Raw genomic sequence first — 57,671 nt, 5'->3', positions numbered from 1 at the left:
CGGCTTCTCTTTTAATTTTTCCGGAAGGAACGCGCACTGAAAAAGGGATGACCCTAAATGAGTTTCAGCGAGGCGCAGCCAATATTGCCATTCGCGCAAATGTACCAATTCGTCCAGTAGTTATTACCTGCACACCATCCACATTAACCAAGAATGAAAAATGGTATCACGTACCATCTCAACCATTTCATATCGAGGTCAAGGTTTTAGATGCGGTACAGGTATCAGATTTGTTAGACGATTTAACAGTAGGACCTAAACAAGTTCGTCAGTTAAGTCGTAGTTTTTATAAAATTTTTGATGAAGAGTTATCTTGAAATGAGCAATCTTGCTGATGAACTAAAGCAAATGATTATTGATGTTTTGGCACTTGAAGATATCACTATTGCGGATATTGATACAGAAGCGCCACTATTTGGAGAAGGTTTAGGATTAGACTCGATTGATGCACTTGAGTTGGGACTAGCTTTGAAAAAGCGTTACAACATTCATTTAAATGCAGAGTCGGATGAAACCAAACAGCATTTTAAATCAATCCAGAGTTTGGTTGCTTTAGTTGAAGCACAACAGAAGTCATAAGGAGCGTGATGATGTTATCTCAAGAGCAAGTATTAACTAAACTCCGTGAATGGATGGAAGATTTGTTTGAAATTGAACCAGAGTCTGTTCAACTCGATTCGAATCTTTATTCAGACCTTGATGTCGATAGTATTGATGCGGTTGATTTAGTTGTAAAAATTAAAGAGTTAACAGGTAAGCAAGTAAAGCCTGAAGACTTTAAAAATGTGAGAACCGTACTGGATGTTGTGACGGTTATTCAGAACATGACTGCTGAATGAAGTTTATTCTTAAAGGGATAATAACAGCACTTTTTGTGCTGTATCCCTTTATTGTGGGTTGGAGTTTGACACACGGTCAATTCATTTGGGTAAGTCTATTACTCATCGGGTTGGGTGTCGTCAGACTTTTTGGTAAAGGTAACTCTTTATTATGGCCTTTAACCGGTTTTGCTATTGTTTGTGGCAGTCTGAGCTTATTGTCACATAATCATGCGTGGTTAAAGTTATATCCAGTTGGTATGAGTTTAGGCGCATTAATTATTTTTTCGCTGACACTCATCAAGCCGCCGTCTATGATTGAGCGCTTTGCCCGACTCGTTGAACCTGATTTACCTGATTCTGGGGTGCAGTGGACCAGACAGGTGACTAAAGTTTGGTGTGTTTTCTTTTTTTGTAATGCACTGATTGCGTTAAGCACTGTGCTTTTTACCTCAACTCAGGTTTGGGTCATTTATAATGGCTTTATTTCTTATGTGCTGATGGGCATTTTGTTCCTTGGTGAATTTATTTTGCGTAAGCGACATCAGCGTTTACATTCTTCAAATCATTAATTAAAAACTATGTATTGCCATTTTCAGAAATTCATCGATTCAGCTCAGCCACTTTGTATAGACGGTGCTCTGCACTCGACCAGTTTTAATTACTTTTGGCAGGATGTGGCCTTACAAGCTGCTGCAATTGCTCAAATGGAAAATCTAACTTGGGCTTTATGGGAAGCAGATAGCTATGAATTTCTGGTTTTATTCTTTGCTGCTTTGCTAGCGAAAAAACAAGTACTTTTACCACCAAATCGAGTACGTGAACTAGAACAAGATTTTGCAGCACAGCAGATTTATTTTTTAAAGCGCCAAAATACTGAAAAAGTTGTTCCTTCATCTTTAACCTTAGACGATGCTTTTTTAGAGCAGGCGCAACTCTATTTTTATACATCAGGTTCAACTGGTGAACCTAAAAAAATTCCAAGGACACTCAAACAATTACTCAACGAAGTTCAAGGGTTAAGTCAAAGCTTTAGTTTTGATGAACATGCAATCGCGATTGCAACGGTTAGTCATCAACATATTTATGGATTACTGTTTAAATTACTGCTACCACTTGCTACTGGTCGAAGTTTTTATGTGCCTCAAATGGCATTCCCAGAAGATGTGGTACAAGCTCAAAAACAATTAGAAACGTTGGGATTAAGCAATTATTTGATCTCAAGTCCTGCATTATTAAAACGTTGGACAACCGATGTCGTTTTGCAACACTGTCAAATGGTGTTTAGTTCTGGTGGCAAGCTAGAAAGTGGTATTCGCCCTTTCTTAAATCGTCCGATTGTTGAAGTTTTGGGAAGTTCGGAAACTGGTGGTATTGCCCATCGTGCTAAAGATGAAGATGCTTGGACTGCATTTAGTAATGTGGCTATTCGTATAGAAGAACAGCAGCTCATGGTTAAGAGTAATCACGCCTATGAAGATGATTGGATTAGCACAGGTGATGGCGCTGCATGGACCGATGCAACATGTCAGACCTTTAAGTTGATGGGGCGTACAGATCGAATTGTAAAACTTGAAGAAAAGCGCTTGAGTCTAGATGCGATTGAGCAAAGTATTCAGGCTCTAGATGTCGTAAAACACTGTCATGTGTTGGTACTTGAGCATGAGCAACGTCAAATATTGGGTTGTATTGTTGTTCTGACAGAACAAGCTCGTGAGCAGTTACAACAGCAAGGTAAGGCAGCTTTTGTCAGCCATTTAAAACAACAATTAAAAGACAGCTTGGAAACGATAGCGATTCCTCGTCAATGGCGCTTCCTAAGCCAGTTACCACAAAATACTCAGTCCAAACTCAATAAAAACTATTTGAAAACTCTATTTAAGCCTATGTTACAACCCGTGGTGCTGTCACATTCTCAAAATTCAGATGACTACATTTGGGAGTTGGAATTTCCACCCGAGTTAGCTTGTTTTAAAGGGCATTTCCCAACACAACCAATTTATCCTGGGGTTGGGCAAATAGGTTTTTTACAACATTTTGCTAAATCAATTTGGTCTGATTTGAGCTGGTGTCAGGGATATGAGCAGTTAAAATTTCAAAACCTGATTCGTCCGTATGCCGTGGTACAACTCAAGCTTGCTCGAAAAGATCACAAGGTGAGTTTTGAACTACGCGATTCAGAACAGATTCTGGCTTCAGGGCGACTATTATTTGCTTTGCAAACAGAAGTAGAGGATTAAAAATGCAGTCCAATTACGGCTTTGTTGTTCCAGTTTATAATCATCCACATTATTTAGCAGATTTGATTTCTTATCTGGACAGTTTTGATCTACCGATTGTGTTGGTCAATGATGGTAGTGATGATGCTTGTAGCCAAATCTTAAAAGCATTGGCAGAGCAATATTCTCAAATTCACTTAATTGAACATGAGGTGAATAAGGGTAAGGGACAAGCCGTAATGACTGGTTTACGTGCAGCCTATGAGCTTGGTTTAAGCCATGCATTACAACTCGATTCAGATGGTCAACACTGCTGGGATGACATTCCAAAATTTATCGAGCAGTCTCGGCAACATCCAGATGCAATGGTGATTGGTCAGCCATACTTTGATGCCTCTATTCCTAAAAAGCGCTTATATGGCCGTTACATCACCCATTTTTGGGTCTGGTTAAACAGTTTGTCTTTTGAAATTAAAGACAGCATGTGTGGGTTTCGCGTATATCCGCTCGAGAGCACGATAAGGGTTTTAAATAGTGCTAAGTTCCAGCCACGTATGGGTTTTGATAGTGAAATTTTAGTACGTTTAAAATGGGAAAATACCCCTTTTATTAATGTACCAACACCTGTGGTTTATCCAGAGCAGGGAATTTCTCATTTTCATGCTTGGCGAGATAACTTAGGGCTAAGCAAAGCGCATGCAACTTTGTTTATGGGCATGCTGATTCGCTTACCGAAGCTGTTAAAGCAAAAGCTACAAGGTTAATTATGACAGATTCAGCTTCACCAAAATGGAACGACATTAAAGAGCGAGGCGGTATGTTGCCCCTTATGCTGATGTTGTGGTTTTACCGTTTTGGTGGACGTTGGTTATGCAAGTTGGTGATGTACTTTGTCATTATGTGGTACTGGTTATTTGCTGCCACAGCAAGACAGGCTTCCTTGCTTTATTTACAAAAACTGCATCATTTTGCTGGATCACAGTCGCCGTTTAACCACCAACCAAATTGGACAAACAGCTATACGCATTTCATGCAATTTGGGGAATGTATTTTAGATAAGATTGAGGGCTGGTTAGGTAATATTCCCGAGCAGGAATTGCAAGTTTTTGGGCACGAAAACTTCTCTCAGCATTATCAAAAAGGTGCTCTGATTATTGTCTCTCACTTTGGCAACATTGAGTTGCTTCGCGCCATTAAGTCAGAGCATCCGCAGAAAATTAATGTGCTGGTTTACCAAAAGCACGCGACAAAATTTAATGAGTTTTTGAAAAAAATAAATGATAAGGCAGATGTGTGTCTTTTATCAGTTGATGAGCTGGGTATTGAAACTGCAATGTTGCTGCAAGACAAAATGCAGCAAGGCGAGTGGGTTATTGTGGCGGCAGATCGAGTACCTGTGCAGTCAGATCGTGTACAGCATGTTGATTTTTTAGGGGAGTCAGCAGCTTTCCCACAAGGTGCATGGATTTTAGCAAATTTACTCAAAGTGCCTGTTATTGCGGTGTTTTGCTATCGAGTACAGCAGCAGTTTCAAGTGCATATTCACTCAATTGCTGAGCAGGTGAGTTTGCCTCGTGTTCACCGTATTGAAAGTATGCAAACCATCACTAAAACGTACGTTGCCGTACTAGAACAGCATTGTCTACGTGCTCCTTATCAATGGTTTAATTTTTATAATTTTTGGACGAAATAACATGCGTGTGTTAACCGTAGGTGAACAACCACTGAGTATTGAAGATGTCGTTTCTGTAGCCAGAGGCGAATGTCAGGTTGCTTTACCAGAAACGTCTGAGTGGCGTGAACTAATTCAAAAAGGTGCTGATTTTCTCGATCAGCTCCTTGAAGAAGAAGGGGTTATCTACGGTGTGACCACGGGTTATGGTGACTCATGTTTGGTTGAAGTGCCATTACATCAGGTGAATGAACTACCGCTGCATCTTTCACGCTTTCATGGTTGTGGTTTAGGTGAAAATTTAGATGTCATCACTGCACGTGCAGTAGTCGTGACACGTTTATGTTCATTGGCTCGCGGTTATTCAGGCGTGTCGATCGCTTTGCTGGAACGCTTAGTTTGGTTGCTGAATGAAAATGTAATTCCAGTCATTCCATCTGAAGGTTCAGTCGGGGCAAGTGGTGACTTAACACCGTTGTCCTATATTGCGGGAACTTTAGTCGGTGAGCGTGATGTCTATGTCGATGGGCAAATTGTTCCTGTTGCTCAAGTCTATACTGAAAAAAATATGCTGCCTTTAACGCTCAGACCTAAAGAAGGTTTGGCGCTCATGAACGGCACAGCGGTGATGACGGCGATTGCTTGTTTGAACTATAAAAAAGCAGAGCAAATTGCACTTGCAAGTACTTTAATTACTGCTCTAAATGTATTGGCATTAGAAGGTAATCCTAGTCATTTTGATGAAGTACTGTTTGCACAAAAACCGCATCCGGGACAGCAGCAAATTGCCAAGCAATTACGTGACTGGCTGAACAGTGATGTACAAACAGCGCATCAAAGTCCACGCTTGCAAGATCGTTATTCGCTTCGTTGTGCACCGCATATTATTGGTGTTTTTGAAGACTCAAAAGTATGGTTACGTCAGTTCATTGAAAATGAGCTGAATTCAAGTAACGACAATCCATTGATTGATCCAGTAGGGATGCGTGTATTGCATGGCGGTCATTTTTACGGTGGACATATTGCACAAGCAATGGACAGCTTAAAAATTATGATTGCCAATATTGCTGACTTGATGGATAGACAGATTGCACAGTTGGTTGACCATAAAATGAATCATGGCTTACCACGTAATTTAACGGGTGCAACAGCAGAGCGTTTGCCGCTGAATCATGGTTTTAAAGCGGTCCAAATCGGAGTGTCGGCGTGGACGGCTGAAGCCTTAAAAAACACTTTGGCAGCTTCAATTTTTTCACGTTCAACCGAATGTCATAACCAAGACAAAGTTAGCATGGGAACCATTGCTGCGCGTGATGCGAGCCGCGTAATTACCTTAACACAGCAAGTCATTGCAGCTCTTTGCTGCGCCAGTGTGCAGGCGATTCATCTGAAAGGTTTAACCACACAGTTAAGTCCAACATTGCAGGCATTTATGCAATGGACCTTACAAAGCTTTGCATTTGTCGAAGAAGACCGACCATTACAAACCGAATTACAACAGATTGTTGATCGTTTAGACCAACTTGAATTGTTTAATCAACCAGAATTTATGGGATAAGGTGAGCCAATGCATGCAGATGTAATCATTGAAATTCCATTTCATGATGTCGATACCATGAATGTGGTTTGGCATGGACACTATTTAAAATATTTTGAGATTGCGCGCTGTAAATTGCTCGATCAATTTCATTACAACTATATGCAGATGAAAGAATCAGGCTATGCATGGCCTGTGATTGAAAGCCATGTTCGCTATGCATACGGTATTGAGTTTGAACAAAAGATCCGGGTTCGAGCCATTTTAAAAGAATGGGAAAACCGTTTGAAAATTGACTATTTGATTTTTGATGCTGAGTCAGGAAAACGTTTAACCAAGGGTTATACCACACAGGTAGCAGTGAATATTGAAGCCCGTGAAATGTGTTTTCAATCGCCACAGGTTTTGTTTGATCGCTTGAATGCATGGTCTGAGTTTCAACCGAAGAGGAATGCGTGATGTCTCAATTCATCAAAACTTTAGGTTTAGGTGCTGCTGTTTGGATGAGCAGTTTAAGTGCGGTCTATGCAGCGCCAACACAGATCACTCAAATTTTTCAGCAATTGTCACAGTCTCCTACGGTTCGTGCTGATTTCGAACAGCAAAAAAAATTGCCATCGTTGAATAAAACTTTTGTATCCAACGGCTCTTTGTTGTTCTCAAAATCTTATGGTGTAGCGTGGCAAATTAAACGACCTGTGCAAGCAGATTTGATTGTTACCCCAACCAAATTGGTACAGAAAACTCAGCGTACATTTAGCCAAATACAAGTTGATCAATCGCCATATAGTTCGGTCGCGACTTTATTTTTACAACTCATGTCTGGTAATGAACAGGCTTTGGCAAAGAATTTTAATGTAGTAAGTGCGAATTATAGTCCAGCGGGTTGGAGCATGAGCTTAACTCCGAAAAGTAGCTTGTTTAAAAAGTTATTTGTGCGTGTTGATGCTCAAGGACAACAGTACGTCAACCAAATCGTGATTACCGAGAAAGCGAATAATTTAACGACCATTCGCTTTAGTCACCAGACTTCTCAACCGACGACTCTAACGGCTGCTGAGCATGCGATTTTCCAACTGGCAAAATAAGTTCACAGCGCTTTGGTTAATTGCTCTGCTACTGATCGCGGTGGGGCTTGGCGTGACATGGCTGAATAAAGATATTCATATTCAAACCAATATTTTTGCGTTATTGCCTAAAGTTCAGCAAGACCCAGAACTTGCACGTACTCAGCAGTACATGAATGAGCAACTCAACAATAAAGTATTTGTGGTGGTAGATGCCAAAGATGAAGCTACGATACAACAAGCGACTCATTTCTTAACAGTACAGGCCAAGCAAAGCCAGTTGTGGCAACCACTCAAACCACAACTTGATTTTGATCAATTTGCAAAACAGTTGTATCAACATCGAGCAGGATTGTTGAGTGCTCAAGATCAAGCCTTATTGAAAAAAAAGGATTATGCTGCGCTGACTGAACAAAGTTTGATGCAGATGATGAGTCCAGGCATGCCTGTCACTGCTGAATCACTTAAGCAAGACCCGCTATTATTGTTCCCTCGTTATGCCATGCACTTGGCAACGCCATCACAACAAGATATTGAAATGGAGCAGGGTTTTGCCACAATTCATCATGAGCAAGGTATCTCTCGGCTTTTCGTATTACAGTTGACGCAAAGCCCATACAATATTGATTACCAAGAACAGACCTCTACTTGGATTGAGCAAACTAAGCAAAAGTTAGCTGCAATGGGATTAAAATCTCATTGGACTGGAACTATTTTATTTTCAAATTTTGGGACGCAATCGGCTAAACAGGAAATCTCAACCATTGGTGTTGGCTCGACACTGGGCTTAATTTTTCTGGTTTGGTTCGGCTTTCGCTCACTGCGGCCTTTGGCGACCGAGTTTATTGCAGTTTCGACTGGAAGCTTTGTGGCGTTTGCGGTCACACATTGGGTGTTTGGCGAAATTCACCTGATGACATTGGTTTTTGGTGCAAGTCTGATTGGTGTCTGTGTCGACTTTTCATTTTATTTTATGGCGATGCAATCGCAGCATAGAAAGCTTGGTGGTTTTCAAATTCTAAAACCGCTATTACCAAGTTTGTTTATGGGTTTAATGACCACATTGGTTGCTTACATCTTTTTGAGTTTTACTCCGTTTCCTGGGTTTAAGCAGATTGCAGTCTTTTCAATTGTAGGATTAACTGCGGCGTGGATCAGCAGTGTACTGCTATTACCAAGATTACCTGCACTCAATGCCCAACCAGCAATAAAAGCACTGTCGTGGATTGGACAAGCACGGTTATGGTTTCAACAGCGTGCCAAAATTCGTTATGGCTTGATTGCAGTCATTTTAGCAGTAGGTACGGCGAGTCTTTTCTATCTTAAAAGTAACGATGATATTCGTAACTTACAAGGTATGGACGCGAGCTTAAAACAGCAAGACCAAGCGGTTCGTGAGCAATTTGGCCAGCAACAAAGTAGTGATTATTTTGTGGTGCGTGCAGCATCGGCAAATGAAATGCAGCAACAAGAGCAGCGACTGATTGGACATTTGCAACAGTTACAGTCACAAGGGAAAATCAGTGCATTTCAAGCTTTGGGACAATGGATTCCACCATTGGCAGAGCAGCAAAATAATCTACAATTATTAAGAAATATTCCAAAAGCGACTTTGCAGCAATATGCACAAAGCATGGGGCTAAATGTTAATGATATTTTACAGTGGCAACAGCAACTGGCAACACAACCGTTATTAGATTTTTCTGTATTTAAAGATCACCCTTTAGCTTTTTTACAGCCTCAAGCCAATGAACGATTAGTGATGGTGACAGGGGCAAAACAGCCTGAAGTGTTAAAGCAGCTTCAGAATGAGCATATACATTTTCAGCAACCGATTACCGAAATGTCGCAAATGTTTGCTGAACATCGAGTACAGGCTCAACATCTTCTGATTTACGCCTTAATTGGTCTGGCAGTTGGTTTGGCGCTTATTTATGGATTAAGTTCGATTGTGCCTTTGGTCTTGCCAGTCAGCTTGGCATTACTGAGCACTTTTGCTATTCAGGCATGGTTAGGTGTCGAGATTAACCTGTTTAGTATTATGGCAACTTTCCTGATTATTGGGATTGGTGTCGACTATGCAATTTTCTACCGACATGGACATGATCACCCTCAAGTAGTTGGAATGGCATTATTTTTATGTATGATGTCGACCTTACTTGGCTTTGGATTACTTTCATTTAGCCATACTTATGCAATTCATTGTTTTGGTTTAACGGTTTTATTCGGGGTTATTTTCTCATTTATCTATGCGACTTTGTTAACCCCCGCAGATGAAAAACATATTGTAAATTTACAAGACCATTCATAATTTGAATAAATTAAAAAGGAAGTTGTGCTATGAGCACTATAGAAAAAATTGACGTCGTGATTATTGGGGCTGGGCCATCAGGTAGTTCTGCTGCTGCACTTCTTCGAAAAAAGGGCTATACCGTTACGGTCATTGAAAAACAGCATTTCCCGCGTTTTTCGATTGGTGAGTCATTGTTACCGCAATCTATGGCATTTTTAGAAGAGGCTGGTTTATTAGAAACAGTCCGTGAGCATGTTGAACAATATGCTTTTCAATTTAAAAATGGTGCGGCTTTTCTACGTGGCAAACAGCGTAGCTTTTATGACTTTACAGAAAAATTTACGGAGGGTCCGGGAACAACTTGGCAAGTTCGCCGTGCAGATTTTGACAATTTGCTAGCAAAACAGGCTCAAGTTTATGGCGCAGATATACGCTTTGGACATGAAGTCTTAGATGTTGATGTTGCATCTGAACAGCCTGTACTTACAGTAATCGATGAAGAACAACAGCGTTATCAGATTCAAACTAAATTTTTGTTAGATGCGAGTGGCTTTGGGCGAATTTTGCCAAAGTTATTAGATTTAGAGAGCCCATCAAATTTTCCAGTACGACGTGCGTTGTTTACCCATATTGAAGACGGAATTACAGATGACCCAGAGTTTGACCGTAATAAAATTTTAATTACGGTGCATGAAAAAGATCACCGTGCATGGTATTGGCTGATTCCATTTGCAGATGGACGGGCTTCTTTCGGTGTGGTGGCAGAACAAGAATTTTTTGACAAATACACGGTCGAAAATGCTGAAGATAATGAACCAGAGGCAATGTTTAAGCGTATTTTGGCTGATGAATCAAGCTTGTCACATGTCTTGCGCCATGCAAAGTTTGATACACCAGTGCGGACCTTGGTGGGCTACTCAGCGAATGTAAAACACTTGGCAGACCGTAATTATGCACTATTAGGTAATGCGGGTGAGTTTCTTGATCCAGTTTTTTCATCAGGTGTTACGATTGCTCTTAAATCTTCAAGTTTGGCGGTTCCTTTGGTTGAACGAGTTTTGCAAGGTCAGCAAGTCGACTGGTTAGAAGAATATGAAAAACCATTACGCCGCGGCATTCAGGTATTTCGTGCCTATGTTGAGTCATGGTACGAAGGTGAGTTCCAAGATGTTGTGTTTTCGCAAAATCAGAATGAAGGCATTCGCCGTATGATTTCTTCATTATTGGCTGGTTATGCGTGGGATGAAAAAAATCCAATCCATAAAAATGCCAAACGTAGACTCAGCACCTTGGCAGAATATTGTCGTGAAGGCTTGGCGCAAGAACAGGTACTTGAGGGATAACCATGCAACGCAAATGGGCAACGATATTACTCAGTAGCTTTATATTTTTAAATGGTTGTCAGGTTATGCCACATGCTAAAGGGCTGCAAAGTCCTCTATGGCAGGCTCAGACTTATCAAAGGCAAGATCAAGTTGAAGTTCAGTGGAAGCAGCAAAGTTTTAGCTTCTTGTTATATCAACAGCAAAAGGGTGCTGTACTGGATATGGTCGCTTTAAGCCTGACAGGCCAGCAATTATTTAAGTTACAGTTTGATGGGCATCGGGTTCATGTTGAACAGCGTATTGATCAAATGCGTTTATTGCCTTTTGAGTTTGTGGTGCGTGACCTTTTGTTTGCGACATACCCTCAGTTTTCGCATTTAGGGCAGCAAGCTGTAGAGATGAAACAACAAGCAGACAAGCAGGTTATTTATATTGAAAAGCAGCCTGTGTTGCAGCTTAAACAGGGACAAGGAAGCATTGAATTGATTAATGAACAAGTCCCTTATACCATGACGCTGAGTTCGATTGAGAACACCTTGCAGACAGAAGAAAGCCCTACACCATGAAACATTTACCTTCAGCAAATGCAGCTCCAATGGCAGTAGGCATACAATTTAGTGTTGGTTTATCTGCATTAGGCTGCGAGCTTAATCAAATTAAACAGGCATTACAACAGCCGCAGCAAACCTTGAGTTTGCGTGATGATTTAATCGCTGATCGTGATGTTTGGGTCGGACAATATACGCATCCATTAAGTTCGAGCGTACCTGATACTTTACAGTCTGTAGATTCACGTAATCTACGTTTTGCATTAACCGCCTTATCTAAAATTGAAACAGAGTTAAAAGCTTATACAGCAACCTTTGAAAATAAACGTTTGGCGATTGTGGTGGGCACATCGACTTCTGGTATTGCAGATAATGAATTATTACTTAAGCAATATTTTCAAGGGCAAACAGATCTATCGATATCTCATTATCCTCAAGAAATGAGCTGTTTAGCGAAAGCATTACAGCAGTACTTAGGATGGGAAGGGCCAGCCTACACGATTTCGACAGCTTGTTCTTCAAGCGCTAAAGCATTAGCTGCAGGGCAGAGATTACTTCACGCAGATTTAGCTGATGTTGTGCTAGTCGGTGGCGTCGATACCTTGTGTAAGTTGACTCTAAATGGATTTAATAGCCTAGAAAGTTTATCTGAACATATTTGCCAACCCTGCGGTCTAAACCGTGATGGTATTAATATTGGTGAAGCTGCTGCGTTTTTTGTACTGAGTAAAGAACAAGCACCTGTCATGTTAATGGGAGTGGGTGAATCTATGGATGCATGGCACATTTCGGCCCCGCACCCTGAAGGTAAAGGTGCCGCTTTAGCTATGCAACGTGCATTAGATATGGCAAATATTTCCGCTCAAGAGGTGGGCTATATCAACTTGCATGGAACAGCAACTCCACAAAATGACGCAATGGAAATTAAGGCTGTAAGGCAAGTTTTTGGTGATTACCAAGTTGCTTTAAGTAGTACAAAACATAAAACTGGACATTGCCTCGGTGCAGCGGGTGCCATCGAAGCTTTTATTTGTGAGCAAGTTTTAAAAGATCAAAGTTGGTTGCCTTTACATCAAAGTGGTGAGGTTGATCCAGATTTGGCTGACCAAAACTATGTGCAAGAAGCTGAACTAAAACAATCCATTCGCTATGTCATGAGTAATTCTTTCGCTTTTGGGGGAAGTAATATTAGTCTTGTTTTTGGAGTGAAGCCCTAGTGAAACTAGATGCAATTCAATATATTCCTCATGAGCAACCGATGGTATTTATTGACCATTTAACCGAGGTTGCAGAAGGGCGAGCGCAAGCAGAACTCACGATTACGCCAGAGCTGATGTTTTGTGAAGCAGAAGGTTTGCCGACATGGGCAAGCATTGAAATTATGGCACAAACGATTAGTGCTTATTCAGGCTGGCAAGGTCAGCAGTCAAAACAAGCGCCAAAAGTTGGTTTTTTATTGGGAACGCGTAAGTTAAATTTACCGATCCCTTACTTCGCCTTGGGTTCTCGATTGATCATTCAAATAGAACAACAATATTTTCATGAAGGACTTGGGCAATTTTCCTGTGAAATTCAATATGCTGAACACTGCATTCAGGCAACGTTAAGTGTATTTGAGCCAACAGAATCACCATTTGAATAACCACAAAGAATTAGGAATACATTGTGACAAGACGAATTTTAGTAACAGGTTCAAGTCGAGGAATTGGGAAAGCGATTGCATTACAACTAGCAAAGGCTGGTTTTGATGTGACTGTACATGCACGTTCGCGTCAGGCAGAGGCTGAGCAAGTCGTACAAGAGATTCAAGCATTAGGACAAAATAGCCATTATCTAATGTTTGATGTAAATGAACGCCAGACGGTTCAACAAATTTTAGAGCAAGATGTAGAGCAGCATGGCGGATTCTATGGCGTTGTATTGAATGCAGGTCTTACCCATGATGGTGCTTTTCCAGCGCTCACCGATCAAGATTGGGATGAAGTGATTTCGACTTCCCTAGACGGTTTTTATAACGTATTAAAACCACTCATCATGCCAATGATTCACTTACGCAAAGGTGGCCGTATTGTCACTTTATCTTCTGTGTCTGGAATTATGGGTAATCGTGGTCAGGTCAACTACAGTGCTGCAAAAGCAGGTCTGATTGGTGCGACCAAAGCTTTGGCACTCGAATTGGCGAAGCGAAAAATTACTGTGAACTGTGTTGCACCAGGGTTGATTGAAACTGAAATGGTGACAGATGAAGTCAAAGAACATGCGCTTAAAATGATTCCGTTGCAACGCATGGGTCAGGTTGATGAAGTGGCGAGTGTAGTAAAATTCTTATGTTCAGATGAAGCTTCTTATGTAACCCGACAGGTGATCTCTGTAAATGGAGGACTCATCTGATGAAACGTGTGGTCGTGACAGGAATGGCTGGAATTACCTCTTTAGGTGAAACTTCCGATGAGATCTTTGCTCGATTTGACGCTGCCAAAAGCGGTATACGCTACATGCCAGAGTGGGAGCAATATGTTGATCTTCGGACCAAGCTTGCTGGCCCTGTTGAAACATTCCATGTTCCAAAACATTTTAACCGTAAAGTTACCCGTGGGATGGGGCGTGTAGCGCTTATGTCTGTGGTTTGTGCCGAAAATGCTTTACAAAATGCTGGTTTGCTTGGGCATGAAATTTTGTCTAGTGGCGAAGCCGGTGTTGCTTTTGGTTCTTCTGCGGGTAGCGTAGAGGCCGTGGGTGAGTTTGCTAGCATGTTGCTTCATCAGAGCATGAGTAAGATCAACGCAACAACCTATATTCGTATGATGGCCCACACAAGCGCAGTGAATATGACCGTATATTTTGGTCTAAAAGGCTTAACTTTACCGACCTCAAGTGCATGTACTTCTGGCTCTATGGCCATTGGGCAAGCCTATGAAGCGATTAAATATGGTAAACAACAGGTCATGATTGCGGGTGGTGCAGAGGAACTCAGTGCAGCAGGTGCAGCGGTTTTTGATGTATTGTTCGCGACCAGTGGCTTGAATGACCAACCCGAAAAAACACCGCGTCCATTTGATGCCAAGCGAGATGGATTGGTGATTGGTGAAGGGGCAGGCTGTTTAATTTTAGAAGAATACGAACATGCCAAAGCTCGAGGTGCTCATATCTATGCAGAGGTGATTGGCTATGGTAGCAACACCGATGGTCAACATGTAACTAAACCAGATGCCGAGATGATGGGGCGCTGTATGCAATTGGCTCTTAAAGATGCATCTGTAGAGGCTAAAGACATCGCTTATGTGAATGCACATGGCACCTCAACAGATCAGGGGGATGTAGCTGAAAGTCAGGCGACAGCAACAGTTTTAGGACGTAAACCAATCAGCTCTTTAAAAAGCTACTTTGGACATACGCTGGGGGCGTGTGGAGCTATTGAAGCTTGGCTGAGCATTGAAATGATGAATCGTGGCCGCTTTATTCCAACTTTAAACCTAGATGAAATTGATCCATTGTGCGGTGATCTAGATTATATCGTTCAGCAACCGAGAACTTTGGATGCTGACATTATTATGAGCAATAACTTTGCTTTTGGCGGAATTAATACTTCGCTTATTTTTAAACGTGTTAAACAATAAGGAACACAACAATGTTAAATAAAAAACTTTTATTTGTAGCAATGCTAAGTGCGGGTTTTACTGCCACTGTTCAGGCTGGAGATGAAGTACATCAGTTAAATTTTAAAGAAGCTGTAGACCGTGCAGTTGCAGATGGGACTTTAGATGGTTCAGTAAAGTTTTATTTAAAGGGTACAAAGTCTGGCGGTAAAATCATTCAAAAAGATGCTGTGACTAATAAAAAAACCAATGGTTTTGGTAAGTCAGCAGCAACGTCTTGTGACTGGGTTTTACGTTCAGCACTGATCCAAATGCAAAACAATGCTAAAGCACAAGGTGCAAACGCTGTTACCAATATTGTGAGCTATTTTAAAGCCAATGAAACTACAAGTACGACAACTTACGATTGCTATAAAGGTGCCATGATGGCGGGTGTTACCTTAAAAGGTGACGTGGTTAAATTCTAATTAATTTTAAATAAGGTCGGGATAGTGTCTAAACGTAATATTGAAGTCTACACACAGGCATTGTCCCAGCTTCTTTTAAAATCTAAACAAGGTTTTCCAGACTTCCGTACATTTAATCATTATAAAAAACAGCAAATACATAATATTAGAAACGAGCTCATAGCACAGAAATTACAAATTAAAATAACGGATTTGGAGTTTGCAAAGCATGAGCATGGCAAGCCATATTTATTGAATCACGATTTAGATTTTAATCACTCTCATAGTCAACAATACTATGCTTTAGCGATGAGTCAGCATGTTAAAGATATCGGTATAGACGTTGAAGAGTTAGACCGTAAAGTACGTTTGGACGCTCTAGCGCAGCATGCATTTCATCCCGATGAATATGCAACATGGCAAAGTCTAGAACAAGATAGAGAATATTGGTTTAAAGTCTGGACGACAAAAGAGGCTGTTCTAAAAGCTTCAGGCCTTGGTATACGTTTAGATTTAAATACTTTAAATACTCAAGCACATCCTACAGACCGTGGCGGAATATGTTCTCATCCACTGATCGGGACATTTGCTTATCAAAACTTCGTTGTGGGTAATATGATTTTAACAGTAGCATGGCGCTCAGAATTATCTTGCCGTGGTTTTCAATTTCCTACAATTCAGCTTCATTCACTTGATACTTAATAAGCGAATAGCAGACATAAAAAAACCGCGAATTACGCGGTTTTTTAGTTTAGAGCAAGCTATAAAATTAAGCTTGACCTTCAACAGCTTGAGCACGTTGCATATTCGCTTCGAACTCTGCATCAAAGTTGATTGGTGTAAGAAGTAACTGTGGGAAGCTACCTTTAGTGACTAAATCATTTACCGCTTCACGTAAGAACGGGAACAAAATATTTGGGCAATACGCGCCTAAAATATACGGTAAGCGATCTTCTTCGATGTTATCAATCAAGAAAATACCTGATTGAGTGATATCTACAATGAACGCTGTTTCGTTGTCGTTATCGGCTTGTACCACAACTTTTAAAGAAACTTCAAAATGAGTTGGATCAATTTTTTCTGCAGCAGAAGAAAGATTGATATTGAGTTCAGGTTGCCATTGTTTAGTAAAAACCTGCGCCCCAGGAACCTCAAAAGAAATATCTTTTGTATAAATACGCTCTAAAGCTAATTGTGGTTGAACTTGTTGTTCTTCGCTCATTGTTTTTTCCTTAATATGGATGCGAGATTAAGCCAATAATTCGTCGAGTTTACCTTCACGCTCTAAAGCATAAAGTTGGTCAAAACCACCAATAAACTGATCGTTAATAAAAATTTGTGGGACAGTACGATGATTAGTGCGTTGCATTAATTCAACACGTACTTCCGGTGCTTCAACAGAAAGATTTACTTCTTTGTAAGCAACACCTTTACGCTCAAGTAACTGTTTAGCACGAACACAATACGGGCATACAGAAGTTGAGTAAACAATGACATTTGCAGCCATAATAATTCTCCTTAAGCTTTTGGTTTGCTTTTTACAAGAGGTAAGCCTTGTGCTTTCCAGTTACTAATGCCACCATCGAGTCGATAGCTGTCATGGTGAGCAACTTTTTGCAAAGCACTACCAGCGACTTGCCCGAGGTTGCAAATAAATACTAATGGACGGTCACTTGCTTTTAATTCATCAGCATGACTTGCAATTTGGCTGAAAGGAATATTGCGGCTACCACTAATATGACCTTCACGGAAGTCTTTACTATCGCGCAAGTCGATGAGTATGGCATTTTTCGCTTTCACTAAAATACCAAGCGACTGTGGTGAAATTTTACGACCGTTACGTTGACCTTCAAAAATGAAGAACAACACGACCAAGACTCCGAGCGTACCAAACAAAATGGGGTGATTCCCCATAAACTCTAACCAGCGTTCCACAAGTCACCTAAAAAAAATTAAAAACAAAATTGACCTAGAGTATAGCGTATATAGATGGTGATCAAAATCACCACTTCAAGGGCAAAGCGGACAGAAAATTAGTTTTTTTGCTGTGCTTCTTGAATCTCATCATTTAAACGCAAAAAGCTATCTAGGCGCCGTGGTAAAATTTCACCAGATTCTACAGCATGTTTTAACCCACAGTTCTTTTCATGAGTATGGGTGCAATTACGGAATTGGCAAGAACCCAAATGTGCTTCAATTTCTGGAAAGCCCATACGAATTTTTTCTAAATCAAGATGCCAAAGCCCAAATTCACGAATTCCCGGTGAGTCGATTAACGCCCCATTTTTACCGAAATTCATTAAACGTGTAGAGGTTGTTGTGTGCTGACCAAGTGCAGAGTTTTCAGAAATAATATTTGTTTTTTGCTCTGCTTCTGGAATGAGCACATTAATTAAAGAGCTTTTTCCTACACCTGACTGGCCAACGAAAGCTACTGTTTCGCCATCTAAACGTTCAGATAAAGCAGAGATATCTCCCTTTTTAGACTGACAAATCATCACCTCATAACCCAAAGTTTTATATTCTTCTAATAGTGTGAGAATTGGGTCATTTTCGGTTAACAAATCAGACTTATTGAGGACTAAAAGAGCAGGAATATTAGCATCTGCACAAGCAACTAAATAACGGTCAATTAACGTTGGTGCAGGTTCAGGAAGTGGTGAAAAGACAATCACAATCAAACTGATATTTGCTGCCACAGGTTTAACTTTGTGATAACGGTCTGGACGGGTAAGTAAAGAGGTACGAGGGTGAATGGCTGTAATAATACCTAAACCCGTGTTTGGGTCAGCTTGCCATTTAACTCGATCACCAGTCACAAGTAATTCTAAGTTTGTTCGAGTATGACAGCGCCATACGCTTTTGAGCTCGATAGGTTTCCAGAAAGGTTCTGGCTCTCCTTCGGCAACTTGAGGTTTTTCTGGGTGATGCTCAGGTACAGAGAGTGCTTGTACTTCAAGTTGGCGGCCATAATGTTGTACAACGAGTCCGTCCAGATCTTGTGAAGTATCAGCCTCTTCTTGGCGAGTTTTGTGCTGTTTTTCAATACGACGTTGCTGTTGTTCAGTTAAACGACGCTTACGAATTAAAGCCATTCATATCCCAAAAAAACCACTGTTTGAAGATGGCAAAAATAGCATGAAGCGGCTATAGAATTACAGCGCAGATGCAAGAAATTTGCTACTATTGATGTTTTTACGGCATTTTAGAACGTACATACATGAGCAGTACTTTAAATACACGATTAATTTGGATTGATCTGGAAATGACCGGATTAGATACCGATAATGACCAAATTATTGAAATCGCAACAATTATTACAGATGATCATTTAAATGTACTTGCCGAAGGTCCGGTTTTAGCCGTTCACCAGCCTGACCGTATTTTAAATGCAATGGATGAGTGGAATACCCGCCAACATGGGCAGTCTGGTCTGATTGAACGAGTTCGTCGCAGCAAATTAACAGCTCGTGATGCTGAGTTACAAACTTTAGAATTCCTAAAAAAATGGGTGAATCCAAAAGTTTCACCGATGTGTGGTAACTCGATCTGTCAGGATCGCCGTTTCTTACACCGTCTTATGCCTGAACTTGAGCAGTATTTTCACTACCGTAATCTTGATGTATCTACGGTAAAAGAACTTTCAAAACGCTGGCGCCCTGAAATCATGAGCGGTTTGAAAAAGAATGCATCGCATTTGGCAATGGATGATATTCGTGACTCGATTTCTGAGTTGAAATACTACCGTGAATATTTTTTTATCATGAACACTGACGGTAAAGATTAATGACTTTGCCTGAGTGATATGAAAGGGAGGCTATTGCCTCCTTTTTTATTGTTTAAAGGGGATTGTTACAATAATGCCGATCGCCTGATTTGGCTTTCATATTCATTTTGCTTAAAATGATGTTTTAAATTTTTATTATAAAAAGAGAGCATTTATGCAAAGTAATAACCCGATACTGACCCGTGTTGAAACGGTCAGTGACTATAGTCAACCGATGACTGTGCAAGGTGCGATTCAAAAATCTGTAATGTTGACAGTTATTGCTGCTGCGGTGGGTGTCGCTTTATTTTTCTATGCAGCCTTTACTGCAAATGTTGGCATTGCTTACGCGGCTTCAATTGTGGGTGCAATTGGTGGCTTGGTTTTAGCTTTAATTACAACGTTTAAACCAACGACCGCGCCAACATTGGCAATTCCGTATGCCTTATTTGAAGGGGCTTTTTTAGGTGGTATTTCTTTTACTTTCCAGTTGAAATACCCAGGTGTTCCTCTTCAAGCTTTATTAGCGACTTTCGTTACGACTTTGGTGATGTTTGGTCTATATAAGTTCCAAATTATACGTGCAACTGAAAAGTTCAAGTCAGTTGTAATTTCTGCATCTTTGGCGATCTTTATTGTATTTATCGTCCAGATGGTCATGCGTTTAGCATTTGGTTCAAGCGTTCCTTATATTTTTGAAAGTAACTGGTTAGGCATTGGCTTTGCTGCATTTGTTGCAGTGATTGCTTCACTTAACCTGATTTTAGATTTTGATTTAATTGAAACTAATGCAGCATATCGCGCACCAAAATTCATGGAATGGTTGTGTGGTATCGCATTACTTGCAACTTTAGTGTGGATGTATATTTCTTTCTTACGCTTACTTGGCTTATTGTCTGACGACTAAGATTGAATTCATCGAGAAGTCGCTCCTTATCAGGAGCGATTTTTTTTCGTGCGATTTTTGAAAAAAGATGCATTATGCAATTTCGAAAACCGCTGAATATTGGCATTATGCTTGAAATTGTTTTGAGTGAGATCGGCATGACACAAGGACTTTTAGCAGGTAAGCGCTTTTTGATTGCAGGCGTTGCTAGTAAATTATCAATTGCTTTTGGTATTGCACAAGCATTACACCGTGAAGGTGCAGAGCTTGCATTTACTTATCCAAACGAAAAATTAAAAAAACGTGTGGATGAATTTGCTGAGCAATTCGGTTCTAAGCTTGTGTTTCCATGTGATGTTGCTGTTGATGCTGAAATTGATAATGCATTTGCAGAACTTGCAAAACATTGGGACGGTGTAGACGGTGTTGTGCACTCAATCGGCTTTGCACCTGCACACACGCTTGATGGTGACTTCACTGACGTGACTGACCGTGACGGTTTTAAAGTTGCTCATGACATCAGTGCATACAGCTTTATTGCAATGGCTCGTGCTGCAAAACCTTTATTACAAGCTCGTCAAGGCTGTTTATTGACTTTGACTTACCAAGGTTCTGAGCGCGTTATGCCTAACTACAACGTAATGGGTATGGCAAAAGCTTCTTTAGAAGCGGGTGTTCGCTACTTAGCATCAAGCTTGGGTGTTGATGGTATTCGTGTAAACGCGATTTCTGCGGGTCCAATCCGTACTTTAGCTGCTTCTGGTATTAAGTCTTTCCGTAAAATGTTAGATGCCAATGAAAAAGTTGCGCCGTTAAAACGTAATGTAACGATTGAAGAAGTAGGTAATGCAGCGTTGTTCCTATGCTCACCTTGGGCTTCAGGTATTACTGGTGAAATTCTATATGTAGATGCTGGTTTCAATACTGTAGGTATGAGCCAATCTATGATGGATGATGAATAATTAGATTTATCTAATTTATATAGTAAAGCCGCTTTAATAGCGGCTTTACTTTAACAACTTAATTTCACTTTTGTGTCATTTCAAAATTAATATAAATATATCGCTATAGTCTAATTATTCGTTTTGGGGATAGGGTCCTTCAATAGACCATTCATGATCTTTGTAATATTCAAGCCATTCATCAAACATAGGATCATCTATACCGCAGCGCGAGAATTCATCTTGCAGAGTGCAGGAAAATGAATTGCTCTCCATGCTCCATTTAATAGATTTAATTTTTTGGTTTCTTTCAAGAGGAAAGTCAATTTCTAAGCCAATGAAAGGAATAAATGGCATTTCAATCTTTTTATATGCCACTGCCCAATTCTTCGATTGGTCTAAAGTTTGACTATCCCAGATGTATAAAAGAAGGTGAACTTTTGCATATTGCTATCCATGTTAAGAAACTTGTTTATAATTTAATAAATACTTAAATATCCAATTTGTGAAGCCGTACTTTGGTAATTTTATATCGCTTCGTAGAGCTTATCTGGTAAAAGTACATAGTTAAGCAATTTATACTATTTGTTCTCTCATATATTTTTTTGCTTGGTTTAATATATCTTCACCCATTGTTTTCGAAATTAAATCATCAAGTTCACCTGCTATAAATTGTTCGAAAGAAACAGACTTTGAACCACTCGAATGAGCAAAACGCCCATATGTACAAATGACATTTTTTTCCTTGTGAATTATCAATTCATATAGTTCATCTCCAATGTTGTCTAAAGTCCACTTTTTGATAATTCCATTTACCCAAGGTTCGTGCATTTAACTACTCTCTTTTGATATATCGTTGTGATAATAAAATATAATTAATTGGATTTTCTATCTTATTTTATCGACATATAAAAACAATATTTTCGTCAAGATGCATAATAATCAAGAGTTATCAGCCCTTCGAAAATGAGCTGATAACTCTAATTGAATAAAGAAATAGCATCTATAGTGCTATTAATTTGGCAGTTCTTTTACAGGTGAACCACCTAAAGCTTGCATGAGAGTGACATACGCGTTGTATTGGCTTTGCTTGGTTTCAACAAGACTTAGACGTGCAGTACGTGTGGTTTGCTGAGCATCGAGAAGTGTTTTTAATGCGACAGCACCATAACGGTAACGGACTTCAGTTAAACGTTCAGTTTTTTCTGCAAGTTCAACATTACGTTCCTGTAACGCTACTTGTTTGTCGAGTTCGGTACGACTCGATAAAGCGTTTTCTACATCAGCAAAAGCCTGATAAAGCGTTTGACGATATTGAATAATCGCTTTTTCATAATCCAGATTGCTAATTGCGATATCTTTCTTCATATCGTTATATTGCAAAAACGGTAAGCTCAAACTCGCCCCAAGCGTCAGGGCAGGGTTATGTAATAACTCCGTTAACGATGTGCTGCTTGAGCCCAAACTACTCGTTAAGCTAATCGATGGATAGTAGCTCGCCTTAGTAGCATCTTTAGTGGCTAATGCTTTTCTTAAACGTAATTCACTTGCTTGCAAATCAGGGCGGCGCGATAAAATATCGGCAGGTAAACCAGCACCAATTGCAGGTAGAGCAGTGCGTGGTAAACGCTTTGGCTCTTGAATGTTTAATTGTTGCAATGGCTCATGCAATAGCACTGCAATAGCCGTGCGTGTTTCAACTCGTTGTTGTTCAATCTGGCTTAAACTCGCTTTCTGGCTTTGTACCGATTGTTCTGCTTGAGTCAGATCTACACCTGAAACTGCGCCAGCTTTATATTGAATTTGTACCAAGTCATAAAGCTTTTGTGATGTTGCGAGACTTTGCTGGGCAGTTGTGTAGCGCTCATTTAAATAACCGAGTTGCCAATAGAGTTTTGCAGTGGTTGCAATTAAACTTTGTCCAGTGGCTTGTAAGTCTTGTTCGGTCGCTAAGGCTTCCCATTTACTTGCTTCAGTTTGGCGTGCAAGCTTGCCAAACAAGTCAAGCTCATAGCTTACACCCGCACTCATTGATAGACCTTTAGAGCTATCATCTCCCGAATTTAAATCGAAAGAATGTCCTGTAGAAACGTTTGAGCTGGTACGTAAGCCTTGTTTGTTTGCAGTTAGATCAGCTTGTAGACGGGCTTGCTTTAAGGCAATACCTGCAACTGCTAAATCACTGTTACGTTCTAATACATTGCTTACAAGCTGATTGAGCTGTGCATCATTGAAAAGCGTCCACCAACGATCAGAGTATTGATCGGCAGATATGTTTTTTGCTTTTGCTGTGTCATATTGAAAGCTACCCGGAACTTGTACCGCAGGCGTTTCATAAGGTGTTTTTACTACAGCTGCACATCCTACAAGAGAACCTGTGAGAAGAAGTGCTGTGCTGAGTTTAGTCATAGAGAAAGACATGCAATTTTCCTTATTCTCGAGATAGTGCGGCAACAGGGTCAAGTTTCGCGGCATTCTTGGCAGGCAAGAAACCGAATACGACACCAATCAGTGTTGAACAGACAAATGCCGCAATAATAGAAGTGCTTGAATAAGCCACGCTAAAGTTACCGCCAGCAAATTTATTAATGAGTTGTCCAAGGCCAAGCGATAGTAAGACGCCAAGCACACCACCAATTAAACACACCAAAATTGCTTCAATTAGGAATTGCTGCAGAATATCACTTTGACGAGCACCTACGGCCATACGTACACCAATTTCTTGAGTACGTTCAGTCACAGAAACCAACATAATATTCATTACCCCGATACCACCAACCACCAGTGAAATTACGGCAATTGCTGAAACCAGAAGCGTCATTGTGCTGGTTGTTTTCTCAATGGTTTGACGGATACTGTCACTGTTCATGGTGAAAATATCTTGTGCACCATGGCGCTGGGTTAATAAATTTACAATCGCATTTTCTGCGGCAGCAGTTGAATATTTGTCATTAATACGAACCACGATATTACGTACATTAGACTGACCCAACATACGGCTCATTACGGTTGTATACGGCATATAGACATTTAACGTATCATCTGAACCCATGCCGCTTGTCTGCGGCTCTACAATCCCGATAATACGTGCTGGTACACTACCGAGCAGTACGACTTGGCCAATTGGATTGCTACCATCTCCAAAGAATTGTTTTTGCGTATTAGTATCAATGACAACATCTTGTGAACGATCACGCACACTACGTTGGTCGAAAGTTTGCCCATCTTTAAAGACTAAACCTTTTACATCGAAATAATCGTTACTCACACCATTAATGGTCGCATTTGCTTCATTCTGCTGGTAACGCATGGTTTTGGATGTACTGACGATTGGGCTGACTGCGCTGACATAAGGTTGAGTCATTAACGCATCAGCATCGGCAGGAACCAATGTTTTAAAGTTTGCAGTTTTGGAGTTATCACCAAAACCACGGCCCTGAAACACCGTAATCGTATTTGTTCCCAGACTACTAATATTACTTAAAATTTGTTGTTGAGAACCTTTACCTAGCGCGACCACTGTAACAACAGATGCAATACCAATAATGATCCCAAGCATGGTTAAAAAAGTACGCATGCGGTGGGCATTCATAGACAGTAAAGCCATTTGAAAAGCTTCTGACAAACGATCTAAAGTAGAACGCCATGCAGAAATACTTTTGCCTTTCTTTTGTTTGCCTTGCAAAGCAGGAGCGGCATCAGGATCAGAATTGCCTGGTTCGGCTGCTTGATCAGGAACATTAGGACGGTCACTAATAATTTCTCCGTCACTAATTTCGATAATACGCGTCGCATTTTTTGCAACTTGCATATCGTGGGTGACTAAAATAATAGTATGACCAGCGGCATTGAGTTCACGCAAAATACGCATCACCTCAACACCACTATGAGAGTCGAGTGCCCCCGTCGGTTCATCTGCCAGAATAACGTCACCGCCATTCATGAGCGCACGGGCAATAGAAACACGTTGCTGCTGACCGCCAGAGAGCTGGCTTGGTCTATTAAGTGTTTTAGTACCTAAACCTAATTCAGTCAGTAGAGCCGTTGCGCGTTGTTTACGCTCAGAAGGGGTAACACCTGCATAAACAGCCGGAACTTCAACGTTACCTTCAGCAGATAAGTCTCCCAGTAAATGGTAGCGCTGGAAAATAAAACCAAAATATTCACGACGTAGTCGAGCCAGTTGATCTGGCTCGAGTTTACCAGTCTCTTGTCCACTGACCTTGTAACTACCACTCGTAGGGCGGTCTAAACAGCCCAAAATATTCATGAGTGTTGACTTACCGGAACCAGACTGACCGACAATGGCAACCAGTTCGCCCTCGTAAATGGTAAGGTCAATGCCTTTTAAAATTTGTATCGTGCTTTCGCCAGCAGGGAATTCCCGGACTAGATTGCTGACTTCAAGCAAAGCTTGTTTTGTCATGCTTACATTCCCATTGGGCCACTACGGCGACGATTATTACTACTATTAGCTGATGCAGCAGAAGTATCTGCGCTATCGGCAATGACAACTTGATCACCTTGTTTTAAGCCTGCAAGAACTTGTGCATTTACACGGTTGTTAATGCCAACCAAAATTTGAGTTGGTTTAGTTGTACCATCAGCTTGTAATACACGTACAACACTTAACGTTAATTTGCCTTGTTCAATTAACTGTTTTTGCTCAGCAGTCAGGTTAAGACGCTCTAAACGAGCTCCATTTCCTTGTGATTTTTTAGCAGCTTCAGGTGTAGAGCTTGCTTTATCAGATGATTGGCCTGATTTTCTTTGACCTGAAAATTGTTTAGAGCTAAGTGCTGATGATGGAACGAGTAGGGCATTTTTAGCTGAGTTTAATACGATATAAACTTGTGCAGTCATATCAATACGCAATTTACCATCGATATTTGGCACATCGAATAAGGCATTATAGTAAACAGCTGAACTCGTTGTTGAGCTTGTCGTACTTGTTGATTCGCTAGAAATAGAATCTGGAGCAGGTTCAATCTGACGTAAAGTTGCATAACGCTTAGTGTCTTCACCTAATGTAGTGAAATAAACCTGTTGTCCTTTCTCAACTTTCATAATGTCAGCTTCACTGACTTGAGCCTTGATCGTCATATTTTGTAGTTTTGCAATTTTGACAATTGTTGGCGCACTTTGATTGGCGTTTACTGTTTGACCTTCTTCGGTCACAATCGCAACAACCGTACCATCTGTTGGAGCAACAATACGCGTATAACCAATATTGGTTTGCGCCGTAGATTTTGTGACTTTTGCCGATTCGATTTGTGCATCTAACGCTTTGATTTGTGCCTGAGCTGTTTTATAGCTTGCCTCAGCCGATTCTAAATCTGCACGCGGTGTTGCATCTTGCGCATACATTTGTTGCTGACGGCGGTATTCAAGTTGTTTTTCATTCAAAGAAGCAACTTGCTGAAGGCGCTGTGCTTCTAAATTTTTAATATTTGCATCAGAAGTTTTTAAACTATTTTCTTGGGTCGTTGAATCAATCTGTGCAATAAGTTGACCTTGCTTAACCTGATCGCCAAGTTGCACATACATCTTTTTAACCTGACCAGATACCTGAGCACCGACACTAATCAGTTTGGTTGCATCAAGTGTACCCGTTGCAAGTACATTATTTTCAATATCCCCGCGTGTTACTTCGGCAGTAATATATTGAGGCTGCTGCTGTTTTGGCTTGAAAAACTTCCAGGCTAAAAGAGCAATAATGACTATACAGACGATGATAATAACAAGTTTGATTGGCTTTATTTTTGGCATGGCGAGAGGTCGAAAAGTTTAAAATTTAATTTAGTATAAAAGCGAAATGAGGATAAAACGTGAATTTTTATGATATTTCAGGAATGAAGAAAAAGGATACAGTCGAATTACTGTATAAATAATGTTTTTCCACATAATTCAGCAATCGCTTGCTGCATTAAATGTTCTGCATTTTCGTTCGACATTCCTTTAATTGCTGCATCGATTTGCAATAGAAGGGTAGACCAGCCTAGAAACTGTTGTGGATTTAGTCTTCTTAATGCTTGTTGATATAAGCTGACTTTTGTTTTCCATATACCGAGCTGTAAGGCATTATGGGGTTGTTCAAACAACTGCATCAACAAGCGCATTTCTTTACTTAAAGTCCATAAAATCAGACTGTCTGGTTCGCCTGCTGCAATTAAATATTGAAAAATCTTAATAGATTGGCCAAGGTTGCCTTCTAATAATGCATCACTTAAATCATAGGTGGTATAGCGTGATTGATCTTGTAGGCACGCATATAATTGTTCAATTTGAATCAGTTGTTGGTCTGGAAATGTGTCTCTTACACGCATCAAGCTATTTTTAGCTGCAAGCAAATTGTGCTCATGATGTTGCATTAGCCATTGCCAAGCATCATTGTCGAGTTGAATTTCAAGTTTCTCTGCTTCAGCAGATAAAATTCTTTGACGATCTTGAGGGTAATTTGCCGTGAGGGCAACTACAACCCCATTTGCCTCAACAACTTGGAAAAAAGCAGATTTTAAGCTGCTACTATCTTGTTTGGGTAAAACAATTAATAGGAGGTTATGTTCATTATGTTGTATATAGCTTTTGAGTTGTTTTAAGCCATTCGCATCAGGTTTTATATTGCCGTGTACTTCAATAGCAAGCTGCTGAGAAAATAAAGATAAGCTATTAAGTGCGTTAAAAACATTTTTCCAGTCGCTTACGCTACTAATATCATAGCGCTGTCTTTCAACTTCTTGTTGTTGCCAGCTTTTTCGAAAGGCATCTAATAAATTTTGTTCTAATAAAGGCTCTTGCCCATGCAAAATCCACGCACCCCGAGCTTCCGGAGTACGTTTTAAGGCTTGTAAATAATCAATTTTCATTGCTGGTAAAAATACAGATTAAGGCTGAGCTTTTGGTAAGCGATTTGCTGAAATCTGACGAGTAATTTGCTGTGCAATATCATCAATTACAATACGTTGTAAGTAACTTTCTTGCTGATTTTCAGTGTTGACTGTTGCCAAGTCATATTGATAACTACGAGATGCAGTTAATGAGCGTGGCTCAGTAATTTTATTACCCTGACGATCTTCAATCTGAAAGGTTACGGTCAAACGTAATAATACTTCAGTTAGTTTTCCATTTAAAAGCTGACGACGTGGTGTGTACTCTAAAACACGAAGTACATAGGCATCATTATCATTGCTGAGTTGAACACCATTTGCAGCTAAATACACTTTTAACTGCGTTTCCAAATCATCAGTTTTAGCTGGTAACTCAAGGCTTAACTTTTTATAAACAAGCGGAGTCGCAGTCGGGTTGGTTCCTTTTAAATGAAATCCACACCCGACTAAGCCTGCACTAAGGCCTAAGGTTAAAACAACAGCGGCTAAACGTTTGGCTAAGTGCATGCTTGATCCTCTCATTAATAACTTTAATTAAACCACGAGGTTAACTAATTTATTTGGAACCACAATTTCTTTTTTTGTTGGTCCAGTTAAGAATTGTTGAACTTCTGGTAGAGCTTTAGCTTGAGCTAATAGATCTTCCTTAGAAATATCAACAGAAACTTCAAGTTTACCGCGAAGTTTACCATTAACCTGTACAACAATCGTTTGTGTATTGCGTGTTAACGCAGAAGCATCAACTTCAGGGAAAGTTGCTGCTGTAACATCTGTACCAAATTGAGCCAATAAAGTTTGGCTTAAATGCGGTGCAAACGGTTCAAGTAAAGTTAAGAGTGTTGTGATTGCTTCACGTTCTACAGCAATGTCATTGTCATCTTTTGCTTCAAACTTGTTGCTTGCGTTTAATAGTTCCATTAAAGCAGCAATCGCAGTATTGAATGCATGACGACGTTCAATATCATCACTTACTTTTTGAATAGTTTCGTGTGTTTTACGACGTAAGTCTTGAGCATCTTTAGATAAATTAGCTGTATCGATTGTAGAAGCTGAGTTGCCCTTTTCAAGGAAGCCAGCTACAAGGCGCCATACACGTTTCAAGAAACGGTTTGCACCTTCAACACCTGCATCAGACCATTCTAAAGACTGATCTGGTGGAGCAGCAAACATCATGAATACACGAGCTGTATCTGCGCCGTATTGATCAATAATCGCTTGTGGGTCAATACCGTTATTTTTCGACTTAGACATTTTTTCTTGTCCGCCGATCACAACTTCTTGGCCGTCACCTGAATATTTTGCAGAAAGAATACGACCTTTCTCATCACGTTCTAGTTCAATATCAGCTGGGTTGAACCAAGTTTTTTTGCCATTTTCTGCTTCACGATAGAACGTATCTGCAAGTACCATGCCTTGAGTTAACAAGTTGGTAAATGGCTCATTACCTTGTACAACGCCTTCATCACGCATTAATTTGTGGAAGAAACGTGCATAAAGTAAGTGAAGAATTGCGTGTTCAACACCACCAATGTATTGGTTTACAGGAAGCCAGTTTTGAGCTGCTTCAGGTTTAACCATACCACCAGTAAAGTCTGGAGAAGCATAGCGTGCATAGTACCAAGATGACTCTACGAAAGTATCTAAAGTATCTGTTTCACGACGAGCATCGCCGCCACAACAAGGACATTTAGTTTCATAGAATTCAGGCATTTTGTTAAGCGGATTACCTGAACCATCTGGAACAACGTCTGTTGGTAATACAACTGGAAGCTGGTCTTCTGGAACTGTGACTTGACCACAAGTATCACAGTTAATCATTGGAATTGGACAACCCCAGTAACGTTGACGAGAAACACCCCAGTCACGTAAACGGAATTGAACTTTAGAGTTTGCTAAAGCTTGTGGTTCTAATTTTGCAAGGAATGCGTCAAACGCAGCTTGGAATTCTAAACCGTCAAACTCACCAGAGTTAACAAGTTTACCTTCTTTAGAACCGTACCATTCTTGCCATTCAGTTGCAGAGTAATCTGCATCGTCAGCACCTTTGGCATCAATCACTTGCTTAATTGACAAGTTGAACTTGTTAGCAAACTCAAAATCACGTTCGTCATGCGCTGGTACAGCCATTACTGCGCCAGAACCATAAGACATTAGTACGTAGTTTGCGATCCAGACGGGAAGCTCTTCACCAGTTACAGGATGTTTTACAAACAAACCTGTTGCCATGCCTTTTTTCTCGGCTGTTGCCAAGTCAGCTTCTGCAACTGAACCCATGCGGCACTCTTCAATAAATGCAGCCAATTCAGGGTTGTTTTCAGCAGCTTTAAGCGCGAGAGGGTGTTCTGCTGCAACAGCAACATATGTCACACCCATTAGCGTGTCGGCACGTGTTGTATAAACAGTTAAACCATCAGCATAGATTTCAGTATTGGCTGAAGGGAAAGTAATTTCCATGCCTGTAGAGCGACCAATCCAGTTACGTTGCATGGTCAACACTTGTTGAGGCCAGCCGTCTTGTAAAGTGTCAAGATCGTCTAATAATTCTTGTGCATAGTCCGTAATACGGAAGTAGTACATTGGAATATCACGTTTTTCAACCAATGCACCTGAGCGCCAGCCACGACCATTTTCAACTTGCTCGTTTGCTAAAACTGTTTGGTCAACCGGATCCCAGTTTACTGTTGAAAGTTTACGGTAGATCAGGCCTTTTTTATAAAGCTGAACAAATAACCATTGTTCCCAGTGATAATACTCTGGTGTACAAGTCGCGAATTCGCGATCCCAGTCTACAGATAGACCTAATTTTTTTAATTGGTCACGCATGTAAGCGATGTTTTCAAATGTCCATTTTGCCGGAGCAACTTTATGGGCAATTGCTGCGTTTTCAGCAGGTAAACCGAATGCATCCCAACCCATAGGTTGTAATACAGTTTCACCTTTTAAACGGTAAAAACGACTAATTACATCGCCAATTGTATAGTTACGCACATGCCCCATATGCAGCTTGCCGCTTGGGTAAGGAAACATTGACAGGATGTAGCGATGTTTACCTTCGACAGTGTCGGCAACTTTAAAGACTTTACGATTTTCCCAATCTTGTTGAACTGATGGTTCAATCGTGTTTGCTTGATATTCGGGGTCAATGTGAGAAATAGTCATAGACGTAAGCTATACAACGAAAATTGAAATGAAAGATTGCTGCACAGCATAGCGCAAAATAACAGGAAATGTCAGTTTTTAGATCAGGATTTTATCTTTTAATATGAACAATAAACATTTCTCAATCTATTCTTCTTTATTTTAAATAATAGAGGAGTGATGAAAATATTCACCACTCTCATTTTACTTATCGCGGTGTTGGAGCAGATGGGGTAGATGCTACAGGTGGAACAGCTACTGCTGGTGCATTTTTTTCCTGTGCGACGTTAGTTGCCTCTTGCACTACTTTATCTGTTTTATCTTGAGATTGTTGTTCTGGAGAAGGCGTCGAATTTTTTACGGATGATTGGCTACCGTAAGTTGAAACTTTGTCCAAATGTTTTGCACTCTTAGGTGGTGGAGTCGTGGTGTAATGGGTGGAGCCATTTTTATCCATCCATTTGTAATATTGCTGTGCCTGACTTTGGCTTGAGCAAACTAAAATCACTGTTGCAACTGCCGTATATAAGCTTGTTTTTAAATAAGATAAATTCATATTAGATATTCCCCAAAGAAAGCTGGCTATATTTAAATAAAGTTCAGAAATAAGCAATTTACAATGCATGGTTTTATATAAAAAAGAAGAATTATTTTTAATAAATAGAGGGTAGAACTACCAAATTTACGATTTAATTTTAGATTAAAAAAGAAGCAGCTAAAATTTTTTATGGAAAAACCTTTTCTTTAATCTTGACTTTAGTGAATTAAACAACAAAAATGCTTCCTTTAGTTTTATATGCGATTATTTGATCACCCTTCGAATAACCGTCATGTTTTGTAATAGACACTCTCTCTAGCCGAGAGATTGATTTTACTTAAAGTATGTATATCCAGACATGCTTTATTAATGTTAAAAAAGCTTATACGGCTGAAAAACAGAAATTTTTCTATTGCAACGAAAACTAGACAATATGTGTGCTATAACAGTGCAGACAATTCAATGAATGAAACACTATTTGTGCCTTCCATAAATAGTGATAAAGATTTTAGGGTGAATCACGTTGGAACTTTTATCTGGTGGTGAAATGCTCGTTCGTGCTCTTGCGGACGAAGGCGTTGAACATGTTTTTGGTTATCCAGGCGGCGCTGTATTACATATTTATGATGCGCTATTTCAACAAGACAAAATTAATCATTACCTCGTACGTCATGAACAAGCTGCTGGTCATATGGCAGATGCTTACTCGCGTGCTACAGGTAAGACTGGCGTAGTACTGGTCACTTCTGGACCTGGCGCAACTAATACTGTGACTCCAATTGCAACAGCTTATATGGACTCAATCCCAATGGTGATTTTGTCTGGCCAGGTTGCATCACATCTTATTGGTGAAGACGCTTTCCAAGAAACTGATATGGTGGGTATTTCACGTCCGATCGTGAAACACAGCTTCCAAGTTCGTCATGCAAGTGAAATTCCTGCAATTATCAAAAAAGCATTTTATATCGCATCAAGTGGTCGCCCTGGCCCTGTTGTAGTCGATATTCCTAAAGATGCGACAAATCCTGCAGAAAAATTTGCGTACGAATATCCTGAAAAAGTGAAGATGCGTTCTTATCAACCACCTTCACGTGGTCATTCTGGTCAAATTCGTAAAGCGATTGATGAGCTTTTAAGTGCAAAACGCCCTGTTATTTATACGGGTGGTGGTGTTGTTCAAGGTAATGCATCAGCATTATTGACTGAATTGGCTCATTTGTTGGGCTATCCAGTGACAAATACACTTATGGGCCTTGGTGGCTTCCCAGGCAATGATCCACAGTTCGTGGGCATGTTGGGAATGCACGGTACTTATGAAGCAAATATGGCGATGCATAATGCTGACGTCATTCTTGCAATTGGTGCGCGTTTTGATGACCGAGTAACCAATAATCCTGCAAAATTCTGTGTGAATGCAAAAGTTATTCATGTTGATATTGATCCGGCAAGCATTTCAAAAACGATCATGGCGCACATTCCGATTGTAGGGGCGGTTGAGCCTGTACTTCAGGAAATGTTGACGCAGTTGAAACAATTGAATGTGTCTAAGCCAAACCCTGAAGCAATTGCTGCATGGTGGGATCAAATTAATGAATGGCGTAAAGTTCATGGTTTGAAGTATGAAACACCTGCTGATGGCACGATGAAGCCACAGCAAGTTGTTGAAGCTTTATATAAAGCGACTAATGGCGATGCCATTATTACTTCGGATGTGGGTCAACACCAAATGTTTGGTGCGTTGTATTACAAGTACAAACGTCCACGTCAATGGATTAACTCAGGCGGATTAGGCACCATGGGCGTAGGTTTACCTTATGCAATGGCAGCTAAGTTGGCTTTCCCAGATCAACAGGTAGTTTGTATTACCGGTGAAGCTTCAATTCAGATGTGTATTCAAGAGCTTTCAACTTGTAAGCAATACGGTATGAATGTGAAGATCTTGTGCTTAAATAACCGTGCTTTAGGTATGGTTAAACAATGGCAAGATATGAACTATGAAGGTCGTCATTCAAGCTCATACGTTGAATCATTACCTGATTTTGGCAAATTGATGGAAGCTTATGGTCATGTAGGTATCCAGATTGATCATGCTGACGAACTAGAGTCAAAGCTTGCTGAAGCAATGGCGATTAATGATAAATGTGTATTCATTAATGTCATGGTTGATCGTACAGAACATGTTTATCCAATGCTGATCGCAGGTCAGTCAATGAAGGATATGTGGTTAGGGAAAGGGGAGCGTACATAATGAGACATATTATTTCTGTACTCGTTGAAAACGAAGCTGGTGCGCTTTCTCGTTTGGTAGGTTTATTCAGTCAACGTAACTATAACATTGAGACGTTGAATGTAGCCCCGACCGAAGACCCAACTTTATCGCGTTTGACGTTAACCACTTATGGTGATGACCATAAGATTGAACAGATTACAAAGCAGCTCAACAAGCTTGTTGAAGTTGTAAAAGTAGTAGATTTATCAGAAGGTTCACACATTGAGCGTGAACTGATGTTGATTAAAGTAAAAGCGTTAGGTGCTTCACGTGCTGAAATTAAGCGAACAGCGGATATTTTCCGTGCGCAAATTGTCGACGTGACACCAACTACCTATACCATTCAAATAGCAGGGACAACTGAAAAATTAGATGGTTTTATCGATGCACTTGCAGAAAACACTATTCTAGAAGTCGTTCGTTCAGGTGTATCAGGTATCGCCCGTGGCGAAAAAGTTTTAGCCATTTAATTTTTTAAAAAGTATTTTAGCGGAGAACACAAATGCAAATTTTTTACGATAAAGACTGTGACTTATCAATCATCCAAGGCAAGAAAGTAGCGATTGTTGGTTATGGTTCTCAAGGTCATGCTCATGCACTTAACCTTAAAGACTCAGGCGTAGACGTAACTGTAGGTTTACGTGCTGGTTCAGCTTCTTGGAAGAAAGCTGAAAATGCTGGTCTTAAAGTTGCAGAAGTGCCTGCTGCTGTTAAGCAAGCTGACCTCGTAATGATTTTGACTCCAGATGAATTCCAATCACAACTTTACCGTGACGTGATTGAGCCGAACATCAAAGAAGGTGCAACTCTTGCATTTGCTCATGGTTTCTCAATTCTTTATAACCAAGTTGTTCCACGTAAAGATTTAGATGTAATCATGGTTGCTCCTAAAGCACCTGGTCACACAGTTCGTTCTGAATACCAACGTGGTTCAGGTGTTCCTGACCTAATCGCAATTCACCAAGATGCTTCTGGTAATGCACGTAACGTTGCTCTTTCTTATGCTTCAGGCGTAGGTGGCGGCCGTACTGGTATTATCGAAACTTCATTCCGTGAAGAAACTGAAACTGACTTATTCGGTGAGCAAGCAGTTCTTTGTGGTGGTGCAGTTGAACTCGTGAAAATGGGCTTCGAAACTTTAGTTGAAGCTGGTTATGCTCCAGAAATGGCTTACTTCGAATGTTTACACGAACTTAAATTGATCGTTGACTTGATGTTCGAAGGCGGTATCGCTGACATGAACTACTCAGTTTCTAACAATGCTGAGTATGGTGAATATGTAACTGGTACTGAAGTAATTAACGAACAGTCTCGTGAAGCAATGCGTAATGCGTTGAAACGTATTCAATCTGGCGAATACGCGAAGATGTTCATTCAAGAGGGTGCATTAAACTACCCATCTATGACTGCTCGTCGTCGTCAAAATGCTGCGCATGGTATTGAAGTAACTGGTAATAAGTTACGTGCGATGATGCCTTGGATTCAAGCAAACAAAATCGTAGACAAAGAAAAGAACTAATTTTCTTTTTCTAAAGCTTCAAAAGAACCCTGCTACTAAGCAGGGTTCTTTTTTATACTGTTTTTATTTGAATGCGAAAAAGAGCGATTAGGTCAACTTGACCAGATTAAAGAAATTCTATATTTTTCATATAATTGGATGCTTAATTTTTAGTTACTCTATTGATTTATAAAGTAAAAAATACTTGACCAAAATATAGATAATGTTATTGTTTATAACTGACTAAAAACGTCAAATTTACTAAAATTTTTTTAACATGTTTAATTTTTAATTGTATTTTGGGCAATGAGTTGAACAAAATAAAAAAAAGTATTGAATAATCATGGAAGTCCACTATGGGTCATGTTGATTACGATAGCACATTGATCGTCGGCTCTTTTTTTGCAGCTGGCTTCATTTGCTATCTTGTGATTTCCATGGAGCAATTAATATTCAAGCAAGTCTATAAAAAATTTGAGTCCTTAATTCTATTTATCAATGGCTTATTGCTCGCATCAGCAATTAGTATTGTTCATATTATTGGTATACAAGCTTATCATCTGTCTGAAACAGTTAACTCGAATATTCCTTTGATTACTGTTTCATTTGCCATTAGTGCTTTGCTATCGTGCATTGCAATGTGGTTGACTTCGCGTTTTACGCTCCCTTTATTCCGACTCATTTTAAGCTCTATTATTATGGGAATTGGGATTTCAGCTTCATATTACATTAGTATGTTGGGCTGGAATATTAATATCTATAAAAAAGATTACACCTCTTTCTTGCTATTATTTTCTATATTAATTGCAATGAGTGGCTCAGGGCTGGCGTTTTTATTAGCCTATAAATTAAAAGACAATGAGCGTTACCGCCTAACTTTAAAAATTGCATTTTCGGTTATGATGACCTTAAGCATTATGGGAATGCACTATACAGCGCTCATTGCGACGAATATCACTGATAAATTTATTAGCCAATATCAGGCAGAACATGACTTATTATTATTTACGATTATTTTAGTGACGTGTCTGGTACTCGTAGCAAGTTTTATTGTCGCGATGTTAGAGCAAAGGCTCACACAACAGAATTTAGAGTTACGTAAGGCGAATAAAGAATTAGCTAACTTATCTATATTGGATAATTTAACCAAGCTGCCCAACCGCCTTTACTTGGTTGATTATGCAGAGGTATTACTTTCAGATCATCGATATAAAGATCAGAAAATTGCTTTTTTATATATTGATTTAGACCGTTTTAAATCGGTGAATGATGCATTTGGGCATCACGTGGGTGATCAATTACTTATTCAAATGGCAAACCGTTTACATTGGCAACTCAATGAAAAATGTAAATTGCTTAGAATCGGTGGCGATGAGTTTTTACTTATTGCTGAAAATACTAATGCAGATGAAGCGGTGGTTTTGGCTGAGAAAGTTTTACAACTGATTCAGGAAAGCTATCAAATTTCTGGCAAGGAAATTAATATTTCTGCAAGTCTCGGCGTAGCACTCTTTCCTGAGCATGGACAGAATGTTCAGGACTTACTCATGAATGCTGATGCCGCCATGCTCATGTCTAAAGAACAAGGTCGGAATACATATACAATCTTTAGTTACTCAACCCATCAGCAAGAAACAAGAAGTCAGTCAAAACTGATCAATGATCTTTATAAAGCCGTAGAAGAAAAACAGTTCATCTTATATTACCAACCAAAATTTAATACGAATCTTGAAGTCTGTGGAGTTGAAGCCTTAATCCGCTGGAATCACCCAGCCTTAGGAATACTTACTCCGCATATGTTCATTGAAGGTGCGGAAAAAACTGGTTTAATTATTCCAATGGGGTATTGGGCACTGGAGCAAGCTTGCCTACAAATTCAAGCATGGGAACGCAGTAATACACCGTTTTATCCAGTTGCAGTGAACCTATCGGCATTACAGTTTGAAAATAAAAAGTTATTTAGTACGCTCGAAGCATTGTTAAAAAAATATCAAATTCAACCTCATCACTTAATTGTTGAAATTACAGAATCTACGGCAATGCGTCATATCGACTTGAGTATCCGAGCCTGTGAGCGGCTACGTGATATGGGAATTCGTGTTGCCATTGATGATTTTGGAACAGGACATTCGAGCTTCTTATATTTGAAAGATTTGCCTGTAGACGAATTGAAAATTGATCGTGGCTTTATTGTTGATTTAAAACCAGGTTCAAAAGAAGAAGTTATTCTAGAAAGTATTATTCATTTAGCTAAAAAGCTAGGTTTAACGGTAACGGCAGAAGGAGTGGAAACCCAGCAGCAGGTTGAGATTTTGACCCGTTTAGGATGTCAGCAATTTCAGGGGTATCTATTGGGAATGCCTGTTCAGGTTGATCAACTCATTGAGTCTCAAGGGGCTAATTTCGTTTAACCTTTTATATATTAATTTTCTTTAATTTATTTTATTAATTTTCAAACTTTCATGCTAAAAAGCGGCTGATCAAGCTAGGTCTAATCTTTAAAAAAGATATGCTCAAGGATGATATGTGCCTGCTCAGTTACAAATAAAAGGTTAAGCATAAATTTATAGTTTAAGAGAGTCTCTTCTTATATGCTCATTTAGATGGGATTGTATGTCTATACTTTTTGAAATTGAAAAGCTTTAACCCAAAGCTCAGCAAGTTATAGTGTGCTATTGAAAGTGTTTGTTATTGAAATTTATATAATAATTTTAATAACTTATATAAATGCTATGAAATGAAACATGTTAACCTCTTTTATTTGTAATAGAGAATAAAATACTTTAGATATAATAATTTATTAGGATATTTAAATAAAATATATATCATTACTGAAAAGTTACTTTAATGAATAAGTAACTCGAGCTAGAAAAAGGTTTATAAAATTTTCTTATTGATTTTATTAAGTTTATAAAATAATTAGACTTAAAATAGAGGGTTTTGATTAAGGTTGAAGTGAAATGCTTGTTTTAAAAATAAGATCATTAAATTTATAGGATTGTAGAAAATGAGTAAATTTGGTTTGATTTGGTGGAGTAGGAGTTTATGCCCCACCAAAATTAACATTATTGTTTATTTTTATTAAATTATAAAAAGTTAATTAATTTATATATTAAATAGTTGCACACTCTCGAACCTTCTCGAAATTAATGATTTTATTTATATAAGACCATGTTTTTTCTGAGTTGATTTTTGATTTATTTATAGTGCCATCAATAATGATGCCATCGATAATATTAAGGAAGAGTCCTGTAAGGATTTGTTTATTCTCAACTTCTAGTTCTGAAAAGGTTGAAAAAACTAATTTGTAAACCCAATCTCGATATTTATTAATTTGATATTTAATAGATGGATACAATTGCATGACTTCAATCGTCGCTTTCTTAAATAAGCAGCCATTAAAATCATCTGTATTGATCCAGTCGACATACCAGTTGAAAATACTTTTAAGTTTAATTAATGGATCATCAATATCATTAACTTTATCAAATAAAGAAGTTTGGACTTCTAAATTTCTCCGATGAAGACATTCTTCTATTAAGGCTTCTTTAGAGGAAAAATATTTATAAAAAGTCATTTTTGCCACGTTTGCTTCAGCAATAATACGATCAACCCCAATAGAGGTATAGCTTTTTTGGTTAAAGAGGGTGGTGGCTGTTGTTATAATTGTTTCTCTTTTTGACATCGGTTTTCCCGTCATAAAATATTTTTGATTAACTTTGCTATTGTAAAGTATGAAAGCTTAAATAAATCTTATTTAATGATATTTAAAAAATTATATTTATTCAATAGGTTGATTTGTTATTGAAAATAATAAAAATTACCTCTAATTGGCAGTAATTTACTTTTTTTAAATATTATTAATTAATTCGTTGATTTGTTGAGTTAATAAACATAATATAAAATTGTTAAGTTTTGGTTTGTGGAATTTATTTTAGCAATTGAATGCAAAATTGGAATAAAAATAAGGCCCTATAACTTAACTATAAGAAAAACTTTTTACTGAGAATGATTATGTCAAAAAAATTTGAAGACTTTAATAATCCAAGACAAAAAGCATTGCAAGGGATGAGAAATAGCATTCCTGCAAAACAGTGGGAAGAGAATTTACAATTTCTTAAAGAGTTAAGAAGTAAAATTGCAAAATTACCAGTTTCTAGACATCCTGCAATTGAAGTATTAAATAACGGATATCTCGATAAGAAGAGTTTGACCCATATTCATTTAGAATATCGTCATGCAATTGTACAAATTTTTACAGATGCTTTATTAAAGGCTCAGTTTCTGACAAAACAACTGGAACCTAAACTCCATTCCGGAGCTAAAATGTTTCCAAGAGTATTATTAAGTTTAAATATACTTGATGAGTTTGGTTTTCGTCCTGGTTTAGGTAAGGATAATTATTATTTGGGGAATCCTGAATATGCTCATTATCCATTATATGAAGATTTACTTAATGATTATGGTTTAACAGAGCTTGATCGTCGTAACTTTAAGCCATCAAAAATTTCAGATCAGGTTAGATCATTTTTAGAATCTTCTTATGATAGTTATATCAATGTAGTGGCGTTACTAGCTGTTGCAGAGGAAGAGGTTATTCTTTTTAGTCCTCCATTACGTCAAGCGACCAAATTTGTGAATATCGATGTTGAAGGTGGTGGGTATTACCATGTGCATGGTGTATCTACTGATGAAACGTCTGAAGCTGCTGATGATGATCATCAAGATGATCTTTGGTTCACTTTAGCGCAAGCAATTACCAAAGATGATTATGAAGGCTTAACGAAGCTATGTATTGAATATTGTGCGTTATGGAATGAGTTCTGGGATGCACAAATTGCCGGTGTTCAGTTTATTGAAGAAAAGAAACTGGCATAAGATATTCTGCTAAGCCCGAAGAAAGCCCATCTACGATTGTATGGGCTTTTTTAATTATAAAATTTCTAAGATGCTAAGCTACATTCTCAAAAAATATCTAAAAAGCTTATGAGTAGCTCATGACTTATCAACAATCATTAAACACTTCTATAAATCTGCTACAATTACGCCAATTTTTATTTTGATCGACTTTAGGTCTTTGGCACTGCAATCTCCGCAGTAGGTGTATTTCATGAGTTTTAAAGATGAGTTAGCGGCACAGGTTGCTCAACGCCGCACTTTTGCCATCATTTCCCACCCCGATGCCGGTAAAACCACCATGACAGAAAAATTACTGTTATGGGGTAAAGCAATTCAGGTTGCAGGGATGGTAAAAAGCCGTAAATCTGACCGCGCAGCTACATCTGACTGGATGGAAATGGAAAAAGAGCGTGGTATTTCGATTACCACGTCTGTTATGCAGTTCCCATATAAAGGTCACACGATTAACTTACTCGATACACCGGGGCATGAAGATTTCTCGGAAGATACTTATCGTACCCTAACTGCAGTTGACTCTGCGTTAATGGTAATTGATGGTGCAAAAGGTGTCGAAGAACGTACCATCAAATTGATGGAAGTTTGTCGTATGCGCGACACTCCTATTATTTCATTTGTAAACAAGATGGACCGTGAGATTCGGGAGCCGCTTGAGTTACTTGATGAAATTGAAAATGTCCTCAATATCCGCTGTGTACCGATTACATGGCCATTAGGGATGGGACGTGATTTTGCTGGTGTATACAACATTATTGAAAATAAATTGTATGTCTACAAAGCAGGCTTTGGCTCAACCATTACCGATATTGAAGTCCGTGATGGATATGATCATGCGGATATTCGTGAAAAAGTAGGTGAGTTGGCTTGGGCATCTTTTGAAGAATCGCTTGAACTTGTGCAAATGGCGAATGAGCCATTAGACCGCGAATTATTTTTACAAGGTAAACAAACTCCGGTTCTATTTGGTACGGCATTAGGTAACTTTGGTGTTGACCACGTTCTAGATGCATTTATGAACTGGGCACCTGAACCTAAAGCGCATCCTACACAAGAGCGTGTGGTTGAGGCGAAAGAAGAAGGTTTCTCTGGTTTTGTATTTAAAATTCAAGCCAACATGGATCCGAAACACCGTGACCGTATTGCCTTCATGCGTATTTGCTCTGGTAAATATGAAAAAGGTTTAAAGATGAACCACGTGCGTCTTGGTAAAGATGTCCGCATTAGTGATGCTTTGACATTCCTTGCTGGTGAGCGTGAACATTTAGAAGAAGCATGGCCAGGTGATATTATTGGTTTACATAACCATGGCACAATTCAAATTGGTGATACTTTTACCAGTGGTGAAAATTTACATTTCACAGGTATTCCTCATTTTGCGCCAGAGATGTTCCGTCGTGTGCGTTTAAAAGATCCATTGAAGTCAAAACAATTGCAAAAAGGTTTGAAAGAGTTGTCGGAAGAAGGGGCGACTCAGGTATTTATGCCACAAATCAGCAATGACCTGATTGTGGGTGCGGTAGGTGTGCTCCAGTTTGATGTGGTTGCTTATCGTTTGAAAGAAGAATATAAGGTTGACTGTGTTTATGAGCCTGTAAGTGTTAACACAGTTCGCTGGATTCACTGTGATGACGAAAAAACTCTGAATGAGTTTAAGAAGAAAGCACATGATCAACTTTCTATCGATGGTGGCGGACACTTAACCTATCTTGCACCAAGCCGAGTGAATTTGCAGATTATGCAAGAGCGTTGGCCTGATATTCAGTTCCGTAACACACGTGAACACTGATCATTTTAATGTGACAAACAGCTTCGAATAGAAGCTGTTTTGTTTTGAAAAATAAGAAAGGATGATGAAATGAATTTGAATAGAAAGACACTTATTGCGCTTGTGGTTGCAGTAATCATATTAATTTTGGCGATTTGTCTTTTTGTCTGGAAAAGAACTCAGCCCTCATCATCTTCTCAAACAAAACTAGCATCTACCCAAACTCAACATATAGAAAAGGCTGAAGTACTGCCATTTCTTAACTTACAACAAGTAAAAGCGGATTATGCTTTGCCATTTTGTGAAAAGAAAAACTGTATTGATGTCGATATTCAAACGATAAAGACCCAAGATGCATGGCTAAATGAATGGATTGCCAAAAATCAGGCTAAAGTGATCCAAGACCAAATTGATTTGAAAAAAGATCTAAGCTTGCAGCAAGCCATTAATGCCTATGTTAAAAAGTCTGATGAATGGCAAGATAAATATTCAAAGAATCGGGCTTACGAATTACATCTTCATACGCGTATTGCATCACAGCGCAACCAATATGTTCTATTGCAATTAGGACTTGATACCAAGCAAGAAGAGCTCACGATTAAAGATCGTTATTACTTTTTCGTGGCCGACAGAAAACTGCATAAAAGCTTAGCTTTATTAGATGTTTTACAAAAAGATCAGCAAACTACTGTGCATCAAATGGTGCAGGTAGCCTATCAAGATTGGTTAAAAAAACAGACTGCTGACATAAAGAAAGAAGCACCAAAAACTTTATATTGGGGGCAGGTAGATTGGTTCTTTGATGGTGAAGGTGTTGGCTTACATTATCAGGCAAACCAGATTACTAAAGAAGCTCCACAGCTCGATATTTATTTATCTAAAGAACAAACCAAAAAAATATTACAACCCGAGGTTTATGAACAAATGTTTTAAGATGGTAGCAGAATTTGCAACCTCTATTTATATGCGCTAATTTCTTAGAAAAGGCACTGTGTAATCTCCTTAGAATAAAAGGCAAAATATGATGTTATCTTCTAAAGCTTCACTGCGATTAACTTTGCTTGCTTCTGCTATATTTTTGGTGGCATGCCAACCTAAAGCTGATCCTAAGGATTCTCAAGAACAGCAGAAACCAGCAGTCGAGGAACAAAAGCCAGTAGAGCTGACTTTGAAGGGCGAAACAGTTCCTACTAAGGTTGCTTTACCTGATTGTGATGGTAAAACTTGTCCAGAATTCACAGTTGAACGTTTACAGAGTAATTTTCCATTTATTGACAAAATTCTAGATGAGCAAATCTTAAAGACTCTAGGTCAAATTTTAGAGATTGCTGAACCAGATGCTAAAGTGAAGCAAGCCGATCAAAAAACAGAAGCTTCAGGAGTTGCGGGTGTAGAGCAAAAAAATAGTTTTGATGCACAGGTTCAACGTTATGCCAATTCATTTATTGGTTTGGACAATGAGTTAAAAGCTTTAAGTAGTAATCATCAAATTAATCTTTTGGTGAAACCTAAAATCTTGCAGGCTCAAGGTAAAGTTGTAACTGTGGTATTGAATAGTAGTAGCTATTTAGGTGGAGCACATGGTTCTGCTGCGCAGCATTATTATAATTTTGATTTAAAAGAACAAAAGCAGATCAAGCTTGAAGATTTGTTACGCCCACAGCAAAAAGCTGCATTAGAAAAGTTAGCCCATGAAGCCTTTAAGACTTGGGTTACGGACTCTAAACTGGCTGATAATGTGGGTGAATATGAGCAAGCTTGGCCATTTAAGTTATCTGATAACTTCTTATTGGGTGAGCAAGGTTTAATTCTTCAATATGGTGAATATGAAATTGGACCATACGTGGTTGGGCTCCCTCGATTAGTCATTCCATATGACCAATTACAGGAAGTGTTGAAACAAGAGTATTTGCCACAGCCTAAAGCTAAACCAGCTTCGGCATCAGTTGCAAAAAGTGCTGGCTAATGCATTTGTTTGATACCCATACCCATTTTGATGTTGCCGATTTTGATGAAGATCGGCAGCAGTTAGCGCTTAATGCCAAGAAAGCTGGGGTTGATGCATTAGTCTTAATTGGTTTTGTGCAGTCACGCTTTGACGAGTTGGTGCAAACTCATCATCAGTTAAATAGCTGGGAAAATGTACCCACTTCATATTTAGCACCAGGCTTACACCCGTTTTATATTGAGCAACATCAGCCAGAACATCTTTCTCAGCTGGAACATATCTTGCAGCAACAGGACTGTGTGGCGGTAGGTGAAATTGGCCTAGATACTTTCTTAAAAGAACATAAGCAGCCCGATATATATGCTAAGCAAAAACAATATTTTGCAGATCAGTTAGAGCTTGCAACTCAATACCAAAAACCAGTATTACTCCACATTCGAAAAGCGCATGGTGATGTGCTTGCTATATTAAAAGCTCAAAAATTTAAATTGGGTGGCATTGCTCATGCATTTAGTGGTGGGGTAGAAGAGGCAAAAGGCCTTATTAAGCTTGGTTTTAAAATTGGTGTGACAGGACAGATTACTAATCCGAACGCAAAAAAACTTCATACTGTTGTGCAGGCTATAGGTGCCGAGCACTTGGTGATTGAAACAGATTGCCCTGATATGACACCGCTTTGCTGCCAAACCTCAACTGAACAACGTACTCGTAATACTCCTGTTAATTTGCCTTATGTATTACAAAGTTTGGCTGAAAATTTAAATATGCCAGAGTCAGATTTGGCTGAGGTGCTGTGGAAAAACTCTCTCACTGCATTGAAATTATCGTAATAAAAATCAAAGATTAGAAATAGTAACTAAAACAAAACACAGCGATTAAAAAAGAAGCTTAAAGTAAGAAAACAACATGTAAAAACGTGAAAAATAACATTGCCAGACATGGGAGGATAACCCAATGGCTAAGTATAGCAGTATCAATAGTTTTAATGCTTTACAGACGCTAACAGTAGGTTCCAGCAATTATCAGATTTTTAGCTTAGCCCAAGCAGAGAAAACGCTAGGGGATATTGCCAAACTGCCGAAATCTTTAAAGGTATTATTGGAAAACTTATTACGGTTTGAAGATCAGCATAGCGTTAAAACGGAACACATTCATGCTTTAGCAGAGTGGTTAAAAACCCGTAGTTCAGATCAAGAAATTCAGTACCGACCTGCACGGGTTTTAATGCAGGATTTTACTGGTGTTCCAGCTGTGGTTGACTTGGCTGCCATGCGTGCAGCAATGGCACAAGCGGGTGGTGACCCTGAAAAAATTAATCCTTTATCCCCTGTAGACTTGGTTATTGACCACTCTGTGATGGTTGACCATTTTGCTGATGATCAGGCCTTTGAAGAAAACGTACAAATCGAGATGCAACGTAATGGTGAGCGATATCAATTTTTACGTTGGGGACAATCAGCATTTAATAACTTTAGTGTAGTGCCACCGGGCACAGGTATTTGCCATCAGGTCAATTTAGAGTATTTGGCTCAAGCGGTGTGGCTAGGTGAAGATAACGGTCAGACTTTTGCTTTTCCCGATACTTTAGTGGGTACAGATTCACATACCACCATGATTAATGGTTTGGGTGTTTTAGGGTGGGGTGTAGGGGGAATTGAGGCCGAAGCGGCTATGCTGGGCCAACCGATTTCGATGCTGATTCCTGAGGTCATTGGTTTTAAATTAACAGGAAAACTACCAGAAGGGATTACTGCAACTGATTTGGTGCTGACCATTACTCAAATGCTTCGTCAAAAAGGGGTAGTGGGTAAATTTGTAGAGTTTTATGGAGACGGCTTAGCCGATTTACCTCTTGCTGATCGTGCAACCATTGCCAACATGGCACCAGAATATGGGGCGACTTGTGGTTTCTTCCCAATTGATGAGGTGACACTAGGATATTTGAGATTAACCGGTCGTCAAAATGATCGTATTGAACTGGTTGAAGCGTATAGCAAAGCACAAGGTTTATGGCGAAATGCTGGTGATGAACCTGTTTTTACAGATACTTTAAGCCTTGATATGAGTACGGTTCAGGCAAGTCTAGCAGGACCAAAACGCCCGCAAGACCGAGTGCTGTTATCAGAAGTACCTAAAGCGTTTAATGCACTCATGGAGTTAACGCTAAAACCAGCAAAAGAAGCAAAAGAACGTCTAGAAAATGAAGGTGGTGGTACTGCTGTAGAGGCAAAAAAAGCAAATATTCAACATGAAAGTCCATCTTGCGTGATTGAAGGGCAGGAATACCCGTTAAATCATGGTGATGTTGTTATTTCTGCGATTACCTCTTGTACCAATACCTCTAACCCAAGCGTGATGTTAGCGGCGGGGTTACTTGCTAAAAAAGCCATTGAAAAAGGCTTGCAACGAAAACCATGGGTGAAAAGCTCTCTTGCACCTGGTTCTAAGGTCGTGACTGATTATTTGTTGGCTGCTGGGCTTACGCCGTATTTAGATGAATTGGGTTATAACTTGGTGGGATATGGTTGTACAACCTGTATTGGTAACTCAGGCCCATTACCCGAGCCAGTCGAAGATGCAATTCAATGCCATGATTTGAATGTTGCATCTGTACTTTCTGGTAACCGTAACTTTGAAGGACGAGTACATCCATTAGTTAAAACCAATTGGTTAGCTTCACCGCCTCTTGTAGTGGCTTATGGTTTGGTTGGGAATATTCGTACCGACCTGACAACAGAGCCTCTTGGTGAGGGTAAAGATGGACAACCTGTCTATTTAAAAGATATCTGGCCAAGTCAGGCAGAAATTGATGTTGTCTTGCAGAAAGTAAATACAGACATGTTTCATAAAGAATATGCTGCGGTCTTTGATGGTGATGAAAGCTGGCAAGCGATTCAGATTCCAAAAAGTAAAACCTATGAATGGGCTGATGATTCGACTTATATCCGTCATCCGCCATTCTTTGAAGGCATTGGTGAACCACCAAAACCAATTAAAAATATTGAACAAGCAAATATCTTGGCGGTGCTTGGTGACTCAGTAACAACTGACCATATTTCACCAGCAGGTAATATCAAAAAAGACAGTCCGGCAGGTCGATATTTACAAGAGCAAGGTGTTGAGCCAAAAGACTTTAACTCCTATGGTTCTCGACGCGGTAATCATGAAGTCATGATGCGCGGGACCTTTGCCAACATTCGTATTAAAAACGAGATGCTTGGTGGGGAAGAGGGTGGTAATACCATTCATGTGCCAAGTGGTGAAAAGCTCGCTATTTATGATGCCGCAATGCGCTATCAACAAGAACATACACCGCTTGTGATTATTGCTGGTAAAGAATACGGAACAGGTTCTTCACGTGACTGGGCTGCCAAAGGAACGAACTTGTTAGGTGTCAAAGCTGTCATTGCTGAAAGTTTTGAGCGTATTCACCGTTCAAACTTGGTGGGTATGGGCGTGTTGCCACTCCAGTTTGTTGATGGACAAACTAGACAGTCTCTTAACTTAACAGGTCATGAGGTCATCTCGATTCGTGGTTTATCGGATGGTATTCAGCCTCATGAAATTCTTGAAGTTGATGTGAAAGGGCCAAATGGAGTAGCCAGCCACTTTAATGTGTTATGTCGAATTGATACGTTAAATGAGGTTGAGTACTTTAAGGCTGGTGGTATTTTGCATTATGTACTGCGGAATTTGATTGCTGGTTAATGTTATTTTGAGATTAATACCAATCAATATTTGTATTGGTTGGTATTGGAAGAATTATCACGGCAGAGTCTTATCGTAAAAAATTCTAATGGTAGTAGCTCATAACCCTACTTTTGTTTCGGCAAAAGTAGGCAAAACCATTGCCATTCACAGAACCTGTTCAATACTGATTAATATCTTATGTTTTGCAAAAACAGTATCTTGTTGATGCTCGACAGGCTGTGAATGGCTTTGGCACCAATCAGATAGCTATCTAGTACAAAGTAGCAATTTGGTTTTGAAAAGCAGTAAAATAGCCACCGTGTTTTATGTCCCCTAAGAGTAGCAATGACCGATCTCCAACAAGATGAATATGACCGCCGTTTTGCAGGTGTAGCCAAAGTTTATGGTGATTCATCGTTCCAGCACTATGAAAAAAGTCATGTGATGGTGATTGGTATTGGTGGGGTGGGCAGTTGGGCGGTAGAAGCATTAGCACGTACAGGTATTGGTGAGATTACACTGGTAGATATGGATGTGATTGCAGCATCAAATGTGAACCGTCAGTTACCTGCAATGACATCAACTCTAGGTTGTGAAAAAGTTGAGATTATGGCGGAACGTTGTCGCCAAATTAACCCACGTATTAAAGTCAATATTATTGATGACTTTTTAACACCAGAGAATGTCACAGCGCTGTTAACCCCTGTACCCGATATTATTTTGGACTGCATTGATGACGTTAAAGCAAAGTTGGCTTTAATGCTCCATTGCCGTTTTAATAAAATTCCGTTGATTGTGTCGGGTGGAGCAGGTGGTAAGCTCGATCCGCTTAAAATTCGTGTGGCTGATTTATCAAAAACAGAACAAGACCCAATGTTAGCGAAGCTACGTAGTCAACTTCGTGCTCGGGGCATCTGTAAAAAGCCAAAAGAGAAATTTGGTATTACTTGTGTTTACTCAATCGATAATCCATTTTCAAGTGTAGATGTTTGTCCTTCGGCTGGGCTACGCTGTGGTGGCTATGGTTCCGCAGTAGTGGTGACTTCAAGCTTTGCCATGATTGCTGTGGCTGAAGTTTTGAAGAAACTCGATTTGAAGAAAGCCTGATTTAAATATAAAAAAAGCATGCTCTTATGTTGGAGGGCATGCTTTTTGTTTTTGAGAAAAACGATTTAATCATATAACTCTATAGTGTCGTGTTTGGGCTGTGTTGGAAGCTGCTGATCATAAAATTTAAAGCACCATAAAATTAGAACAACAACAGTGAAGATGGTGAAACTTTTAAAATACTTCATGAATAATTCAATCAAGTGTGTGGTCTTGATAAAATTCTAGCGAAGGCAATCTATCTAATCTAATATAGAAAATAGACCTAATAATCTAATTTTGAGATGGTGATGCTCACATTAAAACAATTCCAATATTTCATAAAAATTGTAGAAGAAGGGAGTTTTACTGCTGCTTCAGAAAAGCTCTTTATTGCTCAGTCTGCTTTAAGTCGACAAATTAAATTGCTAGAAGAAGAAATTGATTTTCAGTTATTTGATCGTACTGATAAGAAAATAAAACTTACAACGGCAGGAGAGGTCTTCTATAAAAAAATAAAAGATAATATACATTATTTAAATGAAATCATTGGAGTTTCTAAGAATATTGCCGAGGGAAAAAATCGCCAGATTAAAATTGCTCACTCGAGTAGTATTATTATGGATGATAAAAAGGTTCAGATATTAAAAGAAATTAGCTTAGCCAAACATATAAATTTTGAGATAAATACTTTGTCATCTGAGCATCAAATTCTAGCTTTAATGAGTGGAGAAATTGATATTGGTTTGATTAGACCACCAGTTCGGCACACTTTAGATGAGATCAATGTTGTTAAGCTATATGAAGAACCTTTAATGGTGGCTGTGCATGTTGATCATGCTAAGCTTGCAAATAAACAAGAGATTCAAGTTAAAGATTTAAAAGATGAGTATTTCGTTTCTACACCTCATTCTAAACGAGGCGGTTTAAGCTATTTGGTTTCAAACTTGTGTGTAGGGGCAGGCTTCTGGCCTAAAGCAGCGACCATCCAATCACGTAAGCTAAGCCAATTACAGTTAGTTGCTGCAAATTTGGGTATTAGCATTGTTCCCCAAGAGTTTAAGCAAATATTACCCAAAAATGTAAAATTGATTCCTCTAGAAAATAAGAATCTTTCATCTGAAGTGGTTTTAGCTTACAGAGCAAACCAGAGTGATCTGATTCAACCTTATGTTGAGCAGATCTACCAGCTGCTGCAAGTGTGAGAGGTAATATGTTTAACTTATGCTGAAATAATTATTGTGACCCAGTGTGCTCACTAATAGAAAATGTATATTCGGTATCACCTTCTAACTGACGTTCCTGAGATAGGATGTCCATTTTGGGGCGTTTATGCTGGTAAAATTCCAAATTGATACAACCACTATTGTTAACCTCATAGCGAATATAGTAACGATCAGGCTCTAGAAAAAATGTTGCTTCTTCAAATGAGTGCAAAGATAGAATTTTCTTCTTGTCGTGATAAATCACAGAAGGACAATCTAGTAGTCCATTTGAATATTGTTTTCGTATCACATGGATCCGAGCTTTAGGAGTGGTTTCTTTTAATAAATATTGGGGCTGATAAATCCGTTTTTCAGGTACTTTTTTTAAAACCTCTTCAACTTTTGTATCTGGGGCAGCATACGTCATACTAAACGACATTAGTAAGTAAAAGCTCAGCAATATTTTTTTCATAAAGTTCCATCATTATTTTTGACGAGTACAATATGAAAATAAAGCAAAAAAGAAGCCAAGCTGGATTCAAAATGTTTGTTTAATAAAATGCTTGAAATGATTCAACATTTAGTTCTTAAGTAGCTTGCCCTAATCGGTAATAAGTATAGGTTACGCTATCATCTTTATAGACATCATAACTATTTTGTTTGAAGTCAGAGACCCATTCACTTCCTGTATATCCAGCAATATGTCCATAAACATGGTTGCGGGTTCTGTGAATGATATAGATGTCACCTTCTTGTGGTTCATCAAAGGCTGGATTAATTTCTTTATAGCCAATCTTTTTTAAGGTATCTCCCCAATCTGAAGCTGCGATTGGGTGATTTTCGACATTGGCACCAGCAGATTCTAGTGCAAGGCGGATACTGCGTGCGCAACGAGCTTTACTGCGTCTAGAGGTAACACTTTCTAATTTTTCTACAAATTTATCAATATCTATGGCGGGAGTACTGGAAGTTTCTGTTTGATGATTATTGGGTTTCATGGTGAAAGGATAAGGAAGGCTTGGGGTGCTGTGGGATACAACAATGGCTGCCTGATTTGAATCCTGATACATGTAATTATCAGCTACTTGTCCGTCATAAATAATCATCGTGAAATCTCTACCGTGCTACTCATATCCATATTAAAAAAATCACCACCTACCTGTGGCGTTCAGAGATACTAATCGGCGTACCTTAAAAGTTTTGTTTATGTTATGTAATAACCTATCTTTTTTCCAGGGGTAACTGCTTCGGAATGAAAAGATGCTTATCAAAAGAGTGATTAAAAATAGTGAAATTTAATTTATTGATATCATTATAAATAAATAATTAATCAGAGTTTAAATTTGAATATTTTGCTTCAACATTTGCGAATATACTCAAAATCTAAGTCTCTGATTTAAAATGCCACATTTTCTTACAATTTAAGAAGCGATCACAAGCTTAAGCTTGCTGCTCTTTTAAATATTCCTCGGTACGAATTAGAGCTGCTTGCATGTTGCTAATAGCCTGTTCTACATCACCTAAAGTTTTTGCATTTCCACCACTTAGCGCCTGACGCCACTTGCGAGCACCCGGTAAGTTTTGGAATAGACCTAAGATATGACGGGTAATGATTGAAAGAGGAGCGCCTTCAGCCATACGTTGTTCAATATAAGGCAGCATTTGTTCCATAATATTGAATCGATCTGGTGCCTCTAAATTCCAAAGCTGACCCATTTCCGCGAGTAAGTACGGATTATGGTAGGCTTCACGGCCAATCATGACTCCATCAACGTGCTGTAAATGTGTTTGAGTTTCAGCAAACGTTTTAATCCCGCCGTTAATTTCAATGGTGAGATGTGGGCGCTCTTGTTTTAAACGATAAACATCTTCATAGCGTAAAGGTGGAACTTCACGGTTTTCTTTCGGAGATAGACCTTTCAAAATAGCGATACGAGCATGCACAACGAAGTAAGTACAACCTGTTGCCGCAACAGTATCTACGAAATGAAGCATCTCTTCGTAAGATTGCATGTCATCGATACCAATACGGTGTTTGACTGTTACAGGAATCTTTACTGCCTTTTGCATGGTATGAATGCATTCAGCAACTAACTCTGGTTCTGCCATTAAGCAAGCACCGATTTTATTGTTTTGTACACGGTCACTTGGGCAGCCTACATTGAGGTTAACTTCATCGTAACCCCAGTCTTCGGCCATTTTTGTGCAGGTCGCAAGCTCTTGCGGATTTGAGCCACCAAGTTGCAATACGATAGGGTGTTCTTGTGCGCTGTAGTCCAAATGACGTTTTGCATCGCCAAAAAGAATCGCACCTGTAGTTACCATTTCTGTGTAGAGCACAACATTTGGGTTAAACAAGCGTGCAAAGAATCGATAATCCTTTGTAGTCCAGTCCATCATGGGTGCGACAGAAATACGAGGTTGTAACGATTGAAGTGATTGCATAACCAATAGCCCAAAAGTCGCTAAATTAATGAAAGGGCAGCATTATACGAGGTTTATGCTTGAATCGACAGAGGCATTTAACCGAGTAATTTATAACCACCCTTGTGTTGAATATAGGAAGATGATTTATAACAAGTTACCTTATTGGGAAACCATTTTCTTTTTTTGTAAGATCGTATCGAACGTGCTAAATAAAATACAAAGAACAACTAACCCAATACCTGCAAGGCAAGTCATGGTCCATCCACCACGGTTCCATGCAAAAATTCCTAATGCCGAACCGCCTGCACCGCCAATAAAGTAAGTCGTCATATAAATGGCATTAATACGAGACTTTGCATCTGGTCGTAAACGGAAAATAATACTTTGGTTACTGGTGTGTACGAGCGCGAGTGCTAATTGAATTAAAGCAAAACCAATAACATAAGTAGAAAGTAGAGTTTGTCCGAAGTAGAAACAAACCCAACTTACTAAGAACAGCCCGCAGCCCATCCATGTCAGTAAGCCAGTATGTCCTTGATCCGCATATTTACCAATGTAACGTGTTGATAAAGCACCGAAGATGCCCACTAAAGGCACTAGTCCAATAAAGAGATCAGGTAAATGATGTGCTGAGGTAAGGAGTAAGGCGATAGTGGAATACAAGATACTTACTGCTGCAAAGGCGAAAGCACCTGTAAGCGCTCTTAATAATAATCGCTTTTCCTGCTTTAAAAGTTGAGCCATGGAAACAAAGATTTGCCCATAGTTCATTTTCATACGTAAGACATAAGGCAAGCGGCTTTTTAAGGTAAATGCTAGCAGCAGCATTAATACGCCGCTTACTACATACACCATTTTCCAGTGGAAAAGGTTCGAAAATAAGCCTGCCAGACTGGTAGAGAGTAAAATCCCGACTAATAAACCACTCATTAAAAAACCAATGATTTCGCCAGTTTTTTCGGGTTTTACAGTCATTGTGGCAAGAGGAATAAGCACTTGAGCTGCTACAGAAAACAAGCCTGCTAAAATTGTACCAATCCATAGCATAGGCAAGTTCACAGCAAAAGCAGAAGTAAATAGGCCAATTGCACAAAGCACCATTAAAAATGGAATGGCCTTGGCTTTATTAACGATGTCACCCATTGGAACAATAAAGAGTAAACCGAGGGCATAAGACACCTGAGCAAATGTCACTGTTAAAGCAGCTTGTGCTTGAGTTACAGCAAACTCTTGTTGAATCGAGTGAATCAGCGGTTGACAATAGTAATTCACACCTGCACATAAGCCACATGCTGCTGCCATCAACCAAAGTAAAGGTTTATTTTGACTGATATCTTCAGGGGTAGACATGATGTTCTCTCGATTTTATTAGGTGTATGCGGTTGCTTCGACTTCAATGAGCATATGCTCTAATGCAAGGCGTGGTACAGGAATGAGTGTACAGGCTGGAAAAGGATGATTTTTCCATAAATTTTGCATAATTTTAATCAAAATTTGATGTTTTTCGACCGAATGGTCAACAACTAAAACTCTTAACACTGCAATGTTACTAAGCTCTGCATTGGCAGCTTTTAAAGCATATTGAATGTTATTAATGGTTTGGATAACTTGTTCTTCAAAATTTGGGTTTAATTCACCTTTTGAGTTTTCGCCTCCTTGACCTGCAATATGAATAATCTTTTTAAAATTTTCTACTACAGCCACATGGCTATAAGCATTTGGGGTAGGGTCATATAAAGTTGATGGATTTATGATTTTAAAAGTTTCTTTATTCATGGAACTCAACCGTTCATTAAAATTTAGATGAGTATCCAACCTCAACTTAAGTTGAGGTCAAGAGAATTTAATGTTTTAGCCTTTTCTTTCTGAGTGTAATCATCATCACACCAATAATATTGAGAAGGCAACCGACCCATTGCCACATATTTAAATGTTCATTTAAAAAGGCAACAGCAAGCAAAATCGTTAAAACTGGTCCAATCGAAGCAATCATTGCAGATTGAGAGGCACCTAATCGTTCAATACTTTGCATGAGCATAACGGTAGGTAAGACGGTCACTAAAAAGCCTAGACCAATCCCATACCAAATCACACTAGAGGGTAGCTGTAATAGAAGTTGAATAGGTTGAGATGTGCTGAGTGCATAGTGCGTTAATGTACCGATACAAGCCACAGTTAATGCTAACCCAGTGAAATTCCAAGAACCAAATTTCTTAATTAATGGTGGGGTTAGTAATAAATAGCCCGCAAAAGCCACCGCACTTGCAAATACTAAACTTGTCCCTAGCCAGAAGTTGCCCTGAATTGGTGCGTTGTTGTGCTCTTGAAGCATGACCAGCACGGTTCCACCATAACTAAGAAAAATGGCAAAGAAACTTTTTGCATCTAATTTTTGTTTGTAGAGTAAGCTTGAGACGATGACTGTAAGCGTGGGATATAAAAATAGAATAATTCGTTCTAGAGAGGCACTAATAAACATGAGACCCATAAAATCGAGCCAACTGGCAAAGTAGTAGCCTAATAGACCGGCAAAAATTAAAATTAGCCAATCCTTCTTTTTTATGCCCTGATTATGATGCCTGTTAAACCAACAAATAAGTAGAAAGAACGGTAAAGCGCTTAACATGCGTAAAGCCATCAGGACTGTGGCATCTACTAATGGAGAAAGGGCATAAGTCTGTTTAATAAAGATTGCTTTTGTACTGAATAGAAAAGCAGAGCAAAGAGCAAAAAAAGACCCGATTTGAAACGAAGAAAGCGAAATTTTCATATACAAGACTGTATAAGAGAGACTGTTGTCTACAAAAAAAGAAAAATCTTCCTATATTACACCTCAAATCAAATATCGTGAATCATCAGTTCAAAATATGGGTATTTATTAAATAAATATTGGGTGGTATTTTAAAAAAGTTCAATTAGAATCCAAATTCTGTACAAAGAATACACATGGGGGAAACATTGCGGCTTGCAATGTTTTTGACAATGAGAAATTAGCTTGAGGAACGCTCATGCAGATCGGAATCCCAACCGAAACTGTCGTCGGTGAAAATCGTGTAGCTGCTACGCCAGAGACAGTAAAGAAGTTGATTAGCGCTGGTCATAGCGTTGTGATTGAACGTGGTGCTGGAGTAAAGGCCGCGTACATTGACAGTGCTTATGAACAGGTCGGTGCAACCATTACGGATGATGCCTATACGGGTAGTCAAATTATTTTGAAAGTTCGCGCGCCACAAGGCGGGGAAATTCAAAAACTTGCAGCAAATACTGCTGTTGTAGCAATGTTTGATCCTTATCGTAATACCGAGCTAGATCAGTTTGCGAATCAGCAAGTTTCTGCTTTTGCTCTGGAATTGCTTCCTCGTACGCTTTCTCGTGCGCAGAATATGGACGTATTGTCTTCTCAGGCAAACCTTTCTGGTTATAAATCAGTTTTGCTTGCTGCTGCTGAATATCAGCGCATGTTCCCAATGCTTATGACTGCTGCTGGTACTGTAAAACCTGCTCGTGTTGTGATTATGGGTGTGGGCGTTGCAGGTCTTCAGGCAATTGCAACCGCAAAGCGTTTGGGTGCAATTGTTGAAGCGACTGATTTACGTCCTACAGCAAAAGATCAGGTTGAATCTTTAGGTGGTAAGTGGTTAGACGTACCAATGTCTGAAGAAGAGCAACAACGTGCAGCGGATGCCGCTAAAAATGGTTATGGATGGATGCCGGGTGAGCAATACATCAAAGACCAAGCCGCGATTGTTGATAAGGCTGTTTCTAATGCTGACATCGTGATTACCACTGCGCTCTTGCCGGGTCGTGATGCACCACGTCTGATTAAGGCTGAAACTGTTGCCAAGATGAAACCGGGTTCTGTCATTTTAGATATGGCTGTTGAAACTGGCGGTAACGTTGAAGGCTCTAAAGTGGGCGAGACTGTTTTTACAGAAAATGGCGTGAAAATTTTGGGTATCCCAAATATTCCGGCAACTGTAGCAACAGAAGCTTCAGCGCTATATGCACGTAACGTTTTTAATTTCGTAGAGACATTATTCGACAAAGAGAAAAACTTTGCGATTAATCAGGAAGACGAAATCCAAAAAGCCCTATTGGTCACTCATGGCGGTCAAGTACTGCTTAAGCGTGGTTAAGGAGATTTCTCATGGTTGAAACTATTACAATTTTCGTCCTTGCCATCTTCGTAGGTTATTACGTAGTTTGGGGTGTTACACCAGCTTTACATACGCCGCTTATGGCTGTAACCAATGCGTTGTCATCTATTATTGTGGTGGGTGCAATGTTGCAAACTGTGGGTCTACCTATTTTGGGTGTAGATGCTAACGTTGCATTTCAAAGTGTAAATGTGGTGAGCGTACTTGGTGCGATTGCAGTATTTTTGGCAAGCATTAATATTTTCGGTGGCTTTGCAGTAACTGCACGCATGCTGGAAATGTTCAAGCCTAAGCAAAAGAAATAAGAGGGCTTTGACATGGAATTTATTCAAGCAAATGCGAACTGGTTGTACCTTGTTGGCGCAATCCTCTTTATCTTGACGCTTCGTGGCTTGTCTGGCCCTAAAACAGCAATTCAAGGTAATCGTTACGGTATGATCGCGATGGCGATTGCAGTTGTGACGACCTTCTTTGTTGCGAATAACCCAGTGATCTGGATGATTGTTGGTGCAATGGTGCTCGGTGCAATCGTAGGTATTGCACGTGCTCGTACTGTGCCAATGACGCAAATGCCGGAAACTGTTGCGCTTATGCACTCGTTAGTTGGTTTGGCTGCTGTTTTAATTGCAATTGCTGCAATTTTACATAACAACCAACTCACTGAATTGTTCGCTCAAAATGAAGCGGCTTTAACGGCAGCTGGTGTGCAACATGTGCACATGAGCAAAGTTCACTTATTTGAATTGTTTGTTGGTTGTTTCGTTGGTGCGATTACCTTTACTGCGTCTGTGTTTGCGTACGGTAAATTGGCTGCGAAAAAATGGGCTAAAACAATTTCTGGTGCATGGGTTAAACCTGTTCAAGCGCTTATCTTTATTGCGATGTTGGCTTGTGGTTTTTACTTCTTCACGACTGGCAACATGACTGCTTTCTGGGCAATGACAGCTCTTGCGCTTGCATTTGGCTGGGTGTGGATTGCACCTGTGGGTGGTGGTGATATGCCTGTAGTAGTATCGCTTCTTAACTCATTCT

General features: G+C 39.4%; 58 protein-coding genes (2 of these 58 cut by a window edge). 37 read left to right on the top strand and 21 right to left on the bottom strand.

Annotated features, from left to right (window positions below; translation table 11 throughout):
• The 19 genes in view from AC1PJP_RS11665 to AC1PJP_RS11575 are tightly spaced (at most 29 nt apart) and all read left to right on the top strand, a layout consistent with a single transcriptional unit that may run on beyond the window.
• Window positions 1–317 carry the end of a lysophospholipid acyltransferase family protein gene (locus AC1PJP_RS11665; RefSeq protein WP_151767329.1) on the top strand. 487 nt of this gene lie to the left of the window's left edge, so 317 of the gene's 804 nt are visible here — the last part of the coding sequence; the start codon falls outside the window, past its left edge; it ends in the stop codon at window positions 315–317.
• A 1-nt stretch (window position 318) separates the two neighbouring features.
• Window positions 319–579, top strand: coding sequence for a phosphopantetheine-binding protein (locus tag AC1PJP_RS11660; RefSeq protein WP_000067033.1), 261 nt, complete (start codon window positions 319–321; stop codon window positions 577–579).
• Window positions 580–584: 5 nt separating this feature from the next.
• Window positions 585–839 (top strand): acyl carrier protein, encoded by a 255-nt coding sequence (locus tag AC1PJP_RS11655; RefSeq protein WP_080649511.1) that lies wholly within the window; start codon window positions 585–587, stop codon window positions 837–839.
• The gene (locus AC1PJP_RS11650; RefSeq protein ID WP_004794699.1) at window positions 836–1,390 is read left to right on the top strand and encodes a COG4648 family protein; all 555 of its coding nucleotides are present in this window, start codon (window positions 836–838) and stop codon (window positions 1,388–1,390) included. The genes AC1PJP_RS11655 and AC1PJP_RS11650 overlap by 4 nt, the downstream gene beginning before the upstream one ends.
• Window positions 1,391–1,399: 9 nt before the next feature.
• Window positions 1,400–3,058: an ApeI family dehydratase gene (locus tag AC1PJP_RS11645; protein ID WP_416669551.1), complete on the top strand. Its 1,659-nt coding sequence runs from the start codon at window positions 1,400–1,402 to the stop codon at window positions 3,056–3,058.
• A gap of 2 nt (window positions 3,059–3,060) precedes the next feature.
• Window positions 3,061–3,801 (top strand): glycosyltransferase family 2 protein, encoded by a 741-nt coding sequence (locus AC1PJP_RS11640; RefSeq protein WP_416669553.1) that lies wholly within the window; start codon window positions 3,061–3,063, stop codon window positions 3,799–3,801.
• Between the two features lie 2 nt (window positions 3,802–3,803).
• Complete coding sequence (locus AC1PJP_RS11635) at window positions 3,804–4,730, top strand: LpxL/LpxP family acyltransferase (RefSeq protein ID WP_416669555.1); 927 nt, start codon at window positions 3,804–3,806, stop codon at window positions 4,728–4,730.
• 1 nt (window position 4,731) lies between these two features.
• On the top strand, window positions 4,732–6,267 hold the full coding sequence (locus tag AC1PJP_RS11630) for an HAL/PAL/TAL family ammonia-lyase (RefSeq protein ID WP_479767011.1): 1,536 nt from the start codon (window positions 4,732–4,734) through the stop codon (window positions 6,265–6,267).
• Between the two features lie 9 nt (window positions 6,268–6,276).
• Window positions 6,277–6,705 carry an acyl-CoA thioesterase gene (locus AC1PJP_RS11625; RefSeq protein ID WP_000542808.1) on the top strand — a complete coding sequence of 143 codons (429 nt, stop codon included), beginning with the start codon at window positions 6,277–6,279 and terminating at the stop codon, window positions 6,703–6,705.
• Window positions 6,705–7,334 carry a LolA family protein gene (locus AC1PJP_RS11620; RefSeq protein WP_004794688.1) on the top strand — a complete coding sequence of 210 codons (630 nt, stop codon included), beginning with the start codon at window positions 6,705–6,707 and terminating at the stop codon, window positions 7,332–7,334. The genes AC1PJP_RS11625 and AC1PJP_RS11620 overlap by 1 nt, the downstream gene beginning before the upstream one ends.
• Window positions 7,309–9,624: an MMPL family transporter gene (locus tag AC1PJP_RS11615; protein ID WP_479767010.1), complete on the top strand. Its 2,316-nt coding sequence runs from the start codon at window positions 7,309–7,311 to the stop codon at window positions 9,622–9,624. The genes AC1PJP_RS11620 and AC1PJP_RS11615 overlap by 26 nt, the downstream gene beginning before the upstream one ends.
• 29 nt (window positions 9,625–9,653) lie before the next feature.
• Window positions 9,654–10,949: an NAD(P)/FAD-dependent oxidoreductase gene (locus AC1PJP_RS11610; protein WP_479767009.1), complete on the top strand. Its 1,296-nt coding sequence runs from the start codon at window positions 9,654–9,656 to the stop codon at window positions 10,947–10,949.
• A 2-nt stretch (window positions 10,950–10,951) separates the two neighbouring features.
• Window positions 10,952–11,497 carry a DUF3261 domain-containing protein gene (locus AC1PJP_RS11605; protein ID WP_068527992.1) on the top strand — a complete coding sequence of 182 codons (546 nt, stop codon included), beginning with the start codon at window positions 10,952–10,954 and terminating at the stop codon, window positions 11,495–11,497.
• The gene (locus AC1PJP_RS11600; RefSeq protein ID WP_479767008.1) at window positions 11,494–12,696 is read left to right on the top strand and encodes a beta-ketoacyl-[acyl-carrier-protein] synthase family protein; all 1,203 of its coding nucleotides are present in this window, start codon (window positions 11,494–11,496) and stop codon (window positions 12,694–12,696) included. The genes AC1PJP_RS11605 and AC1PJP_RS11600 overlap by 4 nt, the downstream gene beginning before the upstream one ends.
• Window positions 12,696–13,121, top strand: coding sequence for a hotdog family protein (locus AC1PJP_RS11595; protein ID WP_000762337.1), 426 nt, complete (start codon window positions 12,696–12,698; stop codon window positions 13,119–13,121). Before AC1PJP_RS11600 ends, AC1PJP_RS11595 begins: the two co-directional genes overlap by 1 nt.
• Window positions 13,122–13,144: 23 nt before the next feature.
• On the top strand, window positions 13,145–13,870 hold the full coding sequence (locus AC1PJP_RS11590; protein ID WP_000198397.1) for a 3-ketoacyl-ACP reductase FabG2: 726 nt from the start codon (window positions 13,145–13,147) through the stop codon (window positions 13,868–13,870).
• The gene (locus tag AC1PJP_RS11585) at window positions 13,870–15,096 is read left to right on the top strand and encodes a beta-ketoacyl-ACP synthase (RefSeq protein ID WP_479767007.1); all 1,227 of its coding nucleotides are present in this window, start codon (window positions 13,870–13,872) and stop codon (window positions 15,094–15,096) included. Before AC1PJP_RS11590 ends, AC1PJP_RS11585 begins: the two co-directional genes overlap by 1 nt.
• 11 nt (window positions 15,097–15,107) lie before the next feature.
• Window positions 15,108–15,542 (top strand): hypothetical protein, encoded by a 435-nt coding sequence (locus AC1PJP_RS11580; protein WP_004794675.1) that lies wholly within the window; start codon window positions 15,108–15,110, stop codon window positions 15,540–15,542.
• A gap of 24 nt (window positions 15,543–15,566) precedes the next feature.
• A complete protein-coding gene (locus AC1PJP_RS11575; RefSeq protein WP_479767006.1) occupies window positions 15,567–16,223 on the top strand; it encodes a 4'-phosphopantetheinyl transferase family protein in 657 nt (218 codons plus the stop codon).
• 67 nt (window positions 16,224–16,290) lie between these two features.
• On the opposite strand, the gene secB is transcribed toward AC1PJP_RS11575, so the two are convergent.
• From secB to rsgA, 4 genes are all read right to left on the bottom strand, one after another.
• Complete coding sequence (secB, locus tag AC1PJP_RS11570) at window positions 16,291–16,743, bottom strand: protein-export chaperone SecB (protein ID WP_003654925.1); 453 nt, start codon at window positions 16,741–16,743, stop codon at window positions 16,291–16,293.
• A gap of 27 nt (window positions 16,744–16,770) precedes the next feature.
• Window positions 16,771–17,028 carry a glutaredoxin 3 gene (grxC, locus tag AC1PJP_RS11565; protein WP_002114715.1) on the bottom strand — a complete coding sequence of 86 codons (258 nt, stop codon included), beginning with the start codon at window positions 17,026–17,028 and terminating at the stop codon, window positions 16,771–16,773.
• An 11-nt stretch (window positions 17,029–17,039) separates the two neighbouring features.
• A complete protein-coding gene (locus AC1PJP_RS11560; RefSeq protein ID WP_004794673.1) occupies window positions 17,040–17,456 on the bottom strand; it encodes a rhodanese-like domain-containing protein in 417 nt (138 codons plus the stop codon).
• A 98-nt stretch (window positions 17,457–17,554) separates the two neighbouring features.
• Window positions 17,555–18,616 carry a small ribosomal subunit biogenesis GTPase RsgA gene (gene rsgA, locus AC1PJP_RS11555; protein WP_005302303.1) on the bottom strand — a complete coding sequence of 354 codons (1,062 nt, stop codon included), beginning with the start codon at window positions 18,614–18,616 and terminating at the stop codon, window positions 17,555–17,557.
• 125 nt (window positions 18,617–18,741) lie between these two features.
• On the opposite strand from rsgA, the gene orn reads away from it, so the two are divergent.
• The 3 genes from orn to AC1PJP_RS11540 all read left to right on the top strand — a co-directional run bounded on the left by orn (window position 18,742) and on the right by AC1PJP_RS11540 (window position 21,135).
• Window positions 18,742–19,308, top strand: a complete 567-nt coding sequence (gene orn / locus AC1PJP_RS11550) for an oligoribonuclease (RefSeq protein ID WP_005302306.1) — start codon at window positions 18,742–18,744, stop codon at window positions 19,306–19,308.
• Window positions 19,309–19,462: 154 nt separating this feature from the next.
• Window positions 19,463–20,194, top strand: a complete 732-nt coding sequence (locus AC1PJP_RS11545) for a Bax inhibitor-1/YccA family protein (RefSeq protein ID WP_004794670.1) — start codon at window positions 19,463–19,465, stop codon at window positions 20,192–20,194.
• A 137-nt stretch (window positions 20,195–20,331) separates the two neighbouring features.
• Complete coding sequence (locus tag AC1PJP_RS11540) at window positions 20,332–21,135, top strand: enoyl-ACP reductase FabI (protein ID WP_023274323.1); 804 nt, start codon at window positions 20,332–20,334, stop codon at window positions 21,133–21,135.
• Between the two features lie 114 nt (window positions 21,136–21,249).
• Here the strand turns inward: AC1PJP_RS11540 and AC1PJP_RS11535 are convergent, their stop codons facing one another.
• From AC1PJP_RS11535 to AC1PJP_RS11495, 9 genes are all read right to left on the bottom strand, one after another.
• Window positions 21,250–21,492, bottom strand: coding sequence for a hypothetical protein (locus tag AC1PJP_RS11535; RefSeq protein WP_479767005.1), 243 nt, complete (start codon window positions 21,490–21,492; stop codon window positions 21,250–21,252).
• Between the two features lie 198 nt (window positions 21,493–21,690).
• A complete protein-coding gene (locus tag AC1PJP_RS11530; RefSeq protein WP_252060495.1) occupies window positions 21,691–21,945 on the bottom strand; it encodes a hypothetical protein in 255 nt (84 codons plus the stop codon).
• Between the two features lie 183 nt (window positions 21,946–22,128).
• Window positions 22,129–23,523 carry an efflux transporter outer membrane subunit gene (locus tag AC1PJP_RS11525; protein WP_479767051.1) on the bottom strand — a complete coding sequence of 465 codons (1,395 nt, stop codon included), beginning with the start codon at window positions 23,521–23,523 and terminating at the stop codon, window positions 22,129–22,131.
• Window positions 23,524–23,545: 22 nt separating this feature from the next.
• Window positions 23,546–25,540, bottom strand: a complete 1,995-nt coding sequence (locus AC1PJP_RS11520; RefSeq protein ID WP_005302315.1) for a MacB family efflux pump subunit — start codon at window positions 25,538–25,540, stop codon at window positions 23,546–23,548.
• A 2-nt stretch (window positions 25,541–25,542) separates the two neighbouring features.
• On the bottom strand, window positions 25,543–26,883 hold the full coding sequence (locus AC1PJP_RS11515; protein ID WP_479767004.1) for a MacA family efflux pump subunit: 1,341 nt from the start codon (window positions 26,881–26,883) through the stop codon (window positions 25,543–25,545).
• A 107-nt stretch (window positions 26,884–26,990) separates the two neighbouring features.
• The gene (holA, locus tag AC1PJP_RS11510) at window positions 26,991–27,980 is read right to left on the bottom strand and encodes a DNA polymerase III subunit delta (RefSeq protein ID WP_004794664.1); all 990 of its coding nucleotides are present in this window, start codon (window positions 27,978–27,980) and stop codon (window positions 26,991–26,993) included.
• Window positions 27,981–27,998: 18 nt separating this feature from the next.
• A complete protein-coding gene (locus tag AC1PJP_RS11505) occupies window positions 27,999–28,508 on the bottom strand; it encodes an LPS-assembly lipoprotein LptE (protein ID WP_004794663.1) in 510 nt (169 codons plus the stop codon).
• A 27-nt stretch (window positions 28,509–28,535) separates the two neighbouring features.
• Window positions 28,536–31,160, bottom strand: coding sequence for a leucine--tRNA ligase (gene leuS / locus AC1PJP_RS11500; protein WP_151826851.1), 2,625 nt, complete (start codon window positions 31,158–31,160; stop codon window positions 28,536–28,538).
• 187 nt (window positions 31,161–31,347) lie between these two features.
• Window positions 31,348–31,695 (bottom strand): DUF4124 domain-containing protein, encoded by a 348-nt coding sequence (locus tag AC1PJP_RS11495; RefSeq protein ID WP_479767003.1) that lies wholly within the window; start codon window positions 31,693–31,695, stop codon window positions 31,348–31,350.
• A gap of 505 nt (window positions 31,696–32,200) precedes the next feature.
• On the opposite strand from AC1PJP_RS11495, the gene AC1PJP_RS11490 reads away from it, so the two are divergent.
• The 4 genes from AC1PJP_RS11490 (at window position 32,201) to AC1PJP_RS11475 (ending at window position 37,855) form a co-directional block, all read left to right on the top strand.
• Window positions 32,201–33,925, top strand: a complete 1,725-nt coding sequence (locus tag AC1PJP_RS11490) for an acetolactate synthase 3 large subunit (RefSeq protein WP_004794658.1) — start codon at window positions 32,201–32,203, stop codon at window positions 33,923–33,925.
• On the top strand, window positions 33,925–34,416 hold the full coding sequence (gene ilvN, locus AC1PJP_RS11485; protein ID WP_001215920.1) for an acetolactate synthase small subunit: 492 nt from the start codon (window positions 33,925–33,927) through the stop codon (window positions 34,414–34,416). The genes AC1PJP_RS11490 and ilvN overlap by 1 nt, the downstream gene beginning before the upstream one ends.
• Before the next feature lie 32 nt (window positions 34,417–34,448).
• Complete coding sequence (gene ilvC, locus AC1PJP_RS11480) at window positions 34,449–35,465, top strand: ketol-acid reductoisomerase (protein WP_004794656.1); 1,017 nt, start codon at window positions 34,449–34,451, stop codon at window positions 35,463–35,465.
• Between the two features lie 335 nt (window positions 35,466–35,800).
• On the top strand, window positions 35,801–37,855 hold the full coding sequence (locus tag AC1PJP_RS11475) for a bifunctional diguanylate cyclase/phosphodiesterase (RefSeq protein ID WP_013198956.1): 2,055 nt from the start codon (window positions 35,801–35,803) through the stop codon (window positions 37,853–37,855).
• A 701-nt stretch (window positions 37,856–38,556) separates the two neighbouring features.
• On the opposite strand, the gene AC1PJP_RS11470 is transcribed toward AC1PJP_RS11475, so the two are convergent.
• Window positions 38,557–39,129, bottom strand: a complete 573-nt coding sequence (locus tag AC1PJP_RS11470) for a TetR family transcriptional regulator (RefSeq protein ID WP_312326100.1) — start codon at window positions 39,127–39,129, stop codon at window positions 38,557–38,559.
• A gap of 329 nt (window positions 39,130–39,458) precedes the next feature.
• Here AC1PJP_RS11470 and AC1PJP_RS11465 point away from each other — a divergent pair, with 329 nt between their 5' ends.
• The 7 genes from AC1PJP_RS11465 (at window position 39,459) to AC1PJP_RS11435 (ending at window position 48,871) form a co-directional block, all read left to right on the top strand.
• On the top strand, window positions 39,459–40,322 hold the full coding sequence (locus tag AC1PJP_RS11465; RefSeq protein WP_479767002.1) for a hypothetical protein: 864 nt from the start codon (window positions 39,459–39,461) through the stop codon (window positions 40,320–40,322).
• Between the two features lie 232 nt (window positions 40,323–40,554).
• Window positions 40,555–42,147, top strand: coding sequence for a peptide chain release factor 3 (locus AC1PJP_RS11460; RefSeq protein WP_199943647.1), 1,593 nt, complete (start codon window positions 40,555–40,557; stop codon window positions 42,145–42,147).
• Between the two features lie 69 nt (window positions 42,148–42,216).
• A complete protein-coding gene (locus tag AC1PJP_RS11455) occupies window positions 42,217–43,059 on the top strand; it encodes a hypothetical protein (protein ID WP_479767001.1) in 843 nt (280 codons plus the stop codon).
• Window positions 43,060–43,150: 91 nt separating this feature from the next.
• On the top strand, window positions 43,151–44,092 hold the full coding sequence (locus tag AC1PJP_RS11450) for an RsiV family protein (protein WP_192835872.1): 942 nt from the start codon (window positions 43,151–43,153) through the stop codon (window positions 44,090–44,092).
• Window positions 44,092–44,904, top strand: a complete 813-nt coding sequence (locus tag AC1PJP_RS11445; RefSeq protein WP_151768015.1) for a TatD family hydrolase — start codon at window positions 44,092–44,094, stop codon at window positions 44,902–44,904. Before AC1PJP_RS11450 ends, AC1PJP_RS11445 begins: the two co-directional genes overlap by 1 nt.
• 124 nt (window positions 44,905–45,028) lie before the next feature.
• The gene (gene acnA / locus AC1PJP_RS11440) at window positions 45,029–47,782 is read left to right on the top strand and encodes an aconitate hydratase AcnA (protein ID WP_479767000.1); all 2,754 of its coding nucleotides are present in this window, start codon (window positions 45,029–45,031) and stop codon (window positions 47,780–47,782) included.
• A gap of 327 nt (window positions 47,783–48,109) precedes the next feature.
• A complete protein-coding gene (locus AC1PJP_RS11435; protein ID WP_479766999.1) occupies window positions 48,110–48,871 on the top strand; it encodes a tRNA threonylcarbamoyladenosine dehydratase in 762 nt (253 codons plus the stop codon).
• 65 nt (window positions 48,872–48,936) lie between these two features.
• Here the strand turns inward: AC1PJP_RS11435 and AC1PJP_RS11430 are convergent, their stop codons facing one another.
• Window positions 48,937–49,059 (bottom strand): hypothetical protein, encoded by a 123-nt coding sequence (locus AC1PJP_RS11430; RefSeq protein ID WP_144734215.1) that lies wholly within the window; start codon window positions 49,057–49,059, stop codon window positions 48,937–48,939.
• Between the two features lie 96 nt (window positions 49,060–49,155).
• On the opposite strand from AC1PJP_RS11430, the gene AC1PJP_RS11425 reads away from it, so the two are divergent.
• The gene (locus tag AC1PJP_RS11425) at window positions 49,156–50,055 is read left to right on the top strand and encodes a LysR family transcriptional regulator (protein WP_479766998.1); all 900 of its coding nucleotides are present in this window, start codon (window positions 49,156–49,158) and stop codon (window positions 50,053–50,055) included.
• A gap of 31 nt (window positions 50,056–50,086) precedes the next feature.
• Here AC1PJP_RS11425 and AC1PJP_RS11420 read toward each other — a convergent pair whose 3' ends face one another.
• From AC1PJP_RS11420 to AC1PJP_RS11395, 6 genes are all read right to left on the bottom strand, one after another.
• The gene (locus AC1PJP_RS11420) at window positions 50,087–50,482 is read right to left on the bottom strand and encodes a hypothetical protein (protein ID WP_128825278.1); all 396 of its coding nucleotides are present in this window, start codon (window positions 50,480–50,482) and stop codon (window positions 50,087–50,089) included.
• A 160-nt stretch (window positions 50,483–50,642) separates the two neighbouring features.
• Entirely contained in the window at window positions 50,643–51,161 is a 519-nt protein-coding gene (locus AC1PJP_RS11415; protein ID WP_005302354.1) for a hypothetical protein, read from the bottom strand.
• A 334-nt stretch (window positions 51,162–51,495) separates the two neighbouring features.
• Window positions 51,496–52,500, bottom strand: a complete 1,005-nt coding sequence (gene dusA / locus AC1PJP_RS11410) for a tRNA dihydrouridine(20/20a) synthase DusA (protein WP_479766997.1) — start codon at window positions 52,498–52,500, stop codon at window positions 51,496–51,498.
• A gap of 141 nt (window positions 52,501–52,641) precedes the next feature.
• A complete protein-coding gene (locus AC1PJP_RS11405; protein WP_192455113.1) occupies window positions 52,642–53,832 on the bottom strand; it encodes an MFS transporter in 1,191 nt (396 codons plus the stop codon).
• An 18-nt stretch (window positions 53,833–53,850) separates the two neighbouring features.
• Window positions 53,851–54,258: a RidA family protein gene (locus AC1PJP_RS11400; RefSeq protein WP_479766996.1), complete on the bottom strand. Its 408-nt coding sequence runs from the start codon at window positions 54,256–54,258 to the stop codon at window positions 53,851–53,853.
• Between the two features lie 67 nt (window positions 54,259–54,325).
• Window positions 54,326–55,252: a DMT family transporter gene (locus tag AC1PJP_RS11395; RefSeq protein WP_440206740.1), complete on the bottom strand. Its 927-nt coding sequence runs from the start codon at window positions 55,250–55,252 to the stop codon at window positions 54,326–54,328.
• A 238-nt stretch (window positions 55,253–55,490) separates the two neighbouring features.
• Between AC1PJP_RS11395 and AC1PJP_RS11390 the strand changes: the two genes are divergently transcribed.
• The 3 genes in view from AC1PJP_RS11390 to AC1PJP_RS11380 are tightly spaced (at most 12 nt apart) and all read left to right on the top strand, a layout consistent with a single transcriptional unit that may run on beyond the window.
• Window positions 55,491–56,618, top strand: coding sequence for a Re/Si-specific NAD(P)(+) transhydrogenase subunit alpha (locus AC1PJP_RS11390; protein ID WP_004794594.1), 1,128 nt, complete (start codon window positions 55,491–55,493; stop codon window positions 56,616–56,618).
• 11 nt (window positions 56,619–56,629) lie between these two features.
• Complete coding sequence (locus AC1PJP_RS11385; protein WP_003654992.1) at window positions 56,630–56,944, top strand: proton-translocating transhydrogenase family protein; 315 nt, start codon at window positions 56,630–56,632, stop codon at window positions 56,942–56,944.
• A 12-nt stretch (window positions 56,945–56,956) separates the two neighbouring features.
• Window positions 56,957–57,671, top strand: partial view of an NAD(P)(+) transhydrogenase (Re/Si-specific) subunit beta gene (locus tag AC1PJP_RS11380; RefSeq protein WP_004794591.1) — the start only. Its footprint extends 740 nt past the window's final position; 715 of the gene's 1,455 nt are visible here — the first part of the coding sequence; its start codon is at window positions 56,957–56,959; its stop codon lies beyond the right edge, outside the window.

The sequence above is a fragment of the Acinetobacter sp. V116_7 genome (genome assembly GCF_056735735.1).
The sequence above is the reverse complement of the archived record's forward strand: the minus strand, read 5'-3'. Positions and strand labels throughout refer to the sequence as shown.

Coding starts and splice junctions, on each gene's coding strand:
- AC1PJP_RS11425 (WP_479766998.1), top strand. CDS start 49,156: ATGGTGATGCTCACATTAAAACAATTCCAATATTTCATAAAAATTGTA.
- AC1PJP_RS11505 (WP_004794663.1), bottom strand. CDS start 28,508: ATGCACTTAGCCAAACGTTTAGCCGCTGTTGTTTTAACCTTAGGCCTT.
- AC1PJP_RS11460 (WP_199943647.1), top strand. CDS start 40,555: ATGAGTTTTAAAGATGAGTTAGCGGCACAGGTTGCTCAACGCCGCACT.
- AC1PJP_RS11385 (WP_003654992.1), top strand. CDS start 56,630: ATGGTTGAAACTATTACAATTTTCGTCCTTGCCATCTTCGTAGGTTAT.
- secB (WP_003654925.1), bottom strand. CDS start 16,743: ATGAGCGAAGAACAACAAGTTCAACCACAATTAGCTTTAGAGCGTATT.
- AC1PJP_RS11635 (WP_416669555.1), top strand. CDS start 3,804: ATGACAGATTCAGCTTCACCAAAATGGAACGACATTAAAGAGCGAGGC.
- AC1PJP_RS11625 (WP_000542808.1), top strand. CDS start 6,277: ATGCATGCAGATGTAATCATTGAAATTCCATTTCATGATGTCGATACC.
- AC1PJP_RS11415 (WP_005302354.1), bottom strand. CDS start 51,161: ATGATTATTTATGACGGACAAGTAGCTGATAATTACATGTATCAGGAT.
- AC1PJP_RS11390 (WP_004794594.1), top strand. CDS start 55,491: ATGCAGATCGGAATCCCAACCGAAACTGTCGTCGGTGAAAATCGTGTA.
- leuS (WP_151826851.1), bottom strand. CDS start 31,160: ATGACTATTTCTCACATTGACCCCGAATATCAAGCAAACACGATTGAA.
- AC1PJP_RS11545 (WP_004794670.1), top strand. CDS start 19,463: ATGCAAAGTAATAACCCGATACTGACCCGTGTTGAAACGGTCAGTGAC.
- AC1PJP_RS11615 (WP_479767010.1), top strand. CDS start 7,309: ATGCGATTTTCCAACTGGCAAAATAAGTTCACAGCGCTTTGGTTAATT.
- rsgA (WP_005302303.1), bottom strand. CDS start 18,616: ATGGCTTTAATTCGTAAGCGTCGTTTAACTGAACAACAGCAACGTCGT.
- AC1PJP_RS11470 (WP_312326100.1), bottom strand. CDS start 39,129: ATGTCAAAAAGAGAAACAATTATAACAACAGCCACCACCCTCTTTAAC.
- AC1PJP_RS11645 (WP_416669551.1), top strand. CDS start 1,400: ATGTATTGCCATTTTCAGAAATTCATCGATTCAGCTCAGCCACTTTGT.
- AC1PJP_RS11420 (WP_128825278.1), bottom strand. CDS start 50,482: ATGACGTATGCTGCCCCAGATACAAAAGTTGAAGAGGTTTTAAAAAAA.
- AC1PJP_RS11580 (WP_004794675.1), top strand. CDS start 15,108: ATGTTAAATAAAAAACTTTTATTTGTAGCAATGCTAAGTGCGGGTTTT.
- AC1PJP_RS11585 (WP_479767007.1), top strand. CDS start 13,870: ATGAAACGTGTGGTCGTGACAGGAATGGCTGGAATTACCTCTTTAGGT.
- holA (WP_004794664.1), bottom strand. CDS start 27,980: ATGAAAATTGATTATTTACAAGCCTTAAAACGTACTCCGGAAGCTCGG.
- AC1PJP_RS11610 (WP_479767009.1), top strand. CDS start 9,654: ATGAGCACTATAGAAAAAATTGACGTCGTGATTATTGGGGCTGGGCCA.
- AC1PJP_RS11620 (WP_004794688.1), top strand. CDS start 6,705: ATGTCTCAATTCATCAAAACTTTAGGTTTAGGTGCTGCTGTTTGGATG.
- AC1PJP_RS11660 (WP_000067033.1), top strand. CDS start 319: ATGAGCAATCTTGCTGATGAACTAAAGCAAATGATTATTGATGTTTTG.
- ilvN (WP_001215920.1), top strand. CDS start 33,925: ATGAGACATATTATTTCTGTACTCGTTGAAAACGAAGCTGGTGCGCTT.
- AC1PJP_RS11650 (WP_004794699.1), top strand. CDS start 836: ATGAAGTTTATTCTTAAAGGGATAATAACAGCACTTTTTGTGCTGTAT.
- AC1PJP_RS11395 (WP_440206740.1), bottom strand. CDS start 55,252: ATGAAAATTTCGCTTTCTTCGTTTCAAATCGGGTCTTTTTTTGCTCTT.
- ilvC (WP_004794656.1), top strand. CDS start 34,449: ATGCAAATTTTTTACGATAAAGACTGTGACTTATCAATCATCCAAGGC.
- orn (WP_005302306.1), top strand. CDS start 18,742: ATGAGCAGTACTTTAAATACACGATTAATTTGGATTGATCTGGAAATG.
- AC1PJP_RS11455 (WP_479767001.1), top strand. CDS start 42,217: ATGAATTTGAATAGAAAGACACTTATTGCGCTTGTGGTTGCAGTAATC.
- AC1PJP_RS11640 (WP_416669553.1), top strand. CDS start 3,061: ATGCAGTCCAATTACGGCTTTGTTGTTCCAGTTTATAATCATCCACAT.
- AC1PJP_RS11525 (WP_479767051.1), bottom strand. CDS start 23,523: ATGACTAAACTCAGCACAGCACTTCTTCTCACAGGTTCTCTTGTAGGA.
- AC1PJP_RS11605 (WP_068527992.1), top strand. CDS start 10,952: ATGCAACGCAAATGGGCAACGATATTACTCAGTAGCTTTATATTTTTA.
- AC1PJP_RS11540 (WP_023274323.1), top strand. CDS start 20,332: ATGACACAAGGACTTTTAGCAGGTAAGCGCTTTTTGATTGCAGGCGTT.
- AC1PJP_RS11515 (WP_479767004.1), bottom strand. CDS start 26,883: ATGCCAAAAATAAAGCCAATCAAACTTGTTATTATCATCGTCTGTATA.
- AC1PJP_RS11435 (WP_479766999.1), top strand. CDS start 48,110: ATGACCGATCTCCAACAAGATGAATATGACCGCCGTTTTGCAGGTGTA.
- AC1PJP_RS11600 (WP_479767008.1), top strand. CDS start 11,494: ATGAAACATTTACCTTCAGCAAATGCAGCTCCAATGGCAGTAGGCATA.
- AC1PJP_RS11430 (WP_144734215.1), bottom strand. CDS start 49,059: ATGAAGTATTTTAAAAGTTTCACCATCTTCACTGTTGTTGTTCTAATT.
- AC1PJP_RS11630 (WP_479767011.1), top strand. CDS start 4,732: ATGCGTGTGTTAACCGTAGGTGAACAACCACTGAGTATTGAAGATGTC.
- AC1PJP_RS11530 (WP_252060495.1), bottom strand. CDS start 21,945: ATGCACGAACCTTGGGTAAATGGAATTATCAAAAAGTGGACTTTAGAC.
- AC1PJP_RS11495 (WP_479767003.1), bottom strand. CDS start 31,695: ATGAATTTATCTTATTTAAAAACAAGCTTATATACGGCAGTTGCAACA.
- AC1PJP_RS11475 (WP_013198956.1), top strand. CDS start 35,801: ATGGGTCATGTTGATTACGATAGCACATTGATCGTCGGCTCTTTTTTT.
- acnA (WP_479767000.1), top strand. CDS start 45,029: ATGGCTAAGTATAGCAGTATCAATAGTTTTAATGCTTTACAGACGCTA.
- grxC (WP_002114715.1), bottom strand. CDS start 17,028: ATGGCTGCAAATGTCATTGTTTACTCAACTTCTGTATGCCCGTATTGT.
- AC1PJP_RS11400 (WP_479766996.1), bottom strand. CDS start 54,258: ATGAATAAAGAAACTTTTAAAATCATAAATCCATCAACTTTATATGAC.
- AC1PJP_RS11445 (WP_151768015.1), top strand. CDS start 44,092: ATGCATTTGTTTGATACCCATACCCATTTTGATGTTGCCGATTTTGAT.
- AC1PJP_RS11465 (WP_479767002.1), top strand. CDS start 39,459: ATGTCAAAAAAATTTGAAGACTTTAATAATCCAAGACAAAAAGCATTG.
- AC1PJP_RS11520 (WP_005302315.1), bottom strand. CDS start 25,540: ATGACAAAACAAGCTTTGCTTGAAGTCAGCAATCTAGTCCGGGAATTC.
- dusA (WP_479766997.1), bottom strand. CDS start 52,500: ATGCAATCACTTCAATCGTTACAACCTCGTATTTCTGTCGCACCCATG.
- AC1PJP_RS11450 (WP_192835872.1), top strand. CDS start 43,151: ATGTTATCTTCTAAAGCTTCACTGCGATTAACTTTGCTTGCTTCTGCT.
- AC1PJP_RS11405 (WP_192455113.1), bottom strand. CDS start 53,832: ATGTCTACCCCTGAAGATATCAGTCAAAATAAACCTTTACTTTGGTTG.